This is a genomic window from Xenorhabdus sp. SGI240 (assembly GCF_040081915.1).
Lineage (GTDB): Bacteria > Pseudomonadota > Gammaproteobacteria > Enterobacterales > Enterobacteriaceae > Xenorhabdus > Xenorhabdus bakwenae.
The window spans coordinates 1-57,671 of sequence record NZ_JBEBMB010000026.1 but is presented as its reverse complement, the minus strand read 5'-3'; the positions used below and the strand labels follow the sequence as shown (position 1 = coordinate 57,671).

At 45.1% G+C, this 57,671-nt stretch carries 47 protein-coding genes, 6 tRNA genes and 1 rRNA gene (1 of these 54 running past the window's edge); 13 read left to right on the top strand and 41 right to left on the bottom strand.

Going from position 1 to position 57,671, the window contains the following annotated elements; genetic code table 11:
* Nucleotides 1-528: the 5' portion of a lysophospholipase L2 gene (gene pldB / locus ABLA76_RS06520; RefSeq protein ID WP_348987313.1), read on the bottom strand. The gene continues 444 nt to the left of window position 1, outside the view; only the first 528 of its 972 coding nucleotides appear in the window; its start codon is at nucleotides 526-528; its stop codon lies beyond the left edge, outside the window.
* 45 nt (nucleotides 529-573) lie between these two features.
* On the bottom strand, nucleotides 574-2,400 hold the full coding sequence (gene recQ, locus ABLA76_RS06515; RefSeq protein WP_348987312.1) for an ATP-dependent DNA helicase RecQ: 1,827 nt from the start codon (nucleotides 2,398-2,400) through the stop codon (nucleotides 574-576).
* Between the two features lie 286 nt (nucleotides 2,401-2,686).
* On the opposite strand from recQ, the gene ABLA76_RS06510 reads away from it, so the two are divergent.
* Complete coding sequence (locus ABLA76_RS06510) at nucleotides 2,687-3,172, top strand: thioesterase family protein (RefSeq protein ID WP_348987311.1); 486 nt, start codon at nucleotides 2,687-2,689, stop codon at nucleotides 3,170-3,172.
* 247 nt (nucleotides 3,173-3,419) lie between these two features.
* The gene (rarD, locus tag ABLA76_RS06505) at nucleotides 3,420-4,310 is read left to right on the top strand and encodes an EamA family transporter RarD (protein WP_348987310.1); all 891 of its coding nucleotides are present in this window, start codon (nucleotides 3,420-3,422) and stop codon (nucleotides 4,308-4,310) included.
* 178 nt (nucleotides 4,311-4,488) lie between these two features.
* Here the strand turns inward: rarD and corA are convergent, their stop codons facing one another.
* From corA to ABLA76_RS06470, 7 genes are all read right to left on the bottom strand, one after another.
* Nucleotides 4,489-5,439 (bottom strand): magnesium/cobalt transporter CorA, encoded by a 951-nt coding sequence (corA, locus tag ABLA76_RS06500; protein ID WP_047766301.1) that lies wholly within the window; start codon nucleotides 5,437-5,439, stop codon nucleotides 4,489-4,491.
* Between the two features lie 88 nt (nucleotides 5,440-5,527).
* Nucleotides 5,528-7,693 (bottom strand): DNA helicase II, encoded by a 2,166-nt coding sequence (gene uvrD, locus ABLA76_RS06495; RefSeq protein WP_348987309.1) that lies wholly within the window; start codon nucleotides 7,691-7,693, stop codon nucleotides 5,528-5,530.
* 46 nt (nucleotides 7,694-7,739) lie between these two features.
* On the bottom strand, nucleotides 7,740-8,456 hold the full coding sequence (yigB, locus tag ABLA76_RS06490; RefSeq protein ID WP_348987308.1) for a 5-amino-6-(5-phospho-D-ribitylamino)uracil phosphatase YigB: 717 nt from the start codon (nucleotides 8,454-8,456) through the stop codon (nucleotides 7,740-7,742).
* Nucleotides 8,456-9,370 carry a tyrosine recombinase XerC gene (gene xerC, locus ABLA76_RS06485; protein WP_285808813.1) on the bottom strand — a complete coding sequence of 305 codons (915 nt, stop codon included), beginning with the start codon at nucleotides 9,368-9,370 and terminating at the stop codon, nucleotides 8,456-8,458. The genes yigB and xerC overlap by 1 nt, the downstream gene beginning before the upstream one ends.
* Nucleotides 9,367-10,071 (bottom strand): DUF484 domain-containing protein, encoded by a 705-nt coding sequence (locus ABLA76_RS06480; protein ID WP_348987307.1) that lies wholly within the window; start codon nucleotides 10,069-10,071, stop codon nucleotides 9,367-9,369. The genes xerC and ABLA76_RS06480 overlap by 4 nt, the downstream gene beginning before the upstream one ends.
* A gap of 48 nt (nucleotides 10,072-10,119) precedes the next feature.
* The gene (gene dapF / locus ABLA76_RS06475) at nucleotides 10,120-10,944 is read right to left on the bottom strand and encodes a diaminopimelate epimerase (RefSeq protein WP_348987306.1); all 825 of its coding nucleotides are present in this window, start codon (nucleotides 10,942-10,944) and stop codon (nucleotides 10,120-10,122) included.
* A 40-nt stretch (nucleotides 10,945-10,984) separates the two neighbouring features.
* On the bottom strand, nucleotides 10,985-11,182 hold the full coding sequence (locus tag ABLA76_RS06470) for a lipoprotein (protein WP_348987322.1): 198 nt from the start codon (nucleotides 11,180-11,182) through the stop codon (nucleotides 10,985-10,987).
* Between the two features lie 78 nt (nucleotides 11,183-11,260).
* On the opposite strand from ABLA76_RS06470, the gene cyaY reads away from it, so the two are divergent.
* Nucleotides 11,261-11,581, top strand: a complete 321-nt coding sequence (gene cyaY, locus ABLA76_RS06465) for an iron donor protein CyaY (protein ID WP_348987305.1) — start codon at nucleotides 11,261-11,263, stop codon at nucleotides 11,579-11,581.
* A gap of 214 nt (nucleotides 11,582-11,795) precedes the next feature.
* On the opposite strand, the gene ABLA76_RS06460 is transcribed toward cyaY, so the two are convergent.
* Nucleotides 11,796-14,414: a class I adenylate cyclase gene (locus ABLA76_RS06460; RefSeq protein ID WP_348987304.1), complete on the bottom strand. Its 2,619-nt coding sequence runs from the start codon at nucleotides 14,412-14,414 to the stop codon at nucleotides 11,796-11,798.
* Nucleotides 14,415-15,069: 655 nt separating this feature from the next.
* Between ABLA76_RS06460 and hemC the strand changes: the two genes are divergently transcribed.
* From hemC to hemY, 4 genes are read left to right on the top strand one after another with little or no spacing between them, the layout of a single operon-like run.
* Nucleotides 15,070-16,011 carry a hydroxymethylbilane synthase gene (gene hemC / locus ABLA76_RS06455; protein WP_348987321.1) on the top strand — a complete coding sequence of 314 codons (942 nt, stop codon included), beginning with the start codon at nucleotides 15,070-15,072 and terminating at the stop codon, nucleotides 16,009-16,011.
* Complete coding sequence (gene hemD, locus ABLA76_RS06450; RefSeq protein ID WP_348987303.1) at nucleotides 16,008-16,748, top strand: uroporphyrinogen-III synthase; 741 nt, start codon at nucleotides 16,008-16,010, stop codon at nucleotides 16,746-16,748. The genes hemC and hemD overlap by 4 nt, the downstream gene beginning before the upstream one ends.
* Nucleotides 16,749-16,768: 20 nt before the next feature.
* Entirely contained in the window at nucleotides 16,769-17,938 is a 1,170-nt protein-coding gene (hemX, locus tag ABLA76_RS06445; RefSeq protein ID WP_348987302.1) for a uroporphyrinogen-III C-methyltransferase, read from the top strand.
* A gap of 2 nt (nucleotides 17,939-17,940) precedes the next feature.
* The gene (hemY, locus tag ABLA76_RS06440) at nucleotides 17,941-19,146 is read left to right on the top strand and encodes a protoheme IX biogenesis protein HemY (RefSeq protein WP_348987301.1); all 1,206 of its coding nucleotides are present in this window, start codon (nucleotides 17,941-17,943) and stop codon (nucleotides 19,144-19,146) included.
* A 788-nt stretch (nucleotides 19,147-19,934) separates the two neighbouring features.
* On the opposite strand, the gene ABLA76_RS06435 is transcribed toward hemY, so the two are convergent.
* The 19 genes from ABLA76_RS06435 to trxA form a co-directional block, all read right to left on the bottom strand.
* Nucleotides 19,935-20,011 (bottom strand) — tRNA-Pro (locus ABLA76_RS06435).
* A gap of 23 nt (nucleotides 20,012-20,034) precedes the next feature.
* Nucleotides 20,035-20,121: transfer RNA gene (locus tag ABLA76_RS06430), tRNA-Leu, on the bottom strand.
* A 15-nt stretch (nucleotides 20,122-20,136) separates the two neighbouring features.
* Nucleotides 20,137-20,212, bottom strand: a tRNA-His gene (locus ABLA76_RS06425).
* 75 nt (nucleotides 20,213-20,287) lie between these two features.
* A tRNA-Arg gene (locus tag ABLA76_RS06420) sits at nucleotides 20,288-20,364 on the bottom strand.
* A 171-nt stretch (nucleotides 20,365-20,535) separates the two neighbouring features.
* On the bottom strand, nucleotides 20,536-21,909 hold the full coding sequence (locus ABLA76_RS06415; protein ID WP_047766315.1) for an amino acid permease: 1,374 nt from the start codon (nucleotides 21,907-21,909) through the stop codon (nucleotides 20,536-20,538).
* A 378-nt stretch (nucleotides 21,910-22,287) separates the two neighbouring features.
* Complete coding sequence (gene wecG / locus ABLA76_RS06410; protein ID WP_285808819.1) at nucleotides 22,288-23,025, bottom strand: lipopolysaccharide N-acetylmannosaminouronosyltransferase; 738 nt, start codon at nucleotides 23,023-23,025, stop codon at nucleotides 22,288-22,290.
* Nucleotides 23,012-24,439: an ECA oligosaccharide polymerase gene (wzyE, locus tag ABLA76_RS06405; protein WP_348987300.1), complete on the bottom strand. Its 1,428-nt coding sequence runs from the start codon at nucleotides 24,437-24,439 to the stop codon at nucleotides 23,012-23,014. The genes wecG and wzyE overlap by 14 nt, the downstream gene beginning before the upstream one ends.
* Nucleotides 24,440-24,441: 2 nt before the next feature.
* Entirely contained in the window at nucleotides 24,442-25,539 is a 1,098-nt protein-coding gene (locus tag ABLA76_RS06400; RefSeq protein ID WP_348987299.1) for a TDP-N-acetylfucosamine:lipid II N-acetylfucosaminyltransferase, read from the bottom strand.
* Entirely contained in the window at nucleotides 25,536-26,786 is a 1,251-nt protein-coding gene (wzxE, locus tag ABLA76_RS06395) for a lipid III flippase WzxE (protein ID WP_348987298.1), read from the bottom strand. Before wzxE ends, ABLA76_RS06400 begins: the two co-directional genes overlap by 4 nt.
* 1 nt (nucleotide 26,787) lies before the next feature.
* Nucleotides 26,788-27,918 carry a dTDP-4-amino-4,6-dideoxygalactose transaminase gene (rffA, locus tag ABLA76_RS06390; protein ID WP_348987297.1) on the bottom strand — a complete coding sequence of 377 codons (1,131 nt, stop codon included), beginning with the start codon at nucleotides 27,916-27,918 and terminating at the stop codon, nucleotides 26,788-26,790.
* Entirely contained in the window at nucleotides 27,905-28,633 is a 729-nt protein-coding gene (gene rffC / locus ABLA76_RS06385; protein ID WP_348987296.1) for a dTDP-4-amino-4,6-dideoxy-D-galactose acyltransferase, read from the bottom strand. The genes rffA and rffC overlap by 14 nt, the downstream gene beginning before the upstream one ends.
* Nucleotides 28,611-29,492, bottom strand: a complete 882-nt coding sequence (gene rfbA, locus ABLA76_RS06380) for a glucose-1-phosphate thymidylyltransferase RfbA (RefSeq protein WP_348987295.1) — start codon at nucleotides 29,490-29,492, stop codon at nucleotides 28,611-28,613. Before rfbA ends, rffC begins: the two co-directional genes overlap by 23 nt.
* Before the next feature lie 18 nt (nucleotides 29,493-29,510).
* A complete protein-coding gene (gene rffG, locus ABLA76_RS06375) occupies nucleotides 29,511-30,581 on the bottom strand; it encodes a dTDP-glucose 4,6-dehydratase (RefSeq protein ID WP_348987294.1) in 1,071 nt (356 codons plus the stop codon).
* Nucleotides 30,578-31,840, bottom strand: a complete 1,263-nt coding sequence (gene wecC / locus ABLA76_RS06370) for a UDP-N-acetyl-D-mannosamine dehydrogenase (RefSeq protein WP_348987293.1) — start codon at nucleotides 31,838-31,840, stop codon at nucleotides 30,578-30,580. Before wecC ends, rffG begins: the two co-directional genes overlap by 4 nt.
* Nucleotides 31,837-32,967, bottom strand: coding sequence for a UDP-N-acetylglucosamine 2-epimerase (non-hydrolyzing) (wecB, locus tag ABLA76_RS06365; protein ID WP_348987292.1), 1,131 nt, complete (start codon nucleotides 32,965-32,967; stop codon nucleotides 31,837-31,839). Before wecB ends, wecC begins: the two co-directional genes overlap by 4 nt.
* 81 nt (nucleotides 32,968-33,048) lie before the next feature.
* Nucleotides 33,049-34,119: an ECA polysaccharide chain length modulation protein gene (gene wzzE / locus ABLA76_RS06360; protein ID WP_285808826.1), complete on the bottom strand. Its 1,071-nt coding sequence runs from the start codon at nucleotides 34,117-34,119 to the stop codon at nucleotides 33,049-33,051.
* A gap of 30 nt (nucleotides 34,120-34,149) precedes the next feature.
* Entirely contained in the window at nucleotides 34,150-35,238 is a 1,089-nt protein-coding gene (gene wecA / locus ABLA76_RS06355) for a UDP-N-acetylglucosamine--undecaprenyl-phosphate N-acetylglucosaminephosphotransferase (protein WP_348987291.1), read from the bottom strand.
* A gap of 334 nt (nucleotides 35,239-35,572) precedes the next feature.
* Nucleotides 35,573-36,832, bottom strand: a complete 1,260-nt coding sequence (rho, locus tag ABLA76_RS06350; protein ID WP_010845326.1) for a transcription termination factor Rho — start codon at nucleotides 36,830-36,832, stop codon at nucleotides 35,573-35,575.
* A gap of 771 nt (nucleotides 36,833-37,603) precedes the next feature.
* Nucleotides 37,604-37,930, bottom strand: a complete 327-nt coding sequence (gene trxA, locus ABLA76_RS06345) for a thioredoxin TrxA (protein ID WP_099133093.1) — start codon at nucleotides 37,928-37,930, stop codon at nucleotides 37,604-37,606.
* 119 nt (nucleotides 37,931-38,049) lie between these two features.
* Between trxA and rhlB the strand changes: the two genes are divergently transcribed.
* On the top strand, nucleotides 38,050-39,333 hold the full coding sequence (gene rhlB, locus ABLA76_RS06340) for an ATP-dependent RNA helicase RhlB (protein WP_348987290.1): 1,284 nt from the start codon (nucleotides 38,050-38,052) through the stop codon (nucleotides 39,331-39,333).
* A gap of 41 nt (nucleotides 39,334-39,374) precedes the next feature.
* A complete protein-coding gene (gene gppA / locus ABLA76_RS06335) occupies nucleotides 39,375-40,883 on the top strand; it encodes a guanosine-5'-triphosphate,3'-diphosphate diphosphatase (RefSeq protein WP_348987289.1) in 1,509 nt (502 codons plus the stop codon).
* Between the two features lie 55 nt (nucleotides 40,884-40,938).
* Here the strand turns inward: gppA and rep are convergent, their stop codons facing one another.
* Nucleotides 40,939-42,972: a DNA helicase Rep gene (rep, locus tag ABLA76_RS06330; RefSeq protein WP_348987288.1), complete on the bottom strand. Its 2,034-nt coding sequence runs from the start codon at nucleotides 42,970-42,972 to the stop codon at nucleotides 40,939-40,941.
* Nucleotides 42,973-43,128: 156 nt separating this feature from the next.
* On the opposite strand from rep, the gene ABLA76_RS06325 reads away from it, so the two are divergent.
* Nucleotides 43,129-44,244, top strand: a complete 1,116-nt coding sequence (locus ABLA76_RS06325) for a class II histone deacetylase (protein WP_348987287.1) — start codon at nucleotides 43,129-43,131, stop codon at nucleotides 44,242-44,244.
* Between the two features lie 53 nt (nucleotides 44,245-44,297).
* Here the strand turns inward: ABLA76_RS06325 and ilvC are convergent, their stop codons facing one another.
* Nucleotides 44,298-45,776, bottom strand: coding sequence for a ketol-acid reductoisomerase (gene ilvC, locus ABLA76_RS06320; RefSeq protein ID WP_348987286.1), 1,479 nt, complete (start codon nucleotides 45,774-45,776; stop codon nucleotides 44,298-44,300).
* A 160-nt stretch (nucleotides 45,777-45,936) separates the two neighbouring features.
* Between ilvC and ilvY the strand changes: the two genes are divergently transcribed.
* The gene (gene ilvY / locus ABLA76_RS06315; RefSeq protein ID WP_348987285.1) at nucleotides 45,937-46,818 is read left to right on the top strand and encodes an HTH-type transcriptional activator IlvY; all 882 of its coding nucleotides are present in this window, start codon (nucleotides 45,937-45,939) and stop codon (nucleotides 46,816-46,818) included.
* A gap of 200 nt (nucleotides 46,819-47,018) precedes the next feature.
* Here ilvY and ilvA read toward each other — a convergent pair whose 3' ends face one another.
* From ilvA to ilvL, 6 genes are all read right to left on the bottom strand, one after another.
* A complete protein-coding gene (ilvA, locus tag ABLA76_RS06310) occupies nucleotides 47,019-48,569 on the bottom strand; it encodes a threonine ammonia-lyase, biosynthetic (protein ID WP_348987320.1) in 1,551 nt (516 codons plus the stop codon).
* The gene (gene ilvD, locus ABLA76_RS06305; RefSeq protein WP_348987284.1) at nucleotides 48,569-50,419 is read right to left on the bottom strand and encodes a dihydroxy-acid dehydratase; all 1,851 of its coding nucleotides are present in this window, start codon (nucleotides 50,417-50,419) and stop codon (nucleotides 48,569-48,571) included. The genes ilvA and ilvD overlap by 1 nt, the downstream gene beginning before the upstream one ends.
* Before the next feature lie 91 nt (nucleotides 50,420-50,510).
* Nucleotides 50,511-51,437, bottom strand: a complete 927-nt coding sequence (locus tag ABLA76_RS06300; protein ID WP_348987283.1) for a branched-chain amino acid transaminase — start codon at nucleotides 51,435-51,437, stop codon at nucleotides 50,511-50,513.
* 24 nt (nucleotides 51,438-51,461) lie between these two features.
* Nucleotides 51,462-51,725, bottom strand: a complete 264-nt coding sequence (gene ilvM / locus ABLA76_RS06295; protein ID WP_348987282.1) for an acetolactate synthase 2 small subunit — start codon at nucleotides 51,723-51,725, stop codon at nucleotides 51,462-51,464.
* Nucleotides 51,722-53,368, bottom strand: a complete 1,647-nt coding sequence (gene ilvG / locus ABLA76_RS06290) for an acetolactate synthase 2 catalytic subunit (RefSeq protein WP_348987281.1) — start codon at nucleotides 53,366-53,368, stop codon at nucleotides 51,722-51,724. The genes ilvM and ilvG overlap by 4 nt, the downstream gene beginning before the upstream one ends.
* Before the next feature lie 142 nt (nucleotides 53,369-53,510).
* Nucleotides 53,511-53,606 carry an ilv operon leader peptide gene (gene ilvL, locus ABLA76_RS06285; RefSeq protein ID WP_152669737.1) on the bottom strand — a complete coding sequence of 32 codons (96 nt, stop codon included), beginning with the start codon at nucleotides 53,604-53,606 and terminating at the stop codon, nucleotides 53,511-53,513.
* 601 nt (nucleotides 53,607-54,207) lie between these two features.
* On the opposite strand from ilvL, the gene ABLA76_RS06280 reads away from it, so the two are divergent.
* Nucleotides 54,208-55,734, top strand: a complete 1,527-nt coding sequence (locus tag ABLA76_RS06280; RefSeq protein WP_348987280.1) for a YifB family Mg chelatase-like AAA ATPase — start codon at nucleotides 54,208-54,210, stop codon at nucleotides 55,732-55,734.
* Between the two features lie 62 nt (nucleotides 55,735-55,796).
* Here the strand turns inward: ABLA76_RS06280 and ABLA76_RS06275 are convergent, their stop codons facing one another.
* Nucleotides 55,797-56,135 carry a DUF413 domain-containing protein gene (locus tag ABLA76_RS06275; RefSeq protein ID WP_047771917.1) on the bottom strand — a complete coding sequence of 113 codons (339 nt, stop codon included), beginning with the start codon at nucleotides 56,133-56,135 and terminating at the stop codon, nucleotides 55,797-55,799.
* Between the two features lie 115 nt (nucleotides 56,136-56,250).
* On the opposite strand from ABLA76_RS06275, the gene hdfR reads away from it, so the two are divergent.
* Nucleotides 56,251-57,093, top strand: coding sequence for an HTH-type transcriptional regulator HdfR (gene hdfR / locus ABLA76_RS06270; RefSeq protein WP_047771918.1), 843 nt, complete (start codon nucleotides 56,251-56,253; stop codon nucleotides 57,091-57,093).
* A 232-nt stretch (nucleotides 57,094-57,325) separates the two neighbouring features.
* Here the strand turns inward: hdfR and ABLA76_RS06265 are convergent.
* The 3 genes from ABLA76_RS06265 to rrf form a co-directional block, all read right to left on the bottom strand.
* Nucleotides 57,326-57,401: transfer RNA gene (locus ABLA76_RS06265), tRNA-Trp, on the bottom strand.
* Nucleotides 57,402-57,409: 8 nt separating this feature from the next.
* Nucleotides 57,410-57,486: transfer RNA gene (locus ABLA76_RS06260), tRNA-Asp, on the bottom strand.
* Nucleotides 57,487-57,542: 56 nt separating this feature from the next.
* A 5S ribosomal RNA gene (gene rrf, locus ABLA76_RS06255) occupies nucleotides 57,543-57,658 on the bottom strand.
* Nucleotides 57,659-57,671: the final 13 nt, after the last annotated feature.

The following is a 57,671-nucleotide window of genomic DNA, read 5'->3' as shown; positions in this document are numbered from 1 at the left end:
CGGCATGGGTAAGTTAATACCAAACATCGGCGCACATAACGCCACAGCACGAAAAATCGGTTCCTGGTAACGCACCAGAAAACGGCTCAAAATTGCGCCCCCCATTGAATGGGCCAGAGCATAATAGCGATGAGACTGACGAGGCGCTACTTCAAGCTCAATAAATTTAACTAAGTCATCCACATAATGATCGAATTCTTCAACATGGCCTTTTTGTCGATCGTCTAACATTCTCCCTGAACGGCCTTGCCCACGATGATCAATAATGAAAACATCGTAACCCATATGATAAAAATCATAGGCAACTTCAGTATATTTCACGTAACTTTCACTACGGCCAGGCAAAATGACGAGTGTTTTGTCATGATGGAAGGAACAAAAGGAGACATAATGGATGGAAATATCATCAACTCCTACAAATTGCCGTTCTTCCCTTGTTTGCCAAAAATCCAGTAATAGTCCATTCGTAAAGGCTGAGAACTGAGGTTCACGGTTTAACCAGCTGGCTTTCAATATCTCAGATACCATGCGTTATCCTCAGTTCACTGTCCTTTAGTTATTCAAATCTTTCAGTTACTCGAATTCTTCAAAATGCTCTCGGATTAAGGTCATAAATGCATCACCAAAACGCTCCAATTTCCGCTGACCAACGCCATTAATCAGCAAAAGTTCATCCGGCGTTATTGGGCACTGCTCTGCCATCTCAATTAACGTGACATCATTGAAAACAACAAAAGGTGGAATATTGTTTTCATCAGCAATGGATTTACGCAATTTGCGTAACTTAGCAAATAATTTGCGATCATAATTGCCACTGTATGATTTGTTTTGCTGATTGCGGCTTTTCAAATTTTGGATACGTGGTACGGCAAGTTGCAGAGACACTTCGCCACGTAATACAGGCCGTGCAGCCTCTGTCAATTGCAGCGCAGAATAGTTGGCAATGTTTTGGCTGATAAGCCCCAGGTGAATAAGCTGACGCAAAACGCTCATCCAATGTTCCTGACTCTGCTCTTTACCCATGCCATAAACAGGCAGCTTGTCGTGCCCAACATCTCTAATGCGTTGATTATTCGCACCACGTAGCACTTCTACAATATAGCCAATCCCAAAACGTTGTCCAACGCGATAGATGCAGGACAGCGCTTTCTGTGCTTCTACCAGACCGTCGTAACGTTTGGGAGGATCAAGGCAAATATCACAGTTGCCACAAGCTGTTTGGCGGCTTTCCCCGAAATAATTCAACAATACCAAGCGACGGCAGGTCTGCGCCTGTGCAAACGCGCCCATAGCATTGAGTTTATGCCGCTCAATATCCTGTTGTTCACCAGTAGGTTTTTCCTCTAAACAGCGACGCAGCCATACCATATCCGCAGGATCGTAAAACAGCACGGCTTCCGCCGGTAAGCCATCTCGCCCAGCCCGGCCTGTTTCCTGATAATAAGATTCGATATTACGGGGAATATCAAAGTGCACAACAAAGCGCACATTAGGTTTGTTAATTCCCATACCAAATGCAACCGTTGCTACCACGATCTGCAAATCATCTCGCTGGAAGGCATCTTGTACCCATGCCCGTTGACTGTTTTCCAGCCCCGCATGGTAAGGCGCAACACTTAACCCCCGCTTTTGCAGACGCACTGCGGTTTCTTCCACTTTATTACGGCTATTGCAATAGATAATGCCACTTTTTCCCTGCTGGCCTCGGACAAATGACCAAAGCTGATCAAGCGGTTTGTATTTTTCAACTAAAGTATAGCGAATATTGGGACGATCAAAGCTGCTGATATGGATAATCGGCTCATGCAACTCCAATAAACGTACGATATCCTGACGGGTCGCTTTATCTGCTGTAGCGGTTAGTGCAATCACTGGAAGCTCGGGGAAACGACGACGGAGTTGCCCTAATGCTCGATATTCTGGGCGAAAATCATGCCCCCATTGAGAAATACAATGAGCTTCATCGACAGCCAATAAAACAGGCGGCCAGTCGCGGAGCTGGTCAAGAAAGTTATCCGTTACCAGCCGTTCAGGCGCGATATAGAGCAGTTTAATACTTCCCTTACGACAACGTTGAATGATATCAAATTGCTGTTCACGATTTTGAGTTGAGTTCAGGCATTCCGCTTCAACGCCATTCGCACGCAGCTGATCAACCTGGTCTTTCATCAATGAAATGAGTGGAGACACAACCAGAGTCAGCCCATTTTTAACCAATGCGGGGATCTGGTAGCACAGTGACTTACCGCCTCCCGTTGGCATAACCACCAGACAGTCGCGTCCGTCAAGAACGGCGTCAATCACTTGCTGCTGCCCCGGACGAAATTGCTGGTATCCGAATGTTTTTCGTAATGCTTGTTCAGCCAGCGAGGCCGTGCTGATAAGTTCTGCGGTAGACACGCCTTTCCTCGATCGTTAGATACTAATCCCTGAAAAAGCCTGAAAACAGGCTATAAAAATACAGTCGCGATCCAATCGCCTGTATATAAAAAATTACCGCTTATTCTACACGCTATATGGTTATTTTTTGTAGTCCGTTTTTTCCCCCATGAATTGTTTCTCGAAGCGCTTCACAGACTGGCAAAGTCGATAATGAAAGCATAGACTTAACAAGACATTAACTATATAAACTCATTTAGCACCCGTTGATTTTACTTTTTATTATCAGATTATCAGGAAAATCACCATGGAAAATATTCAGCCAGTAGACACCCTCTTAACGCCAGAAGAAGCCCGTAAATTTATCGGTGAAATCTTTGTTTATCGTATGCCATTCAACCGCCTGTTGGGTCTCGAACTGCTCCGCTTCGAGCAAGACTACGCAGAACTGCAATTTTGTTACCAAGAAAAATTGGTAGGTAATATGATCCATAAAATTCTACACGGTGGGGCTATCGCTTCCATATTAGATGTTGCTGGCGGGCTGGTTTGTGCTGGCAATGCATTAACATCCATTGAAACAATGACCATCGCCGAGATCCAAAAACGTCTAACCACATTGGGCACTATTGATTTACGCGTGGATTATCTGCGCCCAGGACGTGGTGAAGTATTTACTGCCAGTTGCAATCTTATCCGCGCAGGCAATAAAGTTTCTGTCGCCAGAATTGAATTGCATAATGAAAAACAAGTGCATATCGCTAGTGCCACGGGAACTTATTTGGTCGGCTGATGTTTTCAAACCCTAATGCCTAAAACGATTACCCCACTCATGCCCAGAATACAAACTTAAAATAAATGAAGGAATTAATAATTTAGCATAAAGTGCTATTTGGCTAAGTGGGAAATTTAATTTATTATTCATGCGATTAACTACTTGTAAATCATTCATCCCAATGACAAATTGTATAGGTCTATGAGCTATCACCTTAACCAGCTCTTCTGATTTTCTGAACATTTTCTAAATATTCAAGGATATTATGAGTAACCAACAGACTGCCAAAGGTATCTTGTATGCCTTGGGGGCTTGTCTTATCTGGGGATTTGCGCCCATTTACTTCAAAGCCATACAATATGTGCCCCCCGATGAAATCGTATCACACCGTGTTATATGGTCAGTTTTTTTTATGGTACTGTTGCTGACAGTGACTCGTCACTGGCGCCGGACTTGGGCTGTTGTTCGCCAGCCAAAGATACTGCTATTACTAGGCATCACTGCCTTCACTATTACCAGTAACTGGCTTACCTATATCTGGGCAGTCAATAATGGGCACTTGCTGGAAGCGAGTCTGGGGTATTTTATTAGCCCACTGGTTAATGTGCTGTTTGGTATGATATTTCTTGGTGAACGTTTTCGCCGTATGCAGTGGATTGCCGTAGGATTGGCCTTTACCGGTGTATTGATCCAGCTATGGCAGTTCGGTTCTGTACCGGTGATTGGTTTGTACTTAGCGACGACGTTTGCTGTCTATGGGCTGATCCGCAAAAAATTGGGGATTGATGCACAGACGGGGATGTTGATTGAGACAACCTGGGTATTCCCTGTCGCCCTAATTTACCTGCTGTTTTTCACCCATAGTCCAACAAGTAATATGTTGGATAATACGTACTCTTTGAACCTTATGTTGATTGCTGCCGGTATTATTACGACGGTGCCACTGCTGCTCTTCACCGCAGCCGCTACGCATCTGCGTTTATCTACGCTGGGCTTCTTCCAGTATCTTGGCCCGACATTGATGTTCTTGTTGGCAACGCTAGTTTATGGCGAGGAAATTGGTCCCGATCGTTTGATGACGTTTGGCTTTATCTGGGCTGCCCTGATTTTGTTTATACTGGATGCGCTCTATACGCAACGTCGTTTACGGCAGTAGCCAACTTCCTCCAACAAGCACCCGTATCGATAAAATGTCTAAACTGACCCAAGGTATTAGCGAAAATTCGGGTCAGTTTCTTCATAAATTAAATCGATTTCAAATTGCAGTATCACGACATCCCTCCTCCAGAAACATAGATAACCATGTAACTGGAGACAGATAGCTGGTGAGATGATTACAGCCAATTTTTGCGTTTGAAGTAGAGATAAGGGGCCAGGCCCGCTGCTATCATCAATCCAATCGCCGCAGGATAGCCGAATGTCCAATGCAGCTCCGGCATAAATTCGAAGTTCATACCGTAGCTGGACGCGACTAATGTTGGTGGCAGGAATACCACCGAAACCACCGAGAAAATCTTGATAATTCGGCTTTGTTCGATGTTGATAAAGCCCATCGCCGCCTGCATCAAGAAGTTCACTTTCTGGAACAGGGATTCGTTGTGCGGCAGCAAGGATTCAATATCCCGCAGTATTTCACGAGCCTGTTCCAACTGATTGGCTGGCAAGCGGGCACGGCGCACAAGGAAGTTCAGCGCACGCTGGCTATCCATCAGACACAAACGGACTTTCCAGCCAATATCTTCCTGTTCAGCAAGATTAGACAAAGCAGAATCAAACTCATCGCCCTGTTTGCCTTTCATAATGACCCGACTCAGAGATTCAAGCGCACTATAGATGTTTTCAATGACATCAGCCAATTGTTCGATTTTGGTTTCGAACAAGTCCATCAACAGTTCATAGGCATTTCCATCAACCATCGTCTGGTTACGGGCACGCATTCGGTATAATCGAAATGCAGGGAGTTCACGCTCTCGCAATGTGTAGAGACGACCGTCACGGATGGTAAATGCGACTGTCGAGTTGCCAGCATGGTCTTCGGCATCTTCAAAGTAGAAGAATGAATGGACGTGCATACCATCTTCATCTTCAAAAAAACGGGCTGATGCCTCGATGTCATCCAACTCGGTGCGGGTCGCCAGGGCTTGTCCCAGCTCATTCTGGACGCGGAGGCGATCATCATCCCCCAGCCCCACTAAATCTACCCACATGGAATCAGATAACTTATCACCTTCTTCAAGTTCAAGACGGAGCAGGCGATTATTCTCTAATTTAAATGCGTTCAGCATGTACCATAAGTCTCCTTATACTCCCTACGCTTATCGTAAGGCGCGAATGTTACGCTTAGAAGAAAAAGTCTGTCAACATTCAACCGGATTATTGGCCTGTTTCGAGTCGGGCATAAGCGGCCACCAACCACTTAATGCCTTCGCCCTGAAACGCGATTTGCAAGCGGCAATGCTCCCCACTGCCTTCTATATTGATAATCGTCCCTTCACCAAATTTGGGATGGCGTACACGCTGTCCAAGTGCATAACCACTGTCATTGGCACTGACAGGCGTACCCAGTCGTCTGTGGCTGACCGGACGGGATACCGTTGCCCGCAAGCGAACTTCTGCCACGCATTCTGTCGGTAATTCTCCAATAAAACGAGATGGGCGATGATGCACTTCCTTGCCATATAAACGACGGCTTTCCGCATAAGTCAGCGTCAGTTTTGCCATCGCCCGGGTAACGCCTACATAGGCCAGACGACGCTCTTCTTCCAGCCGACCGCCTTCTTCGATGGACATCTGACTCGGAAACATGCCCTCTTCCATACCCACAATAAAAACTTGCGGGAATTCCAAACCCTTCGCTGAGTGCAAGGTCATCAGTTGCACTGCATCCTGATAGGCATCTGCCTGACCTTCCCCCGATTCAAGTGCGGCATGGGAAAGGAAGGCTTGCAATGGCAGCAGGTTTTCATCTTCATCCTGATAGCTGAATTGGCGGGTTGCCGTGACCAATTCTTCAAGGTTTTCGATACGCGCTTGCGCCTTTTCGCCTTTCTCCTGTTGATACATCGCCCATAGGCCAGAATCACGGATAATGCGATCGGTCTGCACATGCAACGACATCTCCTGCGTTTCAGTTTCCAGTGCATCAATCAATTCGATGAAGCGTTGCAGCGCAGATGCCGCACGGCCAGCCAGCACTTTTTCCTGTATCAATCCCTGACTACTTTCCCACAAGGTTTTTTGCTGATCCCGCGCCACCTGGCGCACAACATCAAGCGTTCTGTCACCAATGCCACGCGTCGGTGTATTCACCACACGTTCAAAAGCAGCATCATCGTGACGGTTTGATACCAGACGCAAATAAGACAAGGCATCTTTGATTTCCTGACGTTCGAAGAAACGCTGACCACCATAAATGCGGTAAGGCATGGAAGCCTGCAACAAGGCTTCTTCCAGTACGCGGGATTGGGCATTACTGCGATACAGGATCGCACACTCTTTCAGTGCACCGCCATTATCCAGCCAATGCTTGATACGGCCGACAACATAACGGGACTCATCCAATTCATTGAAGGCGCAATAAAGCGAAATTGGCTCTCCCTCGCTGCCTTCTGTCCACAAATTCTTGCCCAAACGATCACTGTTATGAGCAATCAGGACATTGGCCGCTTTCAGGATATTACTGGTCGAACGGTAATTCTGTTCCAGACGGAGCGTTTCCGCTCCCTGAAAATCCTTGAGGAAACGCTGGATATTTTCTACCTGCGCACCACGCCAGCCATAAATGGACTGGTCATCGTCTCCGACAATCATGACCTTACCGCTATCACCAGCCAGAAGACGAATCCAGGCGTATTGAATGCTGTTGGTATCCTGAAATTCATCCACCAGAATATTCGTGAAGCGTTCACGATAATGTTGCAGGATTTGTGGCTTATTCAGCCAAAGTTCATGGGCGCGTAGCAACAATTCTGCAAAATCCACCAGCCCTGCGCGGTCACACGCTTCCTGATAAGCCTGGTAGATTTTCAGCCAGGTCGCCTCTACCGGATTGCCATAGCTTTCAATGTGTTGCGGACGCAATCCTTCATCTTTTTTGCCATTGATGTACCACATCCCCTGACGGGAAGACCACTGTTTTTCATCCAGATTCATCGCTTTGATGATACGTTTGATGAGGCGGTGTTGATCTTCGCTGTCAAGGATCTGAAAATCCTGCGGCAGATTTGCATCAAGGTGATGAGCGCGCAGCAAGCGGTGAGCAAGTCCATGGAATGTACCGATCCACATTCCGCCCTGGCTGGTGCCAATCAGGTTTTCGATTCGGTGCCGCATCTCAGCAGCCGCTTTATTGGTAAACGTGACTGCCATAATGGAAAATGGCGAGGCATTTTCAACTGACAGTAACCAAGCGATCCGATGTACCAGCACGCGCGTTTTACCACTGCCAGCCCCAGCCAGCACCAGCATGTTACTACGGGATGCGGCGACCGCTTCACGTTGTTTATCATTGAGGCTTTCGAGCAGATAAGAAACGTCCATAATTACCGTCAGTTGTGAGTATTTTTATACAGATTTCAATCTGAAATTATATCAGTGCTATCAAAGAAGCCAAATCAGAAATCTCAATATGTGGAACCAAACGTCCTTCAGGTTCCTGCATCAAATTTTTATTTTCGATGTTAATCCAGCAAGCTTGCATACCACTGCAAAGTGCGCCTTCTACATCTGTAGTCAGATTATCCCCCACATGCAGGATCTGATTTATAGGCAGATTGAGCCGCTCTGCCGCGAGCTGGTACATATCAGGGTAAGGTTTGGCGCGCCCATCTATGCCCGCTTTCAATACAAATTCAAAATAACGGGCAAGCCCGCATGCAGCCGGTTCAGCGTTCCCATTGGTAATTGCCACTAACGGCATTTTTTCCGCCAGTACGGACAACGTCTTATGAGCCGATTCAGGAACCGTGATTTGGTTACGCCAGTACGTAAAACAGGACATGATTTCATTCGTACCGCGTATCGCCTCTTCATGATTGAAACCCTGGTGGGCAAACATGAGTTCTGCGGATTGTCGCCGCCATGAAGTCACATCATGATAAATCTCCGGTTCCCGTTCAAGAACCGCCTGGCGGTATAAATGCAGATCTTCATACCCAAAGTGACCGAATTTGGCATCGTACTGCCTGATAAAACACAACACTTCTTTTTCGGTTTTATCGATGACCGGATGGTTATCGTAAAGCGTATCATCCAGATCGAATGTCATCGCAGCAAACGGCGCGACAGGCCGATAAAAACGCATTATGATTTTCCTCGTTTGGCTCTGGGGTGGGCCACATCATAGACTTTGGTCAGGTGCTGAAAATCCAGATGAGTATAGATCTGGGTGGTCGACAAATTCGCGTGACCCAGTAATTCCTGTACTGCTCGCAGATCGCCGCTGGACTCCAGAATATGTGTGGCAAAAGAGTGACGCAATTTATGAGGGTTAACATGGCTGCTAACACCTTGCCGAATCCCCCACTGTTCAAATCGTTTCTGTACATTACGGGCAGAGAGACGTTTGCCGCTTTTGGTGGAAATGAACAGCGCATTATCTTCCGGTTCAAGTAATTCCCGCATTTCCAGCCAACGCCGGAGCCATTCCTGCGCCATACGGCCGAACGGCACTTTACGCTCTTTGCTGCCCTTGCCATGTACCCAAACGTCCCCAGTTTCCAAATCCAAATGGCGGCAATCCAAGCCCACCAGTTCAGACAAACGCAATCCCGCTCCGTACATCACTTCCAGCATGGTTCTGTCACGCACTGACAGCGGATCGTTCAGATTAATATTGAGCAGTTGGTTAACTTCATCCACATCCATATTTTTAGGTAAGTGGCGTTTTTTACGTGGGGTACTGACTGTTTTAGCCGGATTAGCTGCCAGCTTATTTTGCATTACCATCCAGTCAAGAAAACTACGCAGAGAAGAAAAGCGTAAAGCAAGGCTGGCAGACTGCAATCCTGCCCGCCGGCTGCGGGAGGCAAACATTTTGACCTTAACCGAATCTAATTCCTGCCACTCACGTATCTCCATCTCCCGTGACATTTCTGCCAAAACGGCCAAATGGCGTCGATAGTTCGTGATCGTGACGGGGCTTAAACGTCGCTCAACCCGCAAATAGTGCAAGAAGTCTTCCACGGGCGCTAACAGTAAATCAATCGGCTGAGTCATGCGCGTTCAATCCAACGGGACAACAAATCCGGCAACAGCTTCGCCAAATGGGCGAGAATGTCAGTTCCCATGCCTTCGTGATAGTGCTGTTTATTATGACTATTGAAAATGACCATGCCCAACTCCCCTCGTGATCCCAAAAGGGAAATCGCCACGGAGCCAACATGACGTGCCTGTGGCATCAACAATAAAATCTCTGGGCCATGCAATCGGCCAAGATAATGATTTTTTTCACCAAATCGTTTAATGCGAACGGCTTCAAAAGCCTGACGGGAAATCGCCAGCTCCGGCACATTCAGTGGTGCACCAATATGCCATTGATCACCGAACAACCGAATATAACTGTTACTTAATCCCAATGTTTTTGACCATGAACTTAAGCAGGAAAGAAAGTCCTGTAAACTCTTGGCGCCAGAGAGATCTGTCAGTAATTGCAATAGGCTACTGAACAGCACTTCATTCTGTTTCGCCTGCTCTATCAAATGGTTAAGATCGTCTTCCAGATAACAGATACGTTTCCTCTGGCGGTTCATATGCCATTCCATTAAAGAAACACATTCCCGCACTGGATGAGGAACTCTTATCTTATCGACCATATTGGCATTACGGATAAAAAAATCTGGATTATTCAATAAATAATCCACGACTGTCTGATCATCCAACCTGTTTCCAATGTGCAATGGATCGTCTTTTTTACTCATTTTCCAATGCCCCATATTTCAAGAGAGACTCAGCGAACACAGAATCAATCACAAATGAATCGTACCATCATAGACATGGGTTGCAGGTCCCGTCATAAAAAGTGGTTTGCCCTGCCCATCCCAGCGAATTTGCAGTACCCCACCCGGAAGATCAACCCGAACCTGATTATCCAACAGATCCTGCTGGATACCGACGGCTACTGCGGCACATGCACCGCTGCCACATGCCCGTGTCTCACCCGCACCGCGCTCAAAGACACGCAACCGAATATGGTCCCGATTTATTATCTGCATGAAACCAATATTGGCGCGTTCAGGAAAACGTTCATGGCTTTCCAATACGGGTCCCAATATTTCCACTTCGGCAGTGTCCACATCCTCAACCTGTATGACACAATGAGGATTTCCCATCGATACAGCGCCACAAAGTATCGTACGTTCGTTAGTACGAATAATATAGGTTTTCTCCGCCTTATTGGCGCGAAAGGGAATACGCTGCGGCTCAAAATCCGGCTCTCCCATGTTGACACAGACCTGGTCATCATTGGTGATGCTCAATATCATTTGGCCCGCTCGCGTGCTGACTTTGATATCTCGTTTATTGGTCAACCCCTTGAGACGGACAAAACGGGCAAAACAACGTGCCCCATTACCACACTGGGAAACTTCACTGCCGTCAGCATTAAAAATGCGGTAGTGAAAGTCTAAGTCAGGATCATAGGGCGCTTCCACAATCAAAAGTTGATCAAAACCCACCCCAGTATTCCGGTTAGCCAGACGGCAAATTAACTCCGGAGAAAAATAAATATTTTGGGTCACTGCATCAACAACCATAAAGTCATTACCAAGACCATGCATTTTGGAGAACTGCATATACGACTCCAAGAGAAATCACATCACCGAATCACTATCATTAAGCATTCATCGATATATTGTCTTTAAATAAGCTGTTTTTTAACAACTTTTCTGGCTGCACCTTATCCATTTTATGCATAGATACCTGTGTTGCAGATGTTTTTGCAGGAGGAAAATAGAGAGGCCCTTTCAAGCCACAACCAGCCAGAGAAAGTAATGTTATGATAGCCAGTGACCAACGAAGTTGTTTTTTCATCATATTAATGCCTGTGATTCATGCGCCAATACTCTCTATAATCGCAGCTAGGCCCTGAAAAGCAAATAGGAAATAAACATGAACGATAGCGAATTTCATCAATTGGCTGATCAATTGATACTTCATATTGAAGAGCAACTGGATAATTACGAGGGTGATACGGATATCGACTATGAAATAAACGGCAGTGTGATGACGCTGAGTTTTGAAAACGGCAGCAAAATCATCATTAACCGCCAGGAGCCTTTCCATCAGATATGGCTGGCAACCAAAAATGGCGGTTACCATTTCGATTATCGGGATAGCCAGTGGATTTGTGACCGCAGTGGTAATGATTTTATCTCCCTGCTGGCACAAGCCATTACTGAACAAAGCGGTGAGCCGTTCCCATTTTCGTGACTATACTCGATAAACTTCAAGTTGCAATCCGCAAGACGACGTGAGGCCTTATATTTCCCCGCGTAGCGGGGAAATATAACACGCATTTTGAAGTTGGATTGGTATATATTTCATTCAAACCCAATTTCGTCAAAACCAAATAAAAACAATTAGTCAACGAAAGATCTCTAAATAAAAGCGCCTGATAAAACAGGCACTTAGGTAATTGATAATATCAATAGTGATACAGCGAACGATAAGGATCGTGTGCATGTGCCCCACAGGTTTTATCAAGGTGCCCGTCAATATGAATCCTTGTATCATTCGCTTCTATGCCATCCACTGGATACACTCCCTCTATAAATGGAGTGACATGGGTACGCTCACCTTTCTTAACGATTTGATAGAACTGCGGCAAGTTGAAATTGACAAAACTAGAGCCATAAGTGAACCGATCATGTGATGATGAATAAAATCGGCTGATATCTCGCACCAACTCTTCTTTACTGCCTTCGCAATGGGAATAAATTTCCACCCGATTTGATTCATCAAGAATATAAATATTGAACCCTTGTTTGCTGTCAATATCTTCGAAAAAGAACTGGATAATTCCTTCACAGGCAAAACCGTCGATGACAGACGGTAAGTGTTTTTCTTTGGTATCAATTTTGACTGGCAGACCATGCAATTTGGTGTTGGAAATCGCACCATAGAATTCCACTGCATTTTCCAATTTTTGCACCGAAACGTTTAACCGTTCGAAGAATAATCCCCATGTTTGCCCTGAAATGCGTAACGCCTTGAAACGGTTTGGATCTTGTCGGTTGCTGGACAGGCGTAACTCTATACACTCCGAAACTAATTGCTGGATACGAGTGCAGATCAACCCACGCAAATGTTTGCTATAACAGAACACTTCAACATCAGATGGCGGCGCTGCATCTTGATGCATTTTTCCCAATATGGTTTTTAATGCTTCCAATACCGATTGTTCACCACTGAAATGCAAGGTTCTCACTTCATTCCATGAATTGCGGTAAAGCAAATCAATACTACCTACCAGACATTGTTGCAACTCGCCAAAACTGAAAACATTCAGGTTCCTTAAGTCAAAACGAACGATTTGATCAGAAAATGCAGCCGTTGGATCTTGTTCTAAATTGACAATGATCGCCAAATGGCGGATTTCACAAGGACTATATAGTGCTTTTGGTGTGGGGGCAGGTAGACGGATTGAGAAATGAGCAGCAATGTCATCCACCAAATCACATAATTTTTGCCTGTCACACTGAGATTCCCCGTGATGAATATGGAGCCGAGTTTCTTTAGCCAGCAGGCCATTAAAATAGGTCCAGGAAACTAATTTATTCAGATAGCGATTGTATTCCAATGGTTGATAACCAATGATCGATTCAATCGTGGGGGCATGGTTGTAAAGATACCAACCACTGCGGTTTACTCGCCCCGGGGGGACATAGATGAAAGTCAAATCCTTTTCCGACAGATCCGGTGATATCTGAGGATTGACCAAAGTCACTTTACCGGGTAATGCTTCAAAAGCCACATACAATTTACGGGTCAATACGCCAATATCTTGCGGGCTGGCACTCACACTTAAATTATTACGGCGGGCAAAGCGGATTAAGTTGCGATAACTCTGCATCATGGTATCAAGCAATTCATTATGGGCATCACGTACCTGCTCAATTTTCCATGCATGACGCTTATCCAGCATAGCCAGTTTCTCGTCATCCCAACCCCATTCGCACACTAACTGGGACATAACCTGACGACGCCATCCTGTACAGCCTTTATCATTCTGGCCTGCCAATAGTTTCTCGCATACCTTCAGATAAAAACAACGACGCGCCAAATCAAGGCGCGCAAGGTCGTTCGTGGCAGTCAGATAGCGGGTTACACGTTCTAACATCATGCTATAGGCATCGAGACCAAACGAAACAATCGCACCATCATGAAAATATTGCTTCATTTCCATCGCCAGAAGTTTTCCATTGGGATACTCCCATGAATAAGCTTCCAACAGCAGGCTTTTCAATACAGCTTTATAAGGAGAGTCCACACTCTTGTAAAGCTGCCAGAGACTCGCCCCAAAATATTCCTCTGCGGACAATTCGCTCAAGCCGCCCAGATCTAACCATTCATTTGGTGTCAGCACGCCTTGGGCATAGAGAGAAAGAACGTACTCATCATAATGAGCCTCCTCTTCTACTGGAACCATTGCCCATAATAAGCGTTTGCCAGCCAGACAAACCGCTGTACGATAAAATTCATCAAGCAGAAGGATATGTTGGGTAGAACCGCAATCTTCACCGTTCAAACGACCACAGCTATTATGCCGAAAACGGTTTTCATCAATCAGAAAAAAAGTAACCTCAGTATCCAGTGAAGCCGCCCACTGTTCTATCAAGGTACATTTTTGTTCCAGTAACGCTTTCTCGTCACTATCCAACCAAGATTGATGGCAAACCCAAATATCTAAATCAGAAGAACAACTCTGCCCGATAGAAGAAGTACTGCCCATGGAATAAATTCCCGTAATTGGCAATTCACCATTAGACGTATGTAACAATACATCTGACAGGGCACCAGTAAGCTGGCTATCCAGATCATTAATCCAAAACTGCTGTGCTTCATCAGGCATAAAAAAGCAAACGCCATGAGGAACGTCGCTTTTGATATAACCTGGCATCATTGGATGATGATAATGTAATAATACTGGAATTAAATTATAAACTTGCTTGAAAGCGTCACTCATTAAGCTCGTAGCGCGCTCTAATCTAAGTTGGTTAATTGCATCCAGTCGCTGCTTTAGCGTTTCAATATAGAGATACAAGAGTTTCGCCTGATATCAGTTCCAGTGCCTAAAGTAGTCCCCTGTTTCCGATAACGCATGGTATTACAAGATTATTTAAAATTATTTTTACATACTTATTGTCGGAAACGTGATCAATTTAACACCTTGCAATCAAAGCGTAAAGTACGCAATACCATCTTTTCTCTTCACCTGCAATAGCAGAAACATAATTAACTCATTGTAAAGTATTAAGTTAATCACAAAACAGACATAATAATATGCTTTTTTAGTATCACTATTATCGCTGATTATTTTTCATATCGCGGTTGTAAGATATTGTAAATACATCACTCTTTCATAAATATTTAATCGAATAATATTTTTCTTATTGTTAAATATTTTCAGCGCTTTTTATCATTAAGATAAGCCCAAATTTCAATTTGCTTTTAAATCAATCTCTTTGTTTATTTTATCCATTAGAGCAAAATATTATTTTAATATTTAAAATTATTTTTATTTCATAAACTGTATATCCATATACTATTTTGATTTCTTCTGGCTTTTTCGTTACTGGAAAAAAAATCATTGAGATGTTAAAACTGGCACTATTTTCTCACTAATTGGTGACTAACTGGTGGCTAAAAACCATTATTTCCCATCAATTACCCAATATACTTACCTAATAGATTTATCCATGACAATGAAAACCATTCGCATCGCTACCCGCCAAAGCCCATTAGCTATGTGGCAAGCGCAATATGTTCAAAAGCAACTGAAACACTTTCATCCAGAACTGCAAGTAGAACTGGTTCCAATGGTGACACGCGGTGATATTATCCTCGACACGCCATTGGCAAAGGTAGGCGGCAAGGGGCTGTTTGTGAAGGAACTGGAATTAGCGCTGCTCGAAAAGCGAGCTGATATTGCCGTCCACTCCATGAAAGATGTCCCTGTCGAATTTCCTGATGGTTTGGGATTGGTCACAATCTGCGAACGGGATGATCCACGGGATGCTTTTGTTTCAGTAAAATACGCCTCGCTCGATGACCTACCGACTGCCAGTGTTGTGGGCACATCCAGTTTACGTCGCCAGTGCCAAATCCGTCAGCGACGTCCTGATCTTGTCGTTCGTGACTTACGCGGTAATGTCGGGACCCGTCTGAACAAGCTCGATAACGGCGATTATGATGCCATTATTCTTGCAACAGCGGGCCTGAAACGGCTGGGGCTGGAAGAACGCATTCGTATGCCATTAGAGCCTGAATTATTGCTGCCAGCCGTTGGTCAAGGGGCGGTAGGTATTGAGTGTCGGCTTGATGATCATCAAACCCGTGAACTGCTGTTGCCCTTGAACCACGCAAGAACAGAAGCTTGCGTTCTCGCTGAAAGAGCGATGAATACCCGCCTTGAAGGGGGCTGTCAGGTACCGATTGGCAGTTATGCCATCTGGCAGGGAGAAAGCATTTGGTTACGCGCGCTAGTGGGTTCCCCTGATGGCACAGTGATCGTGCGCGGTGAAAGAGTGGTCTCACCCAAAGAGGCTCGTCAGGCGGGTATCGCATTGGCGGAAGAGTTATTGGAAAAGGGCGCACGCCAGATCCTGGCGCACGTATACCAGAGGAACCTACCGAAATGAGCATTTTGATCACCCGCCCTGTCCCCGCAGGAGAGGAATTGGTCAAGCGACTGCGGTCTATTGGAAAATCAGCCTTCAGCGCCCCCCTCATTGAAATTCATCCGGGGGCAGATTTGCCATTACTGCGACAAAAGCTGCAATGGCTGTCTGCGGGAGATCGGGTTTTTCTATTATCAAAAAATGCGGTTCATTATGCCAATGAACAGCTTATTCAAGAAGGCCAGTCATGGCCTGAACAGTTATCCTATTATGGGATCGGCAAACCAACTTCCCTGATGTTTCATCAATTAACTGGATTGGAAATCTTCTATTCTAAGCAGGGTGAAACCAGTGAAGATCTGCTGCAACTCCCCACTTTACAGTCAATGGACAATAAAAAGATTTTATTGCTCCGAGGCAATGGCGGCCGCGAAGTGATTGCCTCCACATTAAGGCTCCGTGGAGGTGCAGTAGATTACTGTGAATGTTATTCACGCCAGCCAGTCAAATACGATACAGCCGATTTCAGTCGTCACTGGCAGCAGTGTGGTATAAAAACCATCGTTGTTACAAGTGGCGAAATGCTGCAACTGTTATATAACTTAGTCACTGATAGCGATGGAAAAGCATGGTTACTGAATTGCAAGCTGATTGTGGTCAGCAAACGTCTTGCTGATATCGCCCAGACTTTGGGCTGGCAAACAATACAAGTCGCCAAGAGTGCAGATAATGACGCCTTAATCCAGGCACTGGAATAAATTAATATGGGATGTCCATTATGACGGAACAAAAAAAGACGGAACAAAAGCCATCTACCGATACGGTTAAGAATTATGGATGGTTAGGTAATACGCTCTCAATTGCCATTTCTTTGGCGATAGGTGTTGGTGGTCTTTATATTTATTATCATAGTCAACAGCAGAATGCAGCATTAAAAGCCGAAAATCTCGCTCTTCAACAAGAGACGGCGTCTCTGACACAACAGCAGTCTGCCGATAAGCAAAACTTTAGCGCCAAACTCCAAGAGTTGGCGGATTCCTTACAACAAGCCAACTCACAACGTCAGCAACAGGCTGGTCGCATTACAGAGCTTCAAAACCGTGTTTCGGCATTTGCAAATACAGATATTGAAAACTGGCGACTGGCGCAGGCAAGCTCCCTCGTTAAGATGGCTGGCCGAAAAGTCTGGAGCGAACAGGATATGACTACTGCCATCGCCTTGCTGAAAGATGCCGACCAGAACCTGGCTGAAATGGATGATCCCAGCCTGCTCTATGCCCGTAAAGCTATCATGGCAGATATCGATTCCCTGACCAAAATCAAACAGATTGATTTAGACGGTATTATCCTGATGCTGAATCAGCTATCAAACCAAGTCGATAACTTACACCTTGCCAATAAAGTAGAACAAGCCACATCGGAGAAGGAAAACGAGCATGGGATCACTGCCTCCCTCGCTGATTGGCGCCAGAACCTGAGTCATAGCTGGCACAGCTTTATGGATAACTTCGTTACCATTACGCCACGTGATAACAGCAAAGAGCCGCTGTTAGCACCTAACCAAGGCGTTTACCTGCGCGAGAACATTCGTTCCAAACTACTGATTGCTGCGCAGGCAGTTCCTCGCCATCAAGCTAAAATTTATCAGGACGCATTGAAAGATGTTCAATCTTGGGTGAATGCTTATTTTGATACCACTGACCCGGAGGCAGAGCGCTTTTTAACAAACGTTGCCTCACTGCAAAAGAGACCGTTATCCATCAATGTTCCTGAACAACTGAACAGCCAGCCGATATTGGCAGAGCTGGTTCGTAAGCGTATCTATAACTTACCAGATTCCACGCAATCCCAAACGGATTCCCAATCTGAAATTCTGCCTGAGGCACAATCACGGTCGACAACAACAGCAACCGCCGATCAGGTAAAAACATCCGTTGAGGGGAACTGAACATGTTGAAGATATTCTTGCTGTTCGTGATCCTTATTATCGGGATCGTCGTTGGTCCCTTGATGTCTGGCCATCAAGGATATGTTTTGATCCAGACGGACAAGCTCAACATTACCACCAGTATCACTGGGCTAGTGATCATCTTCCTCCTGCTGCAATTCCTGCTGATTCTGATCAGCTGGTGTTATCGGCGTTTAAAACGTACCAGCACGTCCACTCATAGCTGGATCTTTGGTGGATATAAACGTCATCGTGCTCGCTCACAAACCAAACAGGCACTGCTGAAATTCGCCGAAGGGGATTTCAAGCAAGTTGAACGCCTGATGGCCCGCAATGCTGACCATGCAGAACTTCCTGTCGTGAATTATCTGCTGGCGGCAGAGGCAGCCCAACGACGCGGTGATTATTTCCGAACCAACCAATATATTCAACAAGCGGCAGAAGTTGCCGATAAAGACCAGCTTCCCGTTGATATTACCCGTATCCGGGTCCAATTAGCACAAGGTGAAATTCATGCCGCGCACGTTGGTGTGGACAAGCTGTTGGATCATGCCCCTCGTCACCCTGAAGTATTGCGATTAGCTGAACAGGCTTACTCTCTTTCAGGTGCTTATCAATCCCTGATTGATATTTTACCTTCCATGCTGAAAGCTAATCTGCACAGTGAAGAAGAAATCCTTAAATTACGTCAGCAAGCCTATATCGGATTAATGAATCAGGTTATGGCAGAGAAAGGCAGTACGGGGCTGAAAATATGGTGGAAAGATCAAAGCCGCAAAATTCGCAATGACATTGTACTGCAAGTTGCCGTGGCCGAGCATTTGATTGAATGCAATGATCACAAGACCGCCCAACAAATCATTTTGGACGGATTAAAACAGCAATACGACGAACGTTTGCTGCTATTAATTCCCCATCTTAAGGCAAGTGACTCTGACGCCATACAAAAGACCCTTTCTCACCTGTTAAAGCAACATGGGGCAACCCCACTGCTCAATAGTACACTGGGACAAGTTGCCCTGCGCCATGGTGAATGGGCCAATGCTGAATCAGCATTTAAAGCAGCTCTTGCTCAACGACCAGATGCTCATGATTACGCATGGCTTGCCGATGCACTGGACAGATTGCAAAAGCGTGAAGAAGCTATCCAAATCCGCAATAAAGGCTTTATGCTGACCCTGAAGCGTAATAGCGACGTCGAAGTATAAAAGCGCGGGAGCACACACCTCAGTTAACGATGAAAGATATGGGATGCAATTGAGTCGTTAACCGAGGTGCATTCACCATTAAAGCTCATGGCAAACTGCCTGAAGCCTGTCCTCACTGTTCTACAGACAAAAAAACACCTATCAAAGAAGACAGGTGTATAAATACAATCAGGTCTACAGACGGATAGTGCCTCACTCAACGTTGTGTCCGGTTTGCGATGAAAAGACAGAATACTTACTCATCTATAACGTGGACTATAGGCACTGACAATCAGCTCTACATCATCCCGAGGTTTATGAAGTCATATGCTGTCATAAGGAGTGGAATGAGTATCTACAATCTTAAATATTGCATTTTATGTGCCAACTTTTTCAATCAGGATAAACTTTCTTTACCCAGGGTTTGGCTGGCTTTCCATAATAGATAACCTGACTTTCACCAAATATCGTTAAAAATACCGTCTCTCATTTGAGACGCCCTTTGAGCCTTTTAAATATAGGTGCGATAAATCATATAGTTGAACGTCTCCTATTTGAGACATTAAGTGGTGCGGTTTGTCGTTGAAATACAACATCAATAAAAAATATCTTTTAAAACATAACGTTAATTCATTAACAAAAACAATAACACTCAATTTATCGATTAAAAATAGAACAGAAATTAAGAAGAAATAAAAAGGGAAAAATTTTTTATCCGCAGGGAGAGCAGGGATCATAGGGAGGAGAAGAAAAGAACCTGGAAGTAGTCAGAAAGAAAAAACCCCGCTTTGCGGGGGTTTTTCAGAATTTGGTCGGCGAGAGAGGATTCGAACCTCCGACCCACTGGTCCCAAACCAGTTGCGCTACCAAGCTGCGCTACTCGCCGAAATATATTTTTTATCTTTCTTATGGTGCGAAGGGGGGGACTTGAACCCCCACGTCCGTAAGGACACTAACACCTGAAGCTAGCGCGTCTACCAATTCCGCCACCCTCGCGTTTCATAAAAAAGATGGGGTGGCTAACGAGACTCGAACTCGCGACAACTGGAATCACAATCCAGGGCTCTACCAACTGAGCTATAGCCACCATAACAGCTATCTTTTTACATACAACAATGCCCGACCACGATAACTCATTACCACTGCTCTTGCACGCTTTAAATGGCGCGCCCGACAGGATTCGAACCTGAGACCTCTGCCTCCGGAGGGCAGCGCTCTATCCAGCTGAGCTACGGGCGCTTAACGCCGTTGCGGTGGAGGATAGTACGGATTTAATGTCGTACTGTCCAGTGCTTTTTTAAAAGAAATGAAGCGTTTGATTACGCTTTACTCATTTAGCTGATAAAATCAGCGCTTTTCCACCGCAGTATTATCACAAATCGTTTTTTAGATTAAAAACCGACCAGCAAACTATATCGATTTTTTAGACAAATACCATTTCATCAACCCATAAATTGATGACACGATCAACAAAAATAGGCCACCCACTATCAGTGAGAAACGTGTATCAGGGTTAATTGCCATTCCCACCAAGACACAACACAGGAAAATCAATGTCAGGTAATTGACGTAAGGGAACAGAATCGATTTAAACCGGTGCTGTTTTATGGCTTCCTCATGATGCTGACGGAAACGCAATTGACTGACCAGAATCACAAACCATGGCACCATGCCAGGCAATACGCTGGCGCTATAGACGTAAACAAATACTGACTGCGGATTTGGTATCAGATAATTCAGGCAGGAACCTGCAATCAAGCAACCAATGGTAATTGCAATACATCTTACCGGCACACCATTTTTCGACAATTTCAGCAATGAAGCAGGCAATTGACGGTTCTGCGCCAAGGCATACAGCATTCTGCCACCGCTGTACATTCCGCTGTTACACCCTGACAGCGCAGCTGTCAGCACGACAAAGTTAATCACCGCAGCCGCAGAAGCGATACCAACTTTAGAAAAAGTCATCACAAACGGGCTGCCATGCGTGCCTACTGCCGTCCACGGGAACAAGGTTACAACGATAAAAATAGCACCAACATAAAAAATCAGGATACGCCACAAAATATTGTTGATCGCTTTTTTAAGGGTAACTTGTGGGTTTTTCGCTTCACCAGCAGTGATGCCAACCAGCTCTACCCCCTGATAGGAAGCGACCACAATACAAAGGGCAAATAAAAAGCCTTTCCATCCACCGGAGAAGAAACCACCATGTGCAGTCAGGTTATCCAAACCAATGGGTTGCCAGTCATTGCCCAAACCGAAGAAAATCAAACCAATGCCAATCAGGATCATCACAATAATCGTTGTGACTTTGATCATGGCAAACCAAAATTCCAGTTCACCATATAGCCTTACTGCCGCCAGGTTGGCTAAGGCAACCAATCCAACCGCTACCAGTGCTGAAACCCATTGCGGCAACTCTGGAAACCAGAATTCAGCGTAGACGCCCACGGCCGTGATTTCTGAGATCCCGACAGAAACCCACATGAACCAATAACCCCATGCGGTCAGGCATCCCCAATAAGGGCTTAGGTACTTATGCCCAAAAGCAGCAAATGAACCCGTTACAGGTTCAAGGAACAACATTTCTCCCATGGAACGCATAATGAAAAAGACAAAAAAACCAGCAATAATGTAAGCCAGCAAAACAGAAGGGCCGGCCCATTTCAAGGTACTGGCTGAACCCATGAACAGCCCTACACCGATTGTGCCACCTAGCGCAATCAGCTCAATATGACGTGCCTCAAGTCCCCTTTGCAGGCTCTGTTTTGAATCACTCATAAAACTCCCTATCCACTTTTATGATGTCTATACTTGCAAACAGAAAAATACAGGAATTGATAATCAATCGTTGTAAAAAAGGCTGGGATCAAAACACGTTTTGCCAATCAGTGAAATAAAAAATTATAAAATTGAGTCGATATCTGTTTTATTTGACATCGTAATGGAAGAGAACGACTTCCAGCCTGACTGATTTTCCTCATATAACAAGGTGACTATTTGACGCTTTTGCCAAGTGAGGCTTAAAAACACGGGAGTTAAAACATGGAATGTGAACACAAATGATTAAACAACAAGCTATTAGCAAATCCAAAAAACAAAAACCTGCTGCAATCGCATATGCCCGACGCAACAGGTAGAAAAAGGACATGATCGGGGCTAAAGCTTACCACCATAATAATAACCAAGGAATCTCAATAGCTTCAGCTGCCTACGGATACGGCTTGGCTGAGAAAGTAAGCGATACAACCACTCCAAACCCAGATTTTGCCAGACTTTTGGGGCACGTTTAACGTGACCAGTAAAGGCATCATAGGTTCCGCCAACCCCCATATACAGTGCATCTGGATATACCTTGCGGCAGTCACGCATAAAGATTTCCTGTTTGGGTGATCCCATTGCTACGGTAATAATCGCAGCACCACTGGCATGAATCCGCTCAAATACCTCATCACGCATTTCGGCCGTAAAATACCCATCCTGGCTGCCCACAATATTGACCTTCCACTGGGTACGCAGTTTGTGCTCAGTCTGTGCCAGGATATCGGGTTTTCCACCAACCAGAAAGACCGGAGTACCTTCACATCCGGCCCGTTCCATCAAGGCTTCCCATAAATCAGCGCCCGCAATACGCGATACCTCCGCCTCAGGGTATTTACGGCGAATGGCACGTACGATGCTAATGCCATCTGCGTATAAATATTCGGTCTCATCCAACAATATATTCAGCGCATTATCTTTCTCGGCCGTGAGCAGTTTTTCTGCGTTAATCGCAACCAATGTCCCTGTTTTTACCTGTCCATCCAGGAAAAGATGATCGAGGAAATGCGACATACCGCGAAAGCCCCAAATATTGAGACCGCGAATGCGGTATTTGGGAGTGTTATTCAACGCCATTTTTTTTCCTTACATCCAAAATAACAGATGTTTTTCGCAAAGTAGCCAGATTACTGACCACAAACTTTCGAATCAGCCCGGCACTTTCAAACAGCCAATACAGCAATTTCGCCGCAACCAGACATAGGCCAAAGACAATACAAAAGAACACCACCCGAGAAACAAAAGAATCTACTCCTTCACGGGCAAGCACAATCATGTTAAAGATGGCGCCAAAGCAGAAAGCCTGCAAAATGGCTGCTTTATAGCGATTGCTTTCCTGTTTTCCTGCTTCATAAATCCAGTCAAACCATTTGATAATAAAACCGACTGCAATCGCCCCCAGAGGGATAAAGAATACCCCCCCCATCACCACAAGAGAGCCTATCAGTGTGGGGGAGATCGCAAGACCAGAGTGGTTATCTAATACATCCCACGTGAAATAGTTAGCGGTGTTCCAGACCAGATTAGGCCTGTCCGGCCATACCCAACCAGGAATAAAAACATAAAAATCACGGATAATCGGTGCCAGCCCTTGAAACTCAATTTTGCTGTAATTATCCAGCAACAGGGCCAAATTTTCCCACGGCGAAAAAGTATCCCGCGTGAGATACAGAAAAGTATAAAATGCCTCCGCCCCGCTTACATCCAGGCTGTAGCGTTTCAACGCCAGCCAGAACATACCGACAATTCCCATCGCACCCGCAGTAAACAGCACCCACAGCGTGATCCAGCCACGAACAATCCCGATAAACAGGAACAATGCAAATGCGATAATGATGTTAGCCCGCGTTCCGCCAACGATCACATACGTCAGGATGCCAAATCCCACCGTTCCGACCAAAAAGCATAACCATCGTACTTTGGTCGGTTTCAGAAAAAAGACCACCAGCATGGCAGGAATAAAGAAATAAAAGAAGCGCTTGAGCGCCACGCCGGAAACCTGGCTGGAAAATATCTGGCTATAGGACTGTAACTTAAACAGCAAAAAGCCGTTCTGCATAAAGAAGGAACCTACCGTAACGATAGCAATACCGGCAAGCAGTAACCACGTCAGATTCGTTTCCACCCGATTCATCGTAAACAGGGGCTTACGCGGCACAGTCACCGTTAAGTTTTCAGGTCTGATATTATCGTCGGGCCGTATTTTGTAAGTGAGACATGTTTTATAAGCCACATAGTAAATGGCATAAAAACAGCCAGACGCCAACATCGCATGTAACAACGAATCTACCGGCACGACTTCCACATCAAACTGAAATACCAGCAGGCTCGTCAATGGAAAGCCAAAATAGAATGTCAGCAGATACAACAATGAGAAAAAGACATTAAAGTTAAAACGGATACGCCGAAACTCCTGATACGTTAAAGTCAGGATAAAGGCTACCGAAATCACGTAAACAACAAAAAGCCCGCCGAATTGTGTCAAGGTCATTGCTACTCTCCAGATGCTGCCGACAGGGCGGTTTTCCACCCCTCAATGAAATGGGGATCAAAAAAAGCAATCGCCTTTTTATCGAGGGACAGCATCTGGCGCTGTGCTTTCTGCACCCAGTGTTTATTGAGTTCATCACCGTCAAACAGCACAGGGATCTGCTGTTCCGTTAAATCATGCCAGAAGGGATTCTGACGACTCAGAACAAACGGAATACCAAATTGAATCAACAGACAGAGTGTTCCGATACCCTGCTGACGATTGAAAATGAAATAACCCAAATCGCATTGGCGCAACAATGATAAGTATTCATCAAAGGCTATTTGCTCTTTCAAAATGTGGATGTTTTGCGCCGGAAACAACGATAACGCCGTTTGCTCCACACTCTGAATATAGGCCTGATTATTATCAGGATAGCCCATTGGAATGATTACCTTTGCCTCATCACCGAACTGGCGGTGGATCGTCTGCAAGGCTTCAGTATGACGATTGGATTGATCTCCTGAATTCCCCAATAAGATGGTAATTCCTTGCGGTGAAAATGTTTTCTCCGTTACCGTCAGAATAGGGTTCATCCGGGTCGGGAAATAGAGTAATGATGATGGCACATCAGGTTCGGCCCGACTTGAACGCGAATTATCCTGAAAAAAGTGCCGCAGATCACCACGCGTGGCAAAAATATGCCCTAACCGCTTCTGTGCCAGGCGACGGATCAGATAGAACAAACGAAATTTCAGTTGGCGGGACTCTTCATAGAGATCTGCGCCCCAAACATGCCAAAAGAATTGATGTCGCTTAATTTTGCCCATTAATAAAGCTAACCACAAAGCAGCATTAAACTGGCCGTGAAAAAAGAAACGAACGGTTCTGTCGGCCTTCGCTTTCTCTATCACCGCCTGTGACAAGGCAGATTTACTGTTATAAAGCGAAATAGCCAGGTCAGGGTAATTTGATAACCATGAGTGGTCTTTGGACACCACCATAAAACACGGTTTGGCGGGAAAATGTATTTCCTGTGCCAAGACGTCATTAAAGAAACGCAGTAACGTTTGATTGTGATGTGGGATATCCGATCCCAAAACGTGAATTAGGGTTGTCATGCTCGCCTGCGATAAATAATAAATACGCTACAACAAAGAATGAAATAAACAATGTAAGTTACCATATATGACTGGGCAGCCCCCAACGCCCCATTTGCCGGTATCAGCCAATGAGAAAAACCCGTCAGTAAAAGGAACTGGCTCACTTCAGTCAATATATAAAAACGCAGTGCCGCCTTCGCTATCACCAGATAACCAAAAACATAAGCACCAACTTTCAACACGTCGCCCACTAACTGCCACGCAAACAGATCCCGCATGGCGATGAATTTGTCTGAAAATAACAGCCAAATCACGAAATCACGCAACAACCAGACAGAGAAACTGGCAGCTGCCACAGCAGGCAAGACAAATTTCAGCGCCTTCATAATCTCGCCAGTGATTTCTTGTTTACTCTCCAGACGAGAAAGGGTCGGCAATAGATAGACAGTGAAGGAGGCGGTGATAAATTGTAAATAGGCATCTGAAATACTGCTCACTCCCTGCCAAATCCCGACCTCTTCCCAGCTATAACGCGCGGCCAGTAAATTTCGCATCATGACATATGCAACGGGCAATGTAATGGAAGTCAGCAATGCCATAAGGGTAAATTTCCCCAGATGGCTGGCAATCGCACGATCCCACATAGGTTTCAAGGCAGAAAACGTAATCACCTTGCGATGCAGTATCATCAGGCCGGCAGGTAAAACTACCAATGCAGGAACCAATGCCAGGCCAGCCAATGCCCCTTCATAGCCCCCCAGCCAATAGCAAAGGCTATAAGCCAGCATGCCTGTCAGACTGCCCAAAATAATGGCTAACGCATTTCCCTTAGCATCCCTGAACCCTTTCAGGATTGCCAGAAAATAGTTGGCGTAAGCAATACCCATTTGAATAAATGCGAGCGTCTGCACAACAGTTTTGTAATGGGTGTGACCAAACAGGCCAATACTGATAATTTCACTGAACCAGAGGAAAATCACTGCCAGTAAGGTCGAAAAACCCAAAATTATCAAGGATGATGTGCCCAATACGGCCCTGAGCCTTTCCGGTTGCTGGTGATGTTCCGCCACGTATTTGGTGACACCATTAAAAATCCCTGCCCCAGAGAGCACACCTAATACAGTAATGAGTTGGCGAAAATTACCTGCCTGCCCAACACCTGTTGGACCAAAAGATACCGCCAGAAGTTTAATGACCAGTAACCCCACACCGATCTTGATCAGTGTGGAGCCTGCTGTCCAAACAGAAGCTTTAGCAAGTGACATATCAGGCGAAAAATTCCTTGATACGATCGATAACGATTTGCTGTTCTGTATCAGAGATGTTGTAGAACATCGGTAAGCGAACTAAGCGGTCACTTTCGCGGGTGGTGAAGCGATCTTCGCCGTGGAAACGGCCACATTTCTCACCTGCCGGGCTGGTATGCAATGCCACGTAGTGGAATACGCTCAGGATACCATTCTCTTTCATATAACTATTGAATGCGCTACGTGCGCCTATCTCTTTGAGCTTGATATAGAACATGTGGGCATTGTGTTCCAAACCTTCCGGGACAATTGGCAAAGCTAAGTGCCCCGCGTCTGCTAATGGTTTCAGGGCTTGATAGTAGTTCTCCCACAAAGTCAGGCGGCGTTGGTTTATTTTTTCAGCAAGTTCCAGTTGTGCCCACAGGTAAGCCGCTTGCAGATCAGACAACAGATAGCTGGAACCGATATCACGCCATGTGTATTTATCGACTTGTCCACGGAAGAATTGACTACGGTTGGTGCCTTTCTCCCGAATGATTTCGGCACGGGCAATCATAGAACTCTCATTGATTAATATTGCCCCGCCTTCACCACCAGCCGAGTAATTTTTGGTTTCATGAAAGCTGAAACAGCCAATATGTCCAATGGTGCCCAATGCACGGCCTTTATAGGTGGACATGACGCCTTGTGCAGCATCTTCCACCACATACAGGTTATATTTTTTCGCCAGTGCCATGATGGTATCCATTTCACAGGCCACGCCCGCATAATGCACCGGTACGATGGCACGGGTTTTCTCTGTAATAGCGGCTGCAATCTTGTTCTCATCAATGTTCATGGTATCAGGACGAATATCCACGAATACAATGGTTGCCCCACGCAGTACAAAGGCATTGGAGGTCGAAACAAAGGTATAGCTCGGCATAATGACTTCATCGCCCGGCTGGATATCCAACAACATTGCCGCCATTTCCAGTGAAGCTGTACAAGAGGGTGTCAGCAATACCTTCGGGCAATTAAAACGCTGTTCCATCCATTCTTCGCAACGTTTGGTAAATTCACCATCACCGCACAATTTACCGCTAGCCATCGCCTGTTGCATGTATTCAAGTTCAGTGCCGACTATCGGTGGTTTATTAAATGGAATCATTTCGTCCTCTGTATAACCAATATGCGGTGCTTTCAATGATGGCACCACGACGTGTATAAAGACGCAACGCAGCGATATTGCTTATTTGTGTCGCTACTCTCAGCCGTTGTATCTGATGGCTCTGGCACCACTGTTGCGCCGCCGACATTAATTTTTTGCCAATCCCTTGATGATGATTATCTGGTACAGCTGCCAATAAACCAATGCGTGCTTCGCTGTTACCTATGTCCCTTAACGTGACAAAACCCGCTATTTGACCACGTTCATCATGGACAAGCAGGCATTCATGATCAAATGTGCCTAAAACGGCTTTTTCAACCCAAGCGGCGTAAAATCGCCCACTGTCATCCTGTTGATACCAGGGTGCCCGGAAACGACTAGCGGTAAATACACGCGCTGCAACAGCTTTCAATACGGGGATATTTTCTTGTTTTGCCCGAATGGCTTCTTTTCCCGTATGCATACCAGGAATATCTCCCGCCTCAATCGATAACCGTAAATCTACCTCACCTTCAACCAGTGAAAATCCGAAGGCAGAAAGCTCATCAATAATGCCCGTTTGCTGGGCCGCCACTTTAGCTTGCACCAATGCATATTGGTCCAAATCAGTAGCAGTCAATACTGCTGCTTCCAACGAAAAATTCAGGCGAGCAGTAGATAAACCAAAAAACTGGTTTTCCCAGGCCAAAGGGTCAAGGTTGGCGTGAATAGACATTGAGCAAATCCATCAGATAGTTGCCGTAACCTGTTTTCGCTAAATCCGTGGCCGCCACTTTTAATTGCTCCTCACTGAGCCAACCATTACGCCATGCGATCTCTTCCAGACAGGCAATTTTGAAGCCTTGCCGTTTTTCAACGGTCTGAACAAAAGTACTGGCTTCAATCAGGCTGTCATGCGTCCCCGTATCCAACCAGGCAAAACCACGCCCCAATAATTCAACATTCAATTCACCGCATTCCAGATACATCTGGTTAATGCTGGTGATTTCCAGTTCTCCGCGCGCAGAAGGTTTTACTTGTTTGGCAAAATCCACGACTTTGTTGTCGTAAAAATAAAGACCCGTCACCGCCCAATTGGATTTAGGCTGTACCGGTTTTTCTTCTATGGAAAGTACCCGATACTGCTCGTCAAACTCCACTACACCAAATCGTTCGGGGTCCATCACCTGATAACCGAATACTGTCGCGCCTGTTTTTCGGCCCGAAACATGTTGTAGTTTCGGGCTAAATGCTTGACCAAAAAAGATATTGTCACCCAATACCAGACAGCAAGTATCATTGCCGATAAATTCTTCACCAATCAGAAATGCCTGCGCCAAACCATCAGGTGAAGGCTGTTCGGCATAGCTAAGTTGGATACCCAATTGTTCACCACTGCCTAGTAATCGTTTAAAAGCGGGTAAATCTTCCGGTGTCGAGATGATCAGGATATCGCGTATGCCCGACAGCATTAATACTGACAGCGGATAGTAAATCATCGGCTTGTCATAGATCGGTAATAACTGCTTTGATACACCGCGTGTTATTGGATACAAACGGGTGCCAGAACCCCCAGCCAGTATAATTCCTTTCATCTGCTCCCCCTGACGGGCTTATTCATTTCCTAACCCAAGCCGTTCCCCTGTATAAGAGCCATTCTGAACTCTTCCCCACCAATTCTCGTTTTCCAGATACCATTGCACGGTCTTGCGAATACCGGATTCAAATGTTTCCTCGGGAGTCCACCCCAGTTCGCGTTCAATTTTTGCTGCATCAATCGCATAACGCATATCATGCCCCGGGCGATCCGTTACATAGGTAATAAGATCGCGATAATGCGCTACCCCAGCAGGTTTTTCGGGGCGCAGCGCCTCCAGCAATTCACAAATCGTTTCCACAACTTCGATATTTCGGCGCTCATTATGTCCACCGATATTGTAGGTTTTGCCAGGCTCCGCCTGGGTGACCACCAAATATAACGCCCGCGCATGATCTTCCACATAGAGCCAGTCACGGATTTGCTCTCCCTTGCCATAGACCGGCAAGGGCTTGCCTGCCAGTCCATTCAGGATCATCAATGGGATCAGTTTCTCAGGGAAATGATAAGGACCATAGTTATTCGAACAATTGGTGATCACGGTCGGTAAGCCATAGGTACGACGCCATGCCCTGACCAGATGATCACTGGACGCTTTTGATGCAGAATAAGGGCTGCTTGGTGCGTAAGGTGTGGTTTCAGTAAAGAAACCATCTTCACCGTGCAGATCACCATAGACTTCGTCTGTTGAAATATGGTGGAAGCGGAATTGGCTCTGTTTTTCCTGATCCAACTGTTGCCAAAATGCACGAGCCGCTTCCAACAAAGTATAAGTGCCGATGATATTGGTTTCGATAAAAGCCGCCGGCCCGTCAATGGAGCGGTCAACATGGCTTTCTGCGGCCAAATGCATGACAGCATCCGGTTGATATTGCTGGAATACGCGATCTAAGGCATCACGCTGGCGGATATCAATCTGCTCAAACGCATAACGGGGGTGGTTGGCAACTGGAGCCAGTGATTCAAGATTACCGGCATAAGTCAGGCTATCAACGACAACGACGCTATCTTCGGTCTGATTAATAATGTGGCGAACAACCGTAGAACCGATAAAACCTGCACCACCTGTAATAAGAATACGTTTCAACGCCAAACTCCTTTTGTATCAATAACCCATTTTTGTTTTATGGCAGAACCATGAATAGCTTTAAACTGGCGATGATCCACCAGCATCAAGACAACATCAGCTTTTTCTAATGCCTGATCGACACCCATCAATTTCACCCTATCTTTCAGTGAATCAGGCAGTTCATACACATTGGGTTCAACCGCAATGGTCTGCCCTGCATGCCACTGTGCAACCATTTTGGTAATATAAACAGCCGGGCTTTCCCGCAAATCATCAATGTTTGGTTTGAAGGCCAAGCCAAAACAGGCAATTTTAATCTCACTTGCCCGTTTATCACTCTCAGCCAAACAGTCAGCGACTGCGGCTTTCACTTGATCCACGACCCACAGCGGCTTGTCATCATTCACCAAACGTGCGGTATGAATTAAACGGGATTGCTCAGGGTTCTGGGATACAATGAACCACGGGTCGACGGCAATGCAATGCCCTCCTACACCAGGGCCAGGTTGCAAAATATTTACTCGTGGATGGCGGTTTGCCAGGCTAATCAGTTCCCACACATTGATTCCCTGTTCGGCACAGATCAAGGAAAGTTCGTTGGCAAAAGCGATATTAACATCACGGAAGCTATTTTCTGTCAGCTTGCACATTTCCGCTGTTCTGGCATTGGTGATAACACATTCACCTTCAAGGAAGATATTGTACAGCTCACTCGCCCTGCGGGAAGATTTAGCTGTCATGCCCCCTACTACCCGATCATTTTTAATCAATTCCATCATCACTTGCCCGGGCAAAACACGCTCGGGGCAATAGGCGATATCAATATCTGAGTTTTCACCCACTTGTTGAGGGAATGAAAGGTCAGGACGTACCGCAGCTAACCATTCTGCCATCTGCTCAGTCGCACCAACGGGAGAAGTGGATTCCAAAATAACCAAATCCCCTTTTTTCAAGACAGGTGCTATTGATTCCGCCGCAGAACGCACGTAGGCCATATCGGGTTCATGCTCCCCTTTGAAGGGCGTCGGAACAGCAATCAAGAAAGCATCCGCAGTTTGTGGGATCGTCACGGCTTTCAAAAAGCCCTCTTCTACCGCAATTTTTACTACCTTATCCAAATCAGGTTCAACGATATGAATCGCACCACGGTTAATCGTTTCTACCGCATGTTGATTAACATCCACGCCAATAACCCTCTTTTGACGGGAGGCAAACGCCGCTGCGGTGGGCAAACCGATATAGCCCAAACCGATAACAGAAATTGTTTCAAAACTCATAATGTCACCTGATTTTTTCTCAATGCTTCAAGAATTCGCTGGCAAGCCCGGCCATCTCCATAAGGGTTATGGGCATGGCTCATTTGTTGGTAGGTGTTAACATCCATCAATAAACGTGTAACTTCCGCAACGATAGTTTGTGTTTCTGTTCCCACCAGCCGCACTGTCCCCGCATCAATCGCTTCAGGTCGTTCAGTGGTATCGCGCATAACTAAAACCGGTTTTCCCAGAGAAGGCGCTTCTTCCTGAATGCCTCCTGAATCGGTCAAGATTAAATAAGCATGATTCATCAAATAGACGAAGGGCAGATAATCCTGTGGTTTGATAAGGATAACGTTATCAATGTCATGCAAAATGCGCTTAACGGGTTCACTGACATTCGGGTTCAAATGAACCGGATAAACTATCTGGACATCAGGATGCGCCTTGGCAATCTGTGCCAATGCTTCACAAATACGCTCAAACCCTTTACCAAAATTTTCACGGCGATGACCTGTCACCAGGATCATTTTTTTATTGAGATTAAGGAAAGGATAAAGTTCAGCAAACTGCCCGTATATAGTTTCATCATTCATGATGCGATCACGCACTGATAGCAGGGCATCAATCACCGTATTGCCGGTAACAAAAATACGGTTTTCCACAATGGATTCTTTTAAGAGGTTATTCCGGGAATTTTCCGTCGGTGCAAAATGGTACATAGCCAAATGTCCGGCAATCTTACGGTTGGCTTCTTCCGGCCATGGAGAATAAAGATCCCCTGTTCTTAAGCCTGCTTCAACATGGCCTACCGGAATATGCTGATAGAAAGCAGCCAGACTCGTTGCCATGGTTGTTGTTGTGTCACCATGCACCAATACTACATCTGGTTTGAATTCTTCTAATACAGGCTTTATACCTTGCAGGATACGACATGTGATATCCGTCAGATCCTGCCCTTTTTGCATGATATTCAGATCAAAATCTGGCGTTATCCCAAACAGATGCAATACCTGATCCAGCATTTCCCTATGTTGAGCTGTGACACACACTTTTGCTTCAAAGGCAGTATCCATAGCCAACGCATGTACCAACGGGGCCATTTTAATGGCCTCCGGCCGAGTACCAAACACAGTCAACACTTTCACAGTGACTCTCTTATTTTGTCAATCATTGCAGATACTTCCAAGAATGGAACTCAAAAACCTGTCGTTTATTTTTACATACGGTTACTGATAGGAACTATCGGAGCGAGGACGTCTTACTAAAGCGACACCTGCACCAACCAACATGCCTACGGCTCCCCATAAAATCATCATGAAAGCACGGCGAGGACTGTCTCGGTTAACGGGTTCCTGCGGTGTTCTGAGATAGCGGTAAGTCAGAAAAGAATCCTGCAAAGTCGGACCGACATTCAATGTAGCCAGCATCGCGATATTTTGATCATAATCAATGCTGTAGTCGGGGCCTGTAGCTTCCAACGTTTCAATTTGGGCTTGCAGTAATGGTGTACCCAGCATAAACATTTTGGATTCAGGCAGTTCTTCGATAGGGATGTTTGTCTGATTACGATGAATGCCTTGCTTCTCAGCCACTTTCAGTGACTGCTGCAAGACATTCAATTCACGATTATATATTGCCTTTCCCACCATCTCCTGACGTTTCACCAACGCTTTCATTGACTGAGTCCGCGTCGCCCACGCCCCTTTAATTTCGTTGTTCAGATGAGTACTTGCCCGTTGGTTGGCGAATGCAATATATTGACGCAGAAGTTGATTGGCTTCAACGGCGGTTTCTGCTGTCAATTTGATACTGTCATTTGATGATGTTTTATCATCACTGCGCGTGATTTTAATATCGTTGATCAATTCATCCAACAATACAGCATCCGCTTTGACATGCCCTTCCTTGCGTTGCTTGTAATACTCAGAATGAAGCCAAAATTCACGACGGGTATCATACGCAGAAACCTGTGTCATGAATTCTTTGTATGCACCGTCTGGAATGGTTGGTAATTGCGCTTCTGGCGAAGCATTGATATGGGTATCCAAATTGCGCAGGAATTGTTGTTGCGAATAGTAGCTACCCAAATTATTCGTTGTCGGTAAGTCCACAATAGCGGTTGCGCTCCATTTTTGCTGCATCAGATAAGATGCACCCAGAGCGGCGGCAGCGAAAATGATTGCCAGTGCGATAATCCATATCTTTCCATGCCACAAAGCATAACACAGTGCCCGAATATCCAGTTCATGCTCTATAGCAGGTTGATCCTGTTTAGATTTCGTTTCTGAGTTTATCACTGCACAAAACCTCTTTGATTGTCGATGTCTTTAATGATGGCTTGCTGCCCGACGTATACGACGCTTACACCGTTTGATAAAACGGGCGACCTTCCACGCTCTTTTGATACAATAGCCATACAACATAAATGCAAGCAAAAATAGTGCCAACATCACCCATTCAGGAACAAAAATCAACCGTTCAGCAATTATTCCGATCGCTGCTAACAAAGCCGCCGCCAAAGTGATCAAAATAAATGCCTGACGAGATGTAAACCCAGAACGCATCATCAAATGGTGAATATGCTGACGATCTGCTGAAAACGGACTCATCCCCTTACGCAATCGGCGATACATAATAGCAACCATATCCATCAGTGGGATTGCAATAACCCACAATGCTGTCACAGGATTAATGGAATAGTGTTCCCCTTGAGTCGTTTCAGTCAGTAACCAAATAACAGTAAAACCAATTAAGGTACTCCCTGCATCCCCCATAAACACTTTAAAACGTTTTCCCAATAGGCCAAGGTTGAGGAAGATATAAGGTAAAATCCCAGCAATAAATGTAAAGCACCAAAACGCCAGTGCCATATTTCCATTTTCGTAAAGCAAAATTCCTAATGCACCAAATGAAACACAAGATACCCCCCCCAATAAACCATCAATACCATCCATCATATTGAAAGCGTTAATGGCAGCCCAGATAGCAAATAGAGTCACAATATAGCTGAATGGCCCCAGAATCATTTCCCATGGCCCGAATGCATGCCCCAGGCTATCAAGCTTTAGGCCAGCAAAATACATCATGCTAATGCCAACCAAGGCTTGGATAACTGCTCTAATCTTCACGCTGACATCAAACCGATCGTCTAGTATACCGACAAAAACCAGTATTCCTGCACAAGCCAAATATGGCCATTTGTGTGGGATAAACTCTTTTGTGATTGCAAACGCAAAACAAACACTAAAAAACAACGATATACCACCGACTAGAGGAATCAATCCTTGGTGACACTTACGGTAATTGGGCTTATCAACCAAACCTATATTTTTTGCGACCTTACGTGCCATAAACAAAAACGCGAATGAAAATATAAATATGTAAAAAATTTCGGCGCTCATCCTAGGAATATTCACAATAACAACTCTCTGCAAGATAACGATGTGCCATCTATTATCGATAGTCTTATAGATGCTTATGATTATTGATCTATAAGTTGGTATTCACAAAATAAGGAGTTCTACCATGCATAGAAAATCAACACATGGATAACGCTGTCATAGTTCGTGATCAATTACTGAATACTTGTAAGAAATTTACTTGGCATATACCCACTCGACCACATAAATAAGACATGCAAAATATGTGCCACCCCAGCCAAACACTGTGATAGTGTACAACCATAAAAAAACGCCACAAAACGTGGCGCTTAAGTTGTCACAGAAGGATATTTTTTATCGCAAAACTAAACTATGAACGTTTCATAAAGTCGAAGAACTCTTCGTTTGTTTTTGTCATAGCCAGTTTGTTGATAAGGAATTCCATCGCGTCGATTTCACCCATCGGATGAATAATCTTGCGTAAGATCCACATCTTCTGAAGCTCATCCTGTGTAGTGAGCAGCTCTTCTTTACGAGTCCCAGAACGGTTGTAATCAATAGCTGGGAAGACACGTTTTTCCGCAATCTTACGGGACAGGTGCAATTCCATATTACCTGTACCTTTAAATTCTTCGTAAATAACCTCATCCATCTTGGAGCCAGTATCAACCAGCGCAGTCGCAATGATGGTCAGGCTACCACCTTCTTCGACGTTACGTGCAGCACCAAAGAAACGTTTTGGACGATGCAGGGCATTCGCATCCACCCCCCCCGTCAAAACTTTACCGGAAGCAGGAACCACAGTGTTATATGCACGAGCCAGACGGGTAATGGAATCCAGCAGGATAATAACGTCTTTTTTGTGTTCAACCAGACGTTTTGCCTTTTCAATCACCATTTCAGCCACTTGCACATGGCGGGAAGCCGGTTCATCAAAGGTTGAAGCAATCACTTCGCCTTTTACCAGACGCTGCATTTCGGTGACTTCTTCTGGACGCTCATCAATCAGCAAAACCATCAGCACGCAATCTGGGTAGTTATGAGCGATGTTAGCCGCAATATTTTGCAGCAGCATGGTCTTACCCGCTTTTGGTGGGGCAACAATCAGGCCACGCTGACCACGACCAATCGGCGCTGCCAGATCCAGAACACGAGCTGTCAAATCTTCAGTAGAGCCATTACCGCGTTCCATACGCAAGCGGTTGTTAGCATGGAGTGGCGTCAGGTTTTCAAACAGGATTTTACTGCGGGCGTTTTCAGGTTTGTCAAAGTTGACTTCATTAACTTTCAACAGGGCAAAATAGCGTTCACCTTCTTTTGGTGGGCGGATTTTCCCTGAAATGGTATCACCGGTACGGAGGTTAAAGCGGCGGATTTGACTAGGAGAAACGTAGATATCATCAGGACCTGCAAGGTAAGAACTGTCTGCGGAGCGGAGGAAACCAAATCCATCCTGCAATATCTCCAGCACACCATCTCCGAAAATATCCTCTCCGCTTTTCGCATGCTGTTTGAGAATAGAGAAAATGATGTCCTGCTTACGCATACGAGCCAGGTTTTCCAGCCCCATATTTTCGCCGAGAGTAATCAACTCAGATACCGGCGTATTCTTTAATTCGGTAAGATTCATAATGGTGGGTTCTTTAACTCGGGGTATATCTCGAACTATGAACGTGAATGGTATGGCAGCATTATTGATGCCTGTTTATTTGTACCAGAAACGAATAAGACCTTCTAACATATTAAATTATATTACAAGGTAGTAGTTTGAAGTACTCAGATTGATTTCAAATAAAGCTGACAAACTGTCAAAACTATCTTCTAACTACCTATGTGTGCCATATGTTATAACTATCTATAATGTAAATACAATTCTATAATGCAAACACCATTAAAGTTCAACAGTGGGCACTATTTCAGCATACACATCTTCCAGCATAAATTTTTTTGACATAAGCACTGTTAGCAGATTCTATACCTAACACCTAGCATGGAAAGGGGAAGGCTTGGCATAAAAATGCCTAGGATAAAAACACCCTGTTTAAAGATGTTCAGCATCAGAACGCTATGAGTGTACCAAGCTATATACTGAATTAATCGTATATAGACTCAGAGATTTTACCAAATGCGATATGCCATCAGATACTTCAGGTGACCCAGAGATAACAGATTTATCAGACACTACAAATTGTTTAGTATGCAACACGCTTAATGTCAACTCTTTATACCAGTAAAAATTTAACCAATAAACTTTTATATCGAATAAAGCGTTAGCTCAAGCGAAACTTCATACAAGCACATGGCCGCTAACTTATCATGCTTCGTAACGGACGTCTAGCGGTCAATGAGATAAATCATCTCATACGTCAAACGTCCGTAATTACTGTGACCTGATTCTAAATTATAGGTGTGGTTCCAAAAACTCTTTCAGTTGAGTTTTTGACAAAGCGCCCACTTTTACGGCAACCTTTTCTCCACCTTTAAACAGAATCAGAGTTGGAATACCACGAATACCGTATTCTGGTGCTGTTGCTGGGTTATCATCAATGTTCAGCTTGCCAACGGTCAGTTTTCCTTCGTATTCTGTGGCAATCTCATCCAGAATAGGGGCTATCATTTTGCAAGGACCGCACCATTCAGCCCAGAATTCAACGAGAACTGGACCTTGTGCTTTCAAAACATCGTTTCCAAAGCCAGCATCAGTCAGAGAAATAATATTCGCACTCATTTTTTGCTCCAAAAATAAAATCTTTTACAGTGTAAGTGTACATGAACCAACATAAGGGTGTCTTTATTTCAGCGGATACACTTTCTTAAAGCAATAGTTAACTGATATTCTACCATACTATGAGCAAAACACATTTGACAGAAAAGAAGTTTTCCGACTTCGCATTGCACCCAAAAGTCCTAGAAGCCCTTGAAAAAAAAGGGTTTTCCAACTGCACGCCGATACAGGCGCTAACATTGCCTTTAACTGTCGAAGGCCGAGATGTTGCGGGGCAAGCACAAACCGGAACGGGCAAGACGCTGGCATTTTTGGCGTCTACTTTTAATTACTTATTGACTCATCCTGCGAAGAGAGAGCGTAAAACTAATCAGCCAAGAGCACTGATTATGGCACCTACTCGTGAATTAGCGGTTCAAATATACTCTGACGCAGAAGAATTGGCGCAAGTCACTGGGTTGAAAATGGGTCTTGCCTACGGTGGCGATGGCTATGATAAACAGCTTAAGGTTCTGGAAGCGGGCGTCGATATCGTCATTGGCACAACAGGGCGTTTAATCGATTACGCAAAACAAGGCCATATCCATCTTGGCGCCATTCAAGTTATTGTCCTTGATGAAGCGGATCGCATGTATGACCTGGGCTTTATCAAAGATATTCGCTGGTTGTTCCGCCGACTCCCCGCAGTCACAGAAAGAATGAATTTGCTGTTTTCCGCAACTCTCTCTTATCGAGTGCGTGAACTGGCTTTTGAGCAGATGAATAATCCTGAATATGTGGAAGTGGAACCGCTGCAAAAAACAGGGCACCGCATTAAGGAAGAGCTATTTTATCCCTCCAACGAAGAAAAAATGCGTTTGTTACAGACTCTGCTGGAAGAAGAGTGGCCTGATCGCTGCATTATTTTTGCCAATACCAAACACCGTTGTGAAGATATCTGGGCCCATTTGGCTGCTGATGGTCATCGGGTTGGGTTGCTGACGGGTGATGTTGCACAGAAAAAACGTCTGCGTGTTCTTGAAGAATTCAGTATGGGCAATCGGGACATTCTGGTTGCCACGGATGTTGCCGCCCGTGGACTGCATATCCCATCGGTGACACATGTATTTAACTATGATCTCCCCGATGACTGTGAAGATTATGTTCACCGGATTGGCCGGACAGGCCGTGCTGGAGAAAGTGGCCATTCTATCAGCCTGGCGTGTGAAGAGTATGCGCTGAACTTACCGGCCATTGAAGAATATATTCAGCACCAGATACCTGTTAGCAAATATAACAGTGATGCATTACTGAAAGATTTGCCAGTACCTAAGCGCCGTAATCGCACCCGCTCAGGGGGACACCCTCGGCGTACCGGCGTACCACGCCGTGGCAATACAACACGTAACAGTAAGCGCCCAGGCTAAAATGACGCAATGCTGAAACAACACAAGCCGGAATAAATACTATGCTGAGTGCTTCTTCGCTTTATGCGGCTATTGATTTAGGCTCAAACAGTTTTCATATGCTGGTCATCCGTAAAGTATCCGGCAGCATTCAAGTCGTTACTCGCATCAAACGCAAAGTCAGGCTGGCTGCCGGATTAGATAAAAATAATCATTTATCACAACAGGCAATGGAACGGGGATGGCAGTGCTTGCGCCTCTTTTCCGAATATTTGCAGGATATTCCTGCCTCACAGATCCGCGTTGTTGCTACCGCAACCTTGAGGCAGGCAAAAAATTCAGATGAATTTACTAGAAAGGCCTCAGAAATATTAGGCAAATCTGTTCATGTGATCAGCGGCGAAGAAGAGGCTCAACTCATTTATCAAGGTGTCTCTCACACGACTGGCGGGTCTGAAAAGCGGCTTGTCGTCGATATTGGTGGTGCCAGTACCGAATTGGTAACAGGTGTTGGAGCCAAAACCACCCAGCTTTTCAGCCTTGAAATGGGCTGTGTTACCTGGCTGGAACGTTATTTCAATGATCGCCGCCTGACAGCAGAAAACGTTGCCAGCGCAGAAGCTGCTGCCCACGATATTCTCAGCCCTGTTGCCTCTCAGCTGCTCGGGCAAGGCTGGAACATTTGCGTAGGAGCTTCCGGCACAGTACAAGCCTTGCAGGAAATCATGCTTGCCCAAGGTATGGATGAATTGATCACCCTACCCAAACTCCAGCAGCTTAAACATCAGGCGATTGAATGCGGCAAGCTGGAAGAGTTGGAAATTGATGGGCTGACACTGGAACGGGCGTTGGTTTTTCCAAGCGGATTGGCAATCTTAATCGCTATTTTTCAGGCATTGAATATCGAAAGTATGATACTGGCAGGCGGCGCACTCCGTGAAGGTCTGGTTTACGGGATGCTGGATGTGCCGATTGAGCAGGATATTCGGGCAAGAACCCTGTGCAATATTCAGCATCGCTTTCAACTGGATATTGAGCAGTTACAGCGTGTCAAACAGTTAGCCGAAAACTTTTGCCAACAAGTTGCCAAGTCATGGAAATTGGACGAACGTTGTCGCGAGTTATTGGCTGGCGCCTGTTTGCTCCATGAAATAGGCCTGTTCATTGACTTTCGTCAGGGACCTGCACATTCCGCTTATTTGATAAGCCACTTGGATCTGCCTGGTTATACGCCAGCCCAAAAACGACTGTTGGCTACGCTATTGAGAAATCAAAGCGGCCCGGTGGATTTAGCATCGTTCAGTCAGCAAAATGCTGTGCCATTGATACAGGCACAGCGGTTATGTCGTTTATTGCGTCTGGCCATTATTTTCGCTCACCGTCGGCGGGATGACACTTTGCCAACATTACGATTACAGGCGGAAAATGAAACGCTCATTATCACCTTGCCTTATCAATGGCAGATAAAACACCCACTCAGAGCGGCAGCATTACAGCAAGAAATGAAGTGGCAGAGTTATGTCCAATGGCTGTTGTTACTTGAGGAGCAAAATAACGCTCGCCCAGGCTGAAGTTTTTACTTTATTCCCCTGCTATTATCCATAAATGCAGGGGAATATTATCGTACTATTTATTATTGTCGGTTTTCAGCCCAAGTCCCAGACGGGATTTAATATCGGCAAGGCGCGATTGCCCCTGTATCATCCTTTCCTCTGCGCTCATCACTCTCTTACCTTGTGGCCAATCCAAGTCATCCTGTGGCAATTCAAGCAAGAATCGGCTCGGTTCTGGACGGATAAGTTCACCAAACTGACGACGCTCTTTGCTGAGAGTAAAAAAAAGCTCTCTCCGCGCACGCGTAATGCCGACATAAGCCAAACGACGCTCTTCCTCAATGTTATCTTCATCAATGCTGCTCTGGTGTGGTAACAAACCTTCTTCCATACCCACCAAAAAAACATAGGGAAACTCCAGCCCCTTGGAAGCATGTAGCGTCATTAACTGAACTTGATCCAGCTCTTCATCTTCCTCGCCTCTCTCCAGCATATCCCGCAACGTAAAACGCGCCACAACTTGAGAAAGGGACATTGGCTCATTCAAGTCATCGCCTTCAAGCATTCCACTCATCCAAGTGAAAAGTTGGTTGACGTTCTTCATTCTCATTTCAGCCGCTTTTGGGCTGGGGGAAGTATCATATAACCAGCTTTCGTAATCCATGCCGCGCAGTAAGTCTCTCACCGCCAGCAATGGCTCCCGCTCCGCCTGACGAGCTATTTCATCCATCCAGTGGGTAAAGCGCTGTAATGCCGCCAAACCACGTCCTGTTAAATGCTGTTCCAGTCCAAGATCAAAACTGGCTTGATATAAGCTCTTGCTACGCCCATTCGCCCATTCGCCCAATTTCTGGATCGTCACTGCACCGATTTCTCGCCGGGGTGTATTGACGATACGTAAAAACGCACTGTCATCCTCAGGATTGGTCAACACACGCAAATAAGAGAGCAAATCTTTAATTTCAGGCCGGGAAAAGAATGATGTGCTCCCTGAAATTCGGTAGGGGATGCGGTTTTGCATCAACATTTTTTCGAAGATACGGGATTGGTGATTACCGCGATATAAAATAGCGTAATCTTTATAGTCCGTTTTATTAATAAAGTGATGAGCGATCAACTCTCCCACCACACGTTCAGCTTCATGATCCTCATTATTCGCTTCAATCACCCTGAGCGGATCACCATACCCCAACTCAGAAAAAAGTTTTTTCTCAAAAACATGAGGATTGTTGGCTATCAGAATATTCGCCGCTTTCAGTATCCGCCCGGATGAACGGTAATTCTGTTCCAGCTTAATCACATTCAACTGCGGGAAATCGTCTTTCAATAAGATCAAATTCTGTGGACGGGCACCACGCCATGAGTAAATAGATTGATCATCATCACCAACCACGGTAAAACGGGCGCGATTACCCACCAATAATTTCACCAGTTGATATTGACTGGTATTCGTATCCTGATATTCATCCACCAGCAAGTAGCGAATTTTATTCTGCCAACGCGCCCTCACTTCCTCATCATGCATTAACAGCAATGTTGGTTTAGTAATCAGATCATCAAAATCGAGAACATGACAACTATTCAGGTGCAAATCATAACGACGGTAACACTCTGCAAACTGGTGTTCCTGCGCTGAACGTGCCATCCTCATTACGTGTTCTGGCGACATTAGGTCATTCTTCCAGTTAGAGATACTCGATATCAGTTTCTGTAGCAGATCCTTATCTTCTTGCAACAAATCCGCTGTCAGATCTTTCAACAAAGCCATCTGATCTTGATCATCAAACAATGAAAAATTGCTTTTCATGCCCAGTGCTTTGTATTCACGTTTAACGATCTCCAAACCCAGCGTATGGAAAGTCGAGATCATTAACCCCCGGGTTTCCTTACGTCCCAAAGTTTGTGCAACACGTTCTTTCATCTCCCGTGCCGCCTTATTAGTAAAAGTAACTGCCGCAATATGGCGGGCCTGATAACCACAGGTACGGATCAGGTGGGCAATTTTATTGGTGATCACTCGAGTCTTGCCAGAGCCGGCACCGGCCAAAACCAGGCAAGGACCCGTTACAAATTCAACCGCTTGTTGTTGGTTTGGATTTAATCGCATATTGTTTCGAACACTATATCAATTTTAATTCTACTGTAATTAAAATACATAAAATCTATTTAACTACACTAATGTTATAAGGGCCAATTACGCTTATATACCCAATAGATTTCAAGTTAGGGCTTGAAAGATAAAGGGAATCAAAGAGGATGTAATATGCTACGTAAGACAGGTTTTTTCTTTGATGAACTCTGTTTCTGGCACAACTCTGGATTATCACACGTTTTGACATTTCCTGTTGGAGGATGGGTACAACCGCCCAACGGGGCAGGACATGCAGAATCACCGGAAACAAAACGCAGAATGAAAAGCTTAATGGATGTTTCCGGTTTAAGCCATTCGTTGCAACTGCGTCGTGCTGAACCTCTTGATGACGCAACGCTAGGGCTAGTTCACACCGAAGATTATTTACAGCGCTTTAAGTCCATAAGTGATAATGGCGGAGGAATGTTAGGTTCTGAAGCACCAATAGGGCAAGGCAGTTATGAAATTGCCAAATTATCCGCCGGACTCGCTTATGCGGCAGTAAAAGCCGTGTTACAAGGTGAACTGGATAACGCCTACAGTCTTTCCCGTCCCCCCGGTCACCATTGCCTGCCAGATCAAGCAATGGGATTCTGTTTCCTGGCCAATATTGCTCTTGCCATAGAGCATGCCAAAGCGCAGCTTGGGGTTGGACGAGTCGCAGTCATTGACTGGGATGTTCACCACGGTAATGGAACCCAACATATCTTCTGGGAACGTGATGATGTTCTGACCATTTCATTGCATCAAGATGGCTGCTATCCCGAAAGCTATAGTGGTGAGGAAGATATCGGCGCTGGCAAAGGGGAAGGTTTCAATATCAACATCCCACTGATGGCAGGCGCTGGGCACAACAATTATCTTTATGCTATGGATAGCATTGTGCTTCCTGCATTGCGACGTTATCAACCCGAGTTGATTATCATTGCCTGCGGCTATGATGCCAATGCGTTTGATCCGCTGGCACGAATGCAGTTGCATAGTGATAGCTTCCGTGAAATGACCCGCAAGGTACAGCAAACAGCCGATGAGCTGTGCCATGGTAAATTAGTTATGGTTCACGAGGGGGGGTATTCCGAAGCCTATGTGCCTTTCTGTGGGCTAGCTGTCATGGAGGAATTAAGTGGTGTGCGCACGAAAGTCAACGATCCGGCTTTGAATATGCTCCAATCGCAACAACCGAAAGAACGGTTTGAAACATTTCAACGACAAGTCATTGATGAATTGAAACTGACATTCAGCCTGTAAGAATTAAAGATCTCCTGCCCGATAAAATAACTTCGGGCAGGATAAATAGAATGTTAACCACCGACTGCAATGCGTTTCATATCCGTCATATAACCACGCAAAGTACGGCCGATAACTTCAATAGGATGGTTACGGATAGCTTCATTTACATCACGTAACTGCGCATTATTGATGCTACGATCTGCAACTGCTTTTCCTAAATCCCCGGCTTGCAGAGTTGCCATGAATTGCTCTTTCAGCAACGGAACAGCGACGTATGAGAACAGATAGTTACCATATTCCGCCGTATCAGAAATGACCACGTTCATTTCATACAGGCGTTTGCGAGCAATGGTATTCGCAATTAACGGCAGTTCATGCAAAGATTCATAATAAGCAGACTCTTCGATAATGCCAGTATCTACCATCGTTTCGAATGCCAGTTCTACTCCGGCTTTAACCATTGCCACCATCAGGACGCCATGATCAAAGTATTCCTGTTCACTGATATGCTCTGAGTAATCTGGGTAATTTTCAAATGATGTCTTACCGGTTTCTTCACGCCAGGTCAGCAAGTTTTTATCGTCATTTGCCCAGTCAGCCATCATTGTGGAAGAGAATTTACCAGAAATGATGTCATCCATATGTTTCTGGAACAACGGAGTCAAAATGGTTTTCAATTGTTCAGACAGGGCATAAGCGCGCAATTTCGCTGGATTGGAAAGACGATCCATCATCAATGTAATGCCGCCCTGTTTCAGCGCTTCGGTAACCGTTTCCCAACCAAATTGAATTAATTTTCCGGCATAACCTGGCTCGATACCATCCGCAACCAGTTGGTCATAGCACAACAAAGAACCCGCCTGTAACATGCCACACAGAATGGTCTGTTCTCCCATCAAGTCAGATTTAACTTCTGCGACAAAGGAAGATTCCAGTACGCCCGCCCGATGCCCCCCGGTTGCGGCAGCCCATGCTTTCGCTATCGCCATTCCTTCGCCTTTTGCATCATTTTCTGGATGTACAGCAATCAGAGTGGGTACACCGAATCCACGCTTATACTCTTCACGCACTTCCGTACCCGGACATTTAGGCGCAACCATCACAACGGTGATATCTTTGCGTATCTGTTCCCCCACTTCAACGATGTTAAAACCGTGGGAATAGCCCAGTGCGGCCCCTTCTTTCATCAAAGGTTGCACGGCCTGAACCACTGTGGAATGCTGCTTGTCTGGCGTCAGGTTGATAACCAAATCAGCCTGTGGCACTAACGCTTCATAAGTGCCAACTTTGAAACCATTTTCGGTTGCTTTACGCCATGATGGTCGTTTTTCATCAATCGCTTCTTTACGCAAGGCATAGGCAATATCTAAACCAGAATCACGCATATTCAGACCCTGGTTTAGCCCTTGCGCACCACAACCGATGATCACCACTTTCTTGCCTTTCAAATACCCTGCTTCGTCAGCAAATTCTTCCCGCGCCATAAAGCGGCATTTGCCTAACTGCGCCAATTGTTGACGCAAATTCAACGTATCAAAATAATTAGCCATGGTGACTCCGATATAATAATGAGGTGTGAGGTCGTTTGCATAGAAACAATATATGACATGCAAGCCATTGCTGAAATTGATATATTAACAAGACTATATTGCAGTTTATGCAACAAACTTTTTCACGGCAAATAACCTCTGAATAAAGGGCCAAAAAACGATGGATCTACGTGATTTAAAACTGTTTTTACACCTTGCGGAAAGTTGTCATTTTAGCCGTTCAGCCAAAGCCATGCATGTCAGCCCATCCACACTTTCACGCCAGATCCAGCGCCTTGAAGAATTATTGGGGCATCCGCTTTTTCTGCGGGATAACCGGACAGTAAAATTGACCTCAGCCGGTGAACAATTCAAACAATTTGCCCAACAAACTCTCCTGCAATATAAACAACTACAGCATTCATTAAACCACCAAAGCCCATCACTCACGGGAGAGTTACGTCTATTCTGTTCAGTCACGGCGGCGTATAGCCATCTTCCACAAGTACTGGATAAATTTCGGGCAGAACATCCCTTGGTGGAAATTAAACTGACAACAGGAGATGCTGCTGATGCCGTCGATAAAGTTCAATCCGATGCGGCAGATTTGGGGATTGCTGGTAAGCCAGAGAGGCTGCCTGATAATGTCAGTTTTACTAAAATAGGCGAAGTACCACTGGTATTGATTGCCCCGACTCTGCCTTGCACCGTGAGAAATCTCGCTACCCAGGAACACCCCGACTGGAATAATATCCCTTTTATCCTGCCTGAGCATGGGCCTTCCCGCAAGCGCATTGAACTGTGGTTCCGGCGGCATAAGATCCTGCACCCCGTCATTTACGCGACAGTTTCCGGCCATGAAGCGATTGTTTCTATGGTAGCACTAGGTTGTGGGATTGCACTGATCCCTACGGTTGTTGTCGAAAATAGCCCTGAACCTGTGCGTAACCGTATTTCACTGCTGGAAAATATTGCACTGGTCGAGCCATTTGAATTAGGTGTCTGTGCGTTGAGTAAACGTTTGAACGAACCGTTGATTAAGGCTTTTTGGGAACTATTGTAGTCTGACAATCGTTATTATCTGGATATATAAAAAATAAAATCAGCAAAATAGCCGCCTTTTCATACTCGATAAACTTCAAGTTGCAATCCGCAAGACGACGCGAGGCCTTATATTTCCCCGCTGTGCAGGGAAATATAACACGCATCTTGCAGTGGGATTGGTATAGAAGATATTCTGCTGTTTATTTAATTGATTTATTATTAAGTCAGAAATAATTTAAATGAAGGATTACCGGTTTCATCATGATATTCATAGCCTAGCGCATCCAAATGGCTATCAAAACACACTTCTGGCCCTGCAAGCTCAAAGGCAGCCAATACTCGCCCATAATCCGTGCCGTGACTGCGGTAATGAAACAGGGTGATATTCCAATGCGTCCCTAATGTTTGCAAAAATTTCAGTAAAGCCCCCGGAGATTCAGGAAAGGCAAAACTAAACAATCGCTCCTGCAATGGCTTGGATGGCCTGCCACCGATCATATAACGAACATGCAGCTTTGCCATTTCATCATCCGTAAAATCAGCAACTTGATATCCCGATGCGTTTAACTCTTCAATAATTTCACGACGTTCGCTATTTCCCCGGCTCAATCTGATCCCCATAAAAATACAGGCTTGGTTGGGATCGGTTGCATCCGAATAACGATAGCTAAATTCAGTTACGACACGAGTACCCAGTATCTGGCAAAACTGTAAGAAACTCCCCTTTTGTTCAGGGATCGTCACCGCCAGCAAGGCTTCGCGTTGCTCTCCAAGTTCACAGCGTTCTGAAACGTAACGCAACCCATGAAAATTCACATTAGCCCCAGAAAGAATATGTGCCAGCCGTTCTCCCTGAATCTGGTGTTGCTGGACATATTTCTTCAAGCCTGCCAGTGCCAGCGCACCGGAAGGTTCTGCAACCGCCCTGACATCTTCAAAGATATCTTTCATGGCCGCACAGATAGCATCGCTGTCTACGGTAATGACATCATCGACATATTGCTGGCATAAGCGAAACGTTTCGTCGCCAATGCGTTTAACCGCAACACCTTCCGCGAATAATCCCACTCTTGGCAAATCGACCGGATGCCCTGCTTCCAGTGCGGCTTTCAAACAGGCAGAATCCTCGGCTTCCACACCAATGATCTTCATTTCAGGTACAAGCTGTTTGATGAGAACAGCAACCCCTGCAATCAATCCGCCGCCGCCAACCGGAACAAAGATACGATCAAGATGAACATCCTGCTGTAGCAACTCCATTGCCAGTGTCGCCTGACCTGCAATCACGACAGGATGGTCAAAGGGTGGAACGAAGGTGTAACCATGCGCTTTTGCCATCTCAATGGCTTTTGCCTTCGCTTCATCAAAGTTCGTACCATGCAATAGAACCTCGCCACCAAAACTGCGAACTGCATCGACTTTGATATCCGCTGTCGCTATCGGCATGACAATGGTGGCTTTTATGCCAACCTTATTGGCCGATAATGCAACACCTTGCGCATGGTTACCCGCTGAAGCCGTGATCACACCTTTGCTTTTTTGCTCTTCCGTCAAACCCGCAATCATCGCGTACGCACCGCGCAATTTGAAACTATGTACCAACTGGCGATCTTCCCGTTTAACCAAAATCGTATTGCCTAAACGTACAGAGATTTTTTTCATTTCCTGTAAGGGAGTGACTTGAGCAATATCATAAACTGGCGCACTCAATGCCGCCTTGAGATATTCCGCCCCCTTGGGTTCAGTATTCAGAGGATAAACCGCCACAATCAACCCCCCAGTTTGGTTTTATCACGCACAGCGCCTTTGTCAGCGCTGGTCGCTAATGAAGCATAAGCCCGTAATGCCAAAGAAACCTGACGTTCACGGGACTTAGGTGTCCACGCCTTATTTCCGCGAGATAATTCAGCCTGTGTACGATCAGCCAGTTCTGTTTCCACCACATCTAACTGAATTGTACGGTTCGGAATATCAATATTGATGAAATCGCCATCATGAATCAGGCCAATCAAGCCACCATTTGCCGCTTCTGGAGAGACGTGCCCAATAGATAATCCCGATGTTCCGCCTGAGAAACGTCCATCCGTAATCAATGCACAACTTTTTCCCAATCCCATCGATTTCAGATAGGTGGTGGGATAGAGCATCTCTTGCATCCCTGGGCCACCTTTCGGCCCTTCATAGCGAATAACCACTACGTCGCCTGCGACGACTTTTCCACCGAGAATGGCTTCTACTGCATCCTCCTGGCTCTCGTAAACTTTGGCTGAACCACGGAAAGTCAGGATTTCTTTGTCAACGCCTGCTGTTTTCACAATGCAGCCATCTCTTGCTATGTTGCCGAATAAAACAGCCAACCCACCATCCTGACTGTAAGCATGAGTCAGTTCACGAATACATCCCGCTGCGCGATCGGTATCTAACGATGGCCAACGACAATCTTGTGAGAAGGCTTGCGTGGTGCGAATTCCGGCTGGCCCCGCTGCATACATCCGCTGAATATTTTCATCTTTGGTCAGCATGATGTCGTACTGGGCCAATGTTTGGGGCAAATCCAAACCCAAAACATTTTTCACATCACGATGCAAAAGCCCTGCGCGATCAAGCTCACCAAGAATGCCAAACACACCGCCAGCGCGATGGACATCTTCCATATGATATTTCTGGGTGCTCGGCGCCACTTTACATAAATGCGGCACCTGACGAGACAAACGATCAATATCCGTCACCGTGAAGTCAACTTCAGCTTCTTGCGCTGCGGCCAACAAATGCAAAACGGTGTTAGTCGAACCGCCCATTGCAATATCCAATGTCATGGCATTTTCAAAGGCCGCTTTGGTCGCAATACTACGCGGGAGAGCGCTATTATCATCTTGCTCATAATAACGCTTAGTCAGTTCGACAATGCGTTTACCGGCATTGATAAACAGGGTTTTACGATCAGCATGGGTCGCTAGCAGTGAGCCATTACCTGGCTGCGAAAGTCCAAGCGCTTCGGTCAAACAATTCATCGAATTCGCCGTAAACATACCTGAGCAGGAACCACACGTTGGACAGGCAGAACGTTCGATTTGCTCGCTCTGTTCATCACTGACATTTGGATTGGCACCCTGAATCATGGCATCGACCAAATCCAGTTTGATCAGTTGATCGGATAATCGCGTCTTACCCGCTTCCATTGGACCACCAGAAACAAAAATAACCGGAATATTTAAGCGCAAAGAGGCCATCAACATGCCCGGTGTGATTTTGTCGCAGTTGGAAATACATACCATAGCATCAGCACAGTGGGCATTGACCATGTACTCCACTGAGTCAGCAATCAACTCCCGCGAAGGTAACGAATAGAGCATTCCACCATGCCCCATTGCGATTCCATCATCAACAGCGATGGTATTAAACTCTTTCGCAACGCCTCCTGATGCCTCAATCTGTTCTGCCACCAGCTTGCCGAGATCACGCAAATGTACATGCCCTGGCACGAACTGCGTGAATGAGTTAACAACTGCAATGATAGGCTTTCCAAAATCTGCATCAGTCATACCCGTGGCTCGCCATAAGGCACGGGCTCCCGCCATATTGCGGCCATGAGTCGTCGTGGCAGAACGGTATTTAGGCATTGTTTTCACTCCCATGTCAGTCTTATCAATTAATAGCTTCAGCAATCAAAACAGGCGGGGAACGACCGCCTGTTGAGTTTTATATTTTTTATTAAGGATTAATCGGATCCAACCAACCCCATTTATCTTCTGTCGTACCATCAAATAAGCCAAAGAACGCGCTTTGGATTTTTTTAGTGATGGGACCACATTTGCCGATACCCACCTGAATACCATCTACACTACGAACTGGTGTGATCTCCGCAGCCGTTCCTGTCATGAATACTTCATCCGCTAAATAAAGTGATTCACGAGAAAGTGCCTGTTCACGAACTTCCAGCCCAAGATCCTGTGCCAACTTGATGATGGCATCACGCGTGATCCCCGGCAGGGCAGATGAAGTAAATGGCGGTGTGAATAGAACGCCATCCTTCACTTCAAACAGGTTTTCGCCCGCACCTTCTGAAATATAACCATGAACATCCAGTGCAATCCCTTCCTGATAACCATGACGCCGCGCTTCACTTCCCACCAACAAAGAAGAGAGGTAGTTGCCGCCTGCTTTTGCACCTGTAGGAATTGTGTTTGCTGCCATGCGATTCCATGAAGAAACCATTGCATCAATGCCCTGATCCAAGGCTTCCTCACCAAGATAAGCTCCCCACGGAAAAGCAGCAATGATAACGTCTGTTTTATAACCAGCAGGTGGGTTCACTCCCATGCCAACATTACCGATAAATACCAATGGGCGAATATAAGCACTGACCAATTTATTTTTACGCAGCGTTTCACGGCAGGCCTCCATTAATTCGTCCACACTTTGACTGACTGGAAAACGGTAAATCTTGGCTGAGTCACGCAAGCGCTGCATATGTTCACGATGACGAAAAACAACGGGCCCTTTATGGGAATCATAGCAACGGATCCCTTCAAATACCGAAGTACCATAATGTAAGGCATGGGACATAACGTGAACTTTAGCCTCTGCCCACGGCACCATTTCCCCATTGAACCATATATAATCAGCTTGCTTTGTCATTCTCAGTTTTCCTTCAAGGGCGCATTAGGCGCTTATTAATCGTGATTCTTTGTGTTTGATCTCAACACCCGCAACATCCACCAATTTCAGCAATTGGGAAAAAAGTAAATTAACTGGACGTTGGCTAGACACGGTGAGTTCAATATTTACATTATCATTATCATTATCTGTTATATGATCCATATTCAATGCGCATATCTGAAATCCTCGGTGACGGATAACCCTCAAAATCCGCTCCAAAATCTCAGGACAAAACCGCGCCTTAATAGCAAGTTGATGCTGTATCATAATGATTTCTCCAACATGGTTTCGTTGCCTGCACCTGGTGGAACCAATGGCCAGACATTCTCTAATTCATCAATAGACACATGTAATAAATACGCGCCCTCGCTGTTGAACAAAGCATCCAATGCTTCATCCACTTGTGCTTTGTCAGTCACTCTCTGTCCCGGAATACCAAATGCCTGCGCCAACGTAAGAAAATCAGGATTATCAGTTAAGATCGTTTCGCTATAACGTTTGTCAAAAAACAACTCTTGCCACTGGCGAACCATACCCAATCGTTGGTTATCCAATAAGATCAGTTTAACCGGCAATTGCTTGCGTTTAATCGTGCCCAATTCCTGAACATTCATCATGAAGGAGCCATCTCCAGATATGCAGATAACCATATCGTCAGGACGAGCCATCTGGGCACCAATCGCCGCCGGAATACCGAATCCCATTGTGCCTAATCCACTTGATGTGATGAAATTTTCTGGCTGACTAAAAGTCATGTGTTGAGCAGCCCACATCTGATGCTGTCCAACATCGGTTGTGATAACCGTACTGGACGAAGCACGTTCAGAAACCTGCTTCAACAGTAACGGAGCATAAATATTTTCACCCTGATAGTCATAACGCCATGCATGTTCGTTTTTTAATTGTTTGATTTTTTGCTGCCAGGCTTGGATAGATAAAGGTTGTTGTAAATGAGGCAATAGGGTTTTTAAATCACCCAATAATGACACATGGGTTTGACGTAATTTATTGAATTCAACGGGATCAATATCCACATGAATCACTTTGGCATGAGGGGCAAAAGTATTCAGCTTCCCTGTAACACGGTCATCAAAACGCGCTCCGACAGCCATTAACAAATCACAAGATTGAACGGCAAGGTTAGCGGCTTTAGTACCATGCATCCCTAACATTCCCAAATAACATTCATGTTCAAAATCTGCCGCTCCCAATCCTTTCAATGTAGAAACAACGGGAATACCCGTTTCAGAGACAAAATTGCGCAACTCAGGAACAGCACCAGACATGCCAACCCCTCCACCCACGTACAAAATAGGTTTCCGAGATGAAACTAACAATTGACGGGCCAACTCAATCTTTTGTTTTGGGAGAGAAAATTTAGGGGATGTCGGTATTAAATAGGGGGCAAAGTCACTTTGGCCTAACTGAATATCTTTGGGTAAATCAACCAGAACAGGGCCTGGGCGACCACTCATGGCAATCGAGAAAGCATCGGCCATGATTTGGGGTAATTTTTCCAGAGAATCAACAAGAAAGCTGTGCTTTGTACAAGAAAGAGACATTCCCAGTATATCGATTTCCTGAAAGGCATCCGTCCCTATAAATTCAGAACTTACCTGTCCGGTAATCGCGACAACAGGAACAGAATCCAATAATGCGTCAGCCAATCCCGTGATTAAGTTTGTTGCTCCTGGCCCTGATGTCGCGATGCAAACGCCCGGCTTGCCACTTGCCCTCGCATAGCCAATTGCTGCCATAGCGGCTCCTTGTTCATGGCGACATAAAATGTGCTCAACACCGCCATCATACAGCGCGTCATAAACAGGCATGATGGCGCCACCTGGATAACCAAAAACTTTTTCAATTCCCTGTTTTCGTAATGCCTCTACAACCGATTGTGCCCCGTTCATTGCCGTTTCCCCTGTTATGTTTACCTTGCCATTGGCTGTTGTGATGTTTTGTTACTTCTGCGTGTCTAACCCAGTATCAGGCCTAAAAAAAACCCCCGCGCCTTTCGGTGCGGGGGTTTTTGGAATCTGGCTGTTCTTCTGTCTAAGCCGTTCTTCGTCCAAGTGCAGCCCCGCACGGTGGGATAATCACCACCACACTCACAATAATTAGGCTAATCACTAGGACAAATGCATTCATAACTTTATTCGTTTTTAATTCGTATGTTTGACGTGTATTTAAGAGTTACCACTTTCTATGATTGTTGACAACGATTATTTTTGTTTTTTTCATAACAAAATTATTTTATTTATATTTTTCATTTAGATAACCAAGAAACAGATAAATCCACTGGAATTCACGCATGTTTAGCTCAGAAAAAATTGCCATCTATTTGTTTAATAAAATTATTAATAGATAAAATAATAAAAAATAAGTTAATCGTCTAAGTCTCTATAGCAGGGCAAAAATGCGATCAAAATTCATTTTTTATAATTAATTATTATCACGATCAACAGTATATAGAATTGAAGTTTATTAAATTAAATTTATGTATTTTGTGCAGTTATAATTATTAATAAGTACCATTCATTACCGTTCTCTTTTTTATCATAAGAGTACCAGTTTGTTAGAATACTCATATATAACACTATGTTATTATTAAAATTCAAACAACTGAATAGTTGTCAGCATCCTCATAATGATAAATATATTTACGAACCTTTTCACAAAACAATGAAAGGCGACTTTTCATTATTTTTTATCAATCCATGATAACAGCTTTCTTGCTAAGGAGAGCATCATGACACTGGCTGTTATTCATACACGGGCAACAATTGGTATTGATTCCCCTATCGTCACGATAGAAGCACATATCAGTAATGGTTTACCCGGTCTCACCCTTGTTGGTTTACCTGAAACGACCGTAAAAGAAGCTAGAGATCGTGTCCGAAGTGCTCTGATCAATAGTGGTTTTACTTATCCTCCCAAAAGGATCACTGTCAATTTAGCGCCAGCTGATCTCCCCAAAGAAGGGGGAAGATATGATTTACCCATCGCTATTGCAATTTTAGCCGCATCAGAGCAGATCACGACAGATAAGCTACATAATTACGAGTTTTTAGGTGAGTTAGCACTCTCTGGTGAAATACGGCAAGTTATGGGAGCAATTCCCGCCGCATTGAGTGCAAAAAGAGCTGGAAGGCAACTTATCCTTTCCTCAGAGAACCAGACTGAATTGGCAATTTTGTCTCAGAATGAAACGTTAATGGCAAATCATTTGCTGCAAGTCTGCCATTTCTTACGAGGAGAAAACGCGAACTTATCCTCTCCCCCTCCTGTTGAACCACAAACTGAATCATTTGTATTAGATATGCAAGATATTATTGGACAGGAACAAGCTAAACGGGCATTGGAAATCACAGCCGCTGGCGGTCATAATCTTCTGCTACTCGGTCCTCCAGGCACCGGAAAAACTATGCTTGCCAGTCGATTATGTAGTTTGTTACCGCCATTGACGCATCAGGAAGCGCTAGACGTTGCAGCAATCAATAGCTTGGCGGGATGTCAATTACATCATCAAAAATGGCATACACGCCCATTTAGAGCTCCTCATCACAGTTCTTCAATGGCAGCTCTTGTTGGAGGAGGTTCAATACCCAAACCTGGAGAGATTTCTCTTGCCCATAATGGCGTGTTATTTCTGGATGAATTACCTGAATTTAACCGCAGTGTCCTTGATGCCCTACGGGAACCGTTAGAATCTGGCGAAATAGTAATATCCCGTGCCAGAGCAAAAGTGCGTTTTCCTGCCCAAGTTCAATTGATTGCAGCCATGAACCCTAGCCCAACCGGCTATCATCAAGGAATACATAGCCGAAGTAGTCCACACCAAGTATTACGTTACCTCTCTAAACTATCAGGCCCTTTTTTAGATCGTTTTGATCTCTCTATTGAAGTTCCTTTGCTCCCTCCGGGAATTTTAAGTCAATCATCAACAAAATATGGAGAAAGTAGTCAAGAAATCAAAAAACGCGTAGCAAGGGCAAGAAAAATACAAATAGAGCGCTGTGGGCACATTAATGCCCGTCTCAATAGCAAACAAACTGAAGATATTTGCAAAATTAGCATGGAAAATGCCGTTTTTCTGGAAAATACTTTATTGAAATTAGGTTTATCTATACGTGCTTGGCACAGAATACTTAGGGTTTCTCGCACAATTGCAGATTTAAGAGAACAAACAAGAATAGAAAAACCAGATATTATGGAAGCAATCAGCTACCGAAGTATGGATAGGTTACTTATACAATTACAGAAGCAGACTGGATAAGTTATCGGTTAGAAGAGAGGCAATCGCCCCTCTTGGATAGATGATTAATATTAATGATGGTATTAATCATCAGTATCGGTATAGTCCTCTGCAGAATCAAGCTGAGGTTTTCCACCGGAAAGGGTATGAAAACGTTTTGGACGGCTAATTTTTGCCAAATACTTAATCCATACCTTTTCTTCTGTCGTTGCAGGTGCACGTTCACCACGGCAAACTGCAACAAACAGTTCTTCTTCTTCTGTTTGAGGTTCACGTTTACCAAGGTCCAATTCATTGAACGCATAACCATAACGTTCTAGCAATTGAGCCTCTTTGATGGTGAAATCACCATGACGGGAAAATCCACGTGGATAATTTTTATTATCAAAAAAACGATTAGTCGTGATGAAGCTTTCAGCCATCTGACACACTCCTAACTCTAAGTCATACTAATTATGGCGCGGAGTATTAGGGAGGCTTGACATTCTGTAAAACAAAATATTTAAATCTTAACGACAAAAACTATTGGAGATGCATGTGGATACTGAATTACTGAAAACCTTTTTGGAAGTCAGTAAGACTCGTCACTTTGGTCGGGCAGCTGAATCGCTCTATTTAACACAATCCGCTGTTAGTTTTCGTATCCGTCAACTAGAAAATCAGTTGGGTACTAATCTATTCACTCGACATCGTAATAATATCCGCCTAACTGCAGCCGGAGAACGCCTGGTACCTTATGCAGAATCACTAATGAGTACCTGGCAATTGGCGAAGAAAGAAATCAATTATATTGCCCAACATACAAAACTCTCTATCGGCGCTACAGCATCCCTATGGGAAAGTTATCTAACATCCTGGATAAATACGTTTTATCAACACCACCGGGAAACAAGAATCGATTCTTTCGTTTCAACACGCCAGTCGCTAGTCAAGCAATTACATTCTCGTGAATTAGATCTGTTAATTACCACTGAACCGCCCAAAATGGATGAGTTTCAAAGTCAGCTGATAGGTAATATCCAGCTTATTTTATTAACAACCCGGCATAACCTTGATAAACCAGTAGAAAATTATATCAAATTAGAGTGGGGAGCTGATTTTCACCAGCAAGAACAACAAATCTTAAAGAACGATCACCCACCTATCATTACAACCACATCAGCACATATTGCCAGAGAGTTATTGGATAGCGTTAATGCTACAACCTTCCTTCCTGTACATTGGCAAGAAGAATATCCGAAACTCGTTGCCTTACCTAATAATCAGTTAATAGAACGGCCATTATACGCTGTATGGCTACAAAACAGTGACCAACAAGCGCTTATCCAACACTTATTAAAAATTCCTGTGGAGAAAGCACCTGTAACCACCAAAAAATAATTTTTATAGAAAAAATAATGAGTTATATACAGCATGGTGCGCAAAAGCGTAGCGCTCGCAAAGAAATTAGAAGTTAAAACTATAGGCCAGTAAAAACACAGGTCAGAACTGCAATATGTTAAAGCTATAGTACGTTAGTCACTGTACAAAAAACGACAAACAAGAAAAACCCAGCTAACTTTAGCTGGGCTATTAATCTGAAAGCTATATCAATTATTACTTATTTGTTAACTGGCAGGGGCGGAGAGGCTCGAACTCCCAACACCCGGTTTTGGAGACCGGTGCTCTACCAATTGAACTACGCCCCTAAATACGGTGGCGGTGCGGACGGGACTCGAACCCGCGACCCCCGGCGTGACAGGCCGGTATTCTAACCAACTGAACTACCGCACCACCGAATTTCTTTCTCTGTGCTGCCTTTTGGGCCGGCAACACGTTTTTTAATCAATGTCTGGCAGTGTCCTACTCTCACATGGGGAGACCCCACACTACCATCGGCGCTACGGCGTTTCACTGCTGAGTTCGGCATGGGTTCAGGTGGTCCCACCGCGCTATTACCGCCAGACAAATTCTGTCTT

Excerpts from the sequence above, each read along its gene's own strand:
- ABLA76_RS06510 (WP_348987311.1), top strand. The coding sequence starts at position 2,687 with ATGGAAAATATTCAGCCAGTAGACACCCTCTTAACGCCAGAAGAAGCC.
- rarD (WP_348987310.1), top strand. The coding sequence starts at position 3,420 with ATGAGTAACCAACAGACTGCCAAAGGTATCTTGTATGCCTTGGGGGCT.
- corA (WP_047766301.1), bottom strand. The coding sequence starts at position 5,439 with ATGCTGAACGCATTTAAATTAGAGAATAATCGCCTGCTCCGTCTTGAA.
- uvrD (WP_348987309.1), bottom strand. The coding sequence starts at position 7,693 with ATGGACGTTTCTTATCTGCTCGAAAGCCTCAATGATAAACAACGTGAA.
- yigB (WP_348987308.1), bottom strand. The coding sequence starts at position 8,456 with ATGCGTTTTTATCGGCCTGTCGCGCCGTTTGCTGCGATGACATTCGAT.
- xerC (WP_285808813.1), bottom strand. The coding sequence starts at position 9,370 with ATGACTCAGCCGATTGATTTACTGTTAGCGCCCGTGGAAGACTTCTTG.
- ABLA76_RS06480 (WP_348987307.1), bottom strand. The coding sequence starts at position 10,071 with ATGAGTAAAAAAGACGATCCATTGCACATTGGAAACAGGTTGGATGAT.
- dapF (WP_348987306.1), bottom strand. The coding sequence starts at position 10,944 with ATGCAGTTCTCCAAAATGCATGGTCTTGGTAATGACTTTATGGTTGTT.
- ABLA76_RS06470 (WP_348987322.1), bottom strand. The coding sequence starts at position 11,182 with ATGAAAAAACAACTTCGTTGGTCACTGGCTATCATAACATTACTTTCT.
- cyaY (WP_348987305.1), top strand. The coding sequence starts at position 11,261 with ATGAACGATAGCGAATTTCATCAATTGGCTGATCAATTGATACTTCAT.
- hemC (WP_348987321.1), top strand. The coding sequence starts at position 15,070 with ATGACAATGAAAACCATTCGCATCGCTACCCGCCAAAGCCCATTAGCT.
- hemD (WP_348987303.1), top strand. The coding sequence starts at position 16,008 with ATGAGCATTTTGATCACCCGCCCTGTCCCCGCAGGAGAGGAATTGGTC.
- hemX (WP_348987302.1), top strand. The coding sequence starts at position 16,769 with ATGACGGAACAAAAAAAGACGGAACAAAAGCCATCTACCGATACGGTT.
- hemY (WP_348987301.1), top strand. The coding sequence starts at position 17,941 with ATGTTGAAGATATTCTTGCTGTTCGTGATCCTTATTATCGGGATCGTC.
- ABLA76_RS06415 (WP_047766315.1), bottom strand. The coding sequence starts at position 21,909 with ATGAGTGATTCAAAACAGAGCCTGCAAAGGGGACTTGAGGCACGTCAT.
- wecG (WP_285808819.1), bottom strand. The coding sequence starts at position 23,025 with ATGGCGTTGAATAACACTCCCAAATACCGCATTCGCGGTCTCAATATT.
- wzyE (WP_348987300.1), bottom strand. The coding sequence starts at position 24,439 with ATGACCTTGACACAATTCGGCGGGCTTTTTGTTGTTTACGTGATTTCG.
- ABLA76_RS06400 (WP_348987299.1), bottom strand. The coding sequence starts at position 25,539 with ATGACAACCCTAATTCACGTTTTGGGATCGGATATCCCACATCACAAT.
- wzxE (WP_348987298.1), bottom strand. The coding sequence starts at position 26,786 with ATGTCACTTGCTAAAGCTTCTGTTTGGACAGCAGGCTCCACACTGATC.
- rffA (WP_348987297.1), bottom strand. The coding sequence starts at position 27,918 with ATGATTCCATTTAATAAACCACCGATAGTCGGCACTGAACTTGAATAC.
- rffC (WP_348987296.1), bottom strand. The coding sequence starts at position 28,633 with ATGTCTATTCACGCCAACCTTGACCCTTTGGCCTGGGAAAACCAGTTT.
- rfbA (WP_348987295.1), bottom strand. The coding sequence starts at position 29,492 with ATGAAAGGAATTATACTGGCTGGGGGTTCTGGCACCCGTTTGTATCCA.
- wecC (WP_348987293.1), bottom strand. The coding sequence starts at position 31,840 with ATGAGTTTTGAAACAATTTCTGTTATCGGTTTGGGCTATATCGGTTTG.
- rho (WP_010845326.1), bottom strand. The coding sequence starts at position 36,832 with ATGAATCTTACCGAATTAAAGAATACGCCGGTATCTGAGTTGATTACT.
- trxA (WP_099133093.1), bottom strand. The coding sequence starts at position 37,930 with ATGAGTGCGAATATTATTTCTCTGACTGATGCTGGCTTTGGAAACGAT.
- rhlB (WP_348987290.1), top strand. The coding sequence starts at position 38,050 with ATGAGCAAAACACATTTGACAGAAAAGAAGTTTTCCGACTTCGCATTG.
- gppA (WP_348987289.1), top strand. The coding sequence starts at position 39,375 with ATGCTGAGTGCTTCTTCGCTTTATGCGGCTATTGATTTAGGCTCAAAC.
- rep (WP_348987288.1), bottom strand. The coding sequence starts at position 42,972 with ATGCGATTAAATCCAAACCAACAACAAGCGGTTGAATTTGTAACGGGT.
- ABLA76_RS06325 (WP_348987287.1), top strand. The coding sequence starts at position 43,129 with ATGCTACGTAAGACAGGTTTTTTCTTTGATGAACTCTGTTTCTGGCAC.
- ilvC (WP_348987286.1), bottom strand. The coding sequence starts at position 45,776 with ATGGCTAATTATTTTGATACGTTGAATTTGCGTCAACAATTGGCGCAG.
- ilvY (WP_348987285.1), top strand. The coding sequence starts at position 45,937 with ATGGATCTACGTGATTTAAAACTGTTTTTACACCTTGCGGAAAGTTGT.
- ilvD (WP_348987284.1), bottom strand. The coding sequence starts at position 50,419 with ATGCCTAAATACCGTTCTGCCACGACGACTCATGGCCGCAATATGGCG.
- ABLA76_RS06300 (WP_348987283.1), bottom strand. The coding sequence starts at position 51,437 with ATGACAAAGCAAGCTGATTATATATGGTTCAATGGGGAAATGGTGCCG.
- ilvM (WP_348987282.1), bottom strand. The coding sequence starts at position 51,725 with ATGATACAGCATCAACTTGCTATTAAGGCGCGGTTTTGTCCTGAGATT.
- ilvG (WP_348987281.1), bottom strand. The coding sequence starts at position 53,368 with ATGAACGGGGCACAATCGGTTGTAGAGGCATTACGAAAACAGGGAATT.
- ilvL (WP_152669737.1), bottom strand. The coding sequence starts at position 53,606 with ATGAATGCATTTGTCCTAGTGATTAGCCTAATTATTGTGAGTGTGGTG.
- ABLA76_RS06280 (WP_348987280.1), top strand. The coding sequence starts at position 54,208 with ATGACACTGGCTGTTATTCATACACGGGCAACAATTGGTATTGATTCC.
- ABLA76_RS06275 (WP_047771917.1), bottom strand. The coding sequence starts at position 56,135 with ATGGCTGAAAGCTTCATCACGACTAATCGTTTTTTTGATAATAAAAAT.